At 43.3% G+C, this 57,671-nt stretch carries 49 protein-coding genes (1 of these 49 running past the window's edge); 46 read left to right on the plus strand and 3 right to left on the minus strand.

Features of this window, described 5'->3' with window-relative positions; translation table 11 throughout:
* The 30 genes from AC0YN6_RS18615 to AC0YN6_RS18760 all read left to right on the plus strand — a co-directional run.
* Positions 1 to 396: IS3 family transposase (locus tag AC0YN6_RS18615; RefSeq protein WP_475748632.1), on the plus strand; the 396-nt coding region annotated here is incomplete at its 5' end.
* A 475-nt stretch (positions 397 to 871) separates the two neighbouring features.
* Entirely contained in the window at positions 872 to 5,926 is a 5,055-nt protein-coding gene (locus tag AC0YN6_RS18620; protein WP_475748633.1) for an AAA family ATPase, read from the plus strand.
* Positions 5,927 to 5,949: 23 nt separating this feature from the next.
* Complete coding sequence (locus AC0YN6_RS18625) at positions 5,950 to 6,603, plus strand: response regulator (protein ID WP_475748634.1); 654 nt, start codon at positions 5,950 to 5,952, stop codon at positions 6,601 to 6,603.
* Positions 6,604 to 6,889: 286 nt separating this feature from the next.
* Positions 6,890 to 7,624, plus strand: a complete 735-nt coding sequence (locus AC0YN6_RS18630; RefSeq protein ID WP_475748636.1) for a LytR/AlgR family response regulator transcription factor — start codon at positions 6,890 to 6,892, stop codon at positions 7,622 to 7,624.
* Between the two features lie 12 nt (positions 7,625 to 7,636).
* Positions 7,637 to 8,953 carry a sensor histidine kinase gene (locus tag AC0YN6_RS18635; RefSeq protein WP_475748637.1) on the plus strand — a complete coding sequence of 439 codons (1,317 nt, stop codon included), beginning with the start codon at positions 7,637 to 7,639 and terminating at the stop codon, positions 8,951 to 8,953.
* Positions 8,954 to 9,319: 366 nt separating this feature from the next.
* Positions 9,320 to 10,192, plus strand: a complete 873-nt coding sequence (locus AC0YN6_RS18640) for an EAL domain-containing protein (RefSeq protein WP_475748638.1) — start codon at positions 9,320 to 9,322, stop codon at positions 10,190 to 10,192.
* Between the two features lie 47 nt (positions 10,193 to 10,239).
* On the plus strand, positions 10,240 to 10,884 hold the full coding sequence (locus AC0YN6_RS18645; RefSeq protein ID WP_475748639.1) for a WxL domain-containing protein: 645 nt from the start codon (positions 10,240 to 10,242) through the stop codon (positions 10,882 to 10,884).
* 22 nt (positions 10,885 to 10,906) lie between these two features.
* Positions 10,907 to 11,602: a WxL domain-containing protein gene (locus AC0YN6_RS18650; protein WP_475748640.1), complete on the plus strand. Its 696-nt coding sequence runs from the start codon at positions 10,907 to 10,909 to the stop codon at positions 11,600 to 11,602.
* A gap of 102 nt (positions 11,603 to 11,704) precedes the next feature.
* Positions 11,705 to 12,751 carry a WxLIP family cell surface protein gene (locus AC0YN6_RS18655; protein WP_475748642.1) on the plus strand — a complete coding sequence of 349 codons (1,047 nt, stop codon included), beginning with the start codon at positions 11,705 to 11,707 and terminating at the stop codon, positions 12,749 to 12,751.
* On the plus strand, positions 12,723 to 15,092 hold the full coding sequence (locus tag AC0YN6_RS18660; protein ID WP_475748643.1) for an L-type lectin-domain containing protein: 2,370 nt from the start codon (positions 12,723 to 12,725) through the stop codon (positions 15,090 to 15,092). Before AC0YN6_RS18655 ends, AC0YN6_RS18660 begins: the two co-directional genes overlap by 29 nt.
* Positions 15,093 to 15,233: 141 nt before the next feature.
* Positions 15,234 to 15,425, plus strand: coding sequence for an aspartyl-phosphate phosphatase Spo0E family protein (locus AC0YN6_RS18665; RefSeq protein ID WP_475748644.1), 192 nt, complete (start codon positions 15,234 to 15,236; stop codon positions 15,423 to 15,425).
* A gap of 207 nt (positions 15,426 to 15,632) precedes the next feature.
* Positions 15,633 to 17,177 carry a spore germination protein gene (locus AC0YN6_RS18670; protein ID WP_475748645.1) on the plus strand — a complete coding sequence of 515 codons (1,545 nt, stop codon included), beginning with the start codon at positions 15,633 to 15,635 and terminating at the stop codon, positions 17,175 to 17,177.
* Positions 17,174 to 18,274 (plus strand): GerAB/ArcD/ProY family transporter, encoded by a 1,101-nt coding sequence (locus AC0YN6_RS18675; protein WP_475748646.1) that lies wholly within the window; start codon positions 17,174 to 17,176, stop codon positions 18,272 to 18,274. The genes AC0YN6_RS18670 and AC0YN6_RS18675 overlap by 4 nt, the downstream gene beginning before the upstream one ends.
* A complete protein-coding gene (locus AC0YN6_RS18680) occupies positions 18,271 to 19,383 on the plus strand; it encodes a Ger(x)C family spore germination protein (protein WP_475748647.1) in 1,113 nt (370 codons plus the stop codon). Before AC0YN6_RS18675 ends, AC0YN6_RS18680 begins: the two co-directional genes overlap by 4 nt.
* A 162-nt stretch (positions 19,384 to 19,545) precedes the next feature.
* Positions 19,546 to 20,637 carry a LytTR family transcriptional regulator DNA-binding domain-containing protein gene (locus AC0YN6_RS18685; RefSeq protein ID WP_475748648.1) on the plus strand — a complete coding sequence of 364 codons (1,092 nt, stop codon included), beginning with the start codon at positions 19,546 to 19,548 and terminating at the stop codon, positions 20,635 to 20,637.
* A gap of 173 nt (positions 20,638 to 20,810) precedes the next feature.
* Positions 20,811 to 21,659, plus strand: a complete 849-nt coding sequence (locus tag AC0YN6_RS18690) for an ABC transporter ATP-binding protein (protein ID WP_475748649.1) — start codon at positions 20,811 to 20,813, stop codon at positions 21,657 to 21,659.
* Positions 21,656 to 22,366 (plus strand): ABC transporter permease, encoded by a 711-nt coding sequence (locus AC0YN6_RS18695; protein ID WP_475748650.1) that lies wholly within the window; start codon positions 21,656 to 21,658, stop codon positions 22,364 to 22,366. Before AC0YN6_RS18690 ends, AC0YN6_RS18695 begins: the two co-directional genes overlap by 4 nt.
* Before the next feature lie 321 nt (positions 22,367 to 22,687).
* Positions 22,688 to 24,418 carry a sensor histidine kinase gene (locus tag AC0YN6_RS18700; RefSeq protein ID WP_475748651.1) on the plus strand — a complete coding sequence of 577 codons (1,731 nt, stop codon included), beginning with the start codon at positions 22,688 to 22,690 and terminating at the stop codon, positions 24,416 to 24,418.
* Positions 24,411 to 25,856: a response regulator transcription factor gene (locus AC0YN6_RS18705; RefSeq protein WP_475748652.1), complete on the plus strand. Its 1,446-nt coding sequence runs from the start codon at positions 24,411 to 24,413 to the stop codon at positions 25,854 to 25,856. Before AC0YN6_RS18700 ends, AC0YN6_RS18705 begins: the two co-directional genes overlap by 8 nt.
* 147 nt (positions 25,857 to 26,003) lie before the next feature.
* A complete protein-coding gene (locus AC0YN6_RS18710; protein ID WP_475748654.1) occupies positions 26,004 to 27,629 on the plus strand; it encodes an extracellular solute-binding protein in 1,626 nt (541 codons plus the stop codon).
* 80 nt (positions 27,630 to 27,709) lie between these two features.
* Positions 27,710 to 28,600 carry an ABC transporter permease gene (locus AC0YN6_RS18715; RefSeq protein WP_475748655.1) on the plus strand — a complete coding sequence of 297 codons (891 nt, stop codon included), beginning with the start codon at positions 27,710 to 27,712 and terminating at the stop codon, positions 28,598 to 28,600.
* A gap of 19 nt (positions 28,601 to 28,619) precedes the next feature.
* A complete protein-coding gene (locus AC0YN6_RS18720; protein WP_475748657.1) occupies positions 28,620 to 29,507 on the plus strand; it encodes a carbohydrate ABC transporter permease in 888 nt (295 codons plus the stop codon).
* A 21-nt stretch (positions 29,508 to 29,528) separates the two neighbouring features.
* Entirely contained in the window at positions 29,529 to 30,362 is an 834-nt protein-coding gene (locus AC0YN6_RS18725; RefSeq protein WP_475748659.1) for a phytanoyl-CoA dioxygenase family protein, read from the plus strand.
* Positions 30,363 to 30,370: 8 nt separating this feature from the next.
* Positions 30,371 to 31,471 (plus strand): Gfo/Idh/MocA family protein, encoded by a 1,101-nt coding sequence (locus tag AC0YN6_RS18730; RefSeq protein ID WP_475748660.1) that lies wholly within the window; start codon positions 30,371 to 30,373, stop codon positions 31,469 to 31,471.
* Positions 31,472 to 31,504: 33 nt separating this feature from the next.
* A complete protein-coding gene (locus tag AC0YN6_RS18735) occupies positions 31,505 to 32,494 on the plus strand; it encodes an NAD-dependent epimerase/dehydratase family protein (RefSeq protein ID WP_475748662.1) in 990 nt (329 codons plus the stop codon).
* Between the two features lie 2 nt (positions 32,495 to 32,496).
* Positions 32,497 to 33,291, plus strand: coding sequence for a sugar phosphate isomerase/epimerase family protein (locus AC0YN6_RS18740; RefSeq protein ID WP_475748663.1), 795 nt, complete (start codon positions 32,497 to 32,499; stop codon positions 33,289 to 33,291).
* 70 nt (positions 33,292 to 33,361) lie between these two features.
* Positions 33,362 to 35,506, plus strand: a complete 2,145-nt coding sequence (gene bglX / locus AC0YN6_RS18745) for a beta-glucosidase BglX (protein WP_475748664.1) — start codon at positions 33,362 to 33,364, stop codon at positions 35,504 to 35,506.
* Between the two features lie 157 nt (positions 35,507 to 35,663).
* Positions 35,664 to 36,740 carry a copper resistance D family protein gene (locus AC0YN6_RS18750; RefSeq protein ID WP_475748665.1) on the plus strand — a complete coding sequence of 359 codons (1,077 nt, stop codon included), beginning with the start codon at positions 35,664 to 35,666 and terminating at the stop codon, positions 36,738 to 36,740.
* 104 nt (positions 36,741 to 36,844) lie between these two features.
* Positions 36,845 to 37,969, plus strand: a complete 1,125-nt coding sequence (locus tag AC0YN6_RS18755) for an MFS transporter (RefSeq protein WP_475748666.1) — start codon at positions 36,845 to 36,847, stop codon at positions 37,967 to 37,969.
* A 45-nt stretch (positions 37,970 to 38,014) separates the two neighbouring features.
* The gene (locus AC0YN6_RS18760) at positions 38,015 to 38,935 is read left to right on the plus strand and encodes an aldo/keto reductase (RefSeq protein WP_475748667.1); all 921 of its coding nucleotides are present in this window, start codon (positions 38,015 to 38,017) and stop codon (positions 38,933 to 38,935) included.
* 81 nt (positions 38,936 to 39,016) lie between these two features.
* On the opposite strand, the gene hflX is transcribed toward AC0YN6_RS18760, so the two are convergent.
* From hflX to AC0YN6_RS18775, 3 genes are all read right to left on the minus strand, one after another.
* On the minus strand, positions 39,017 to 40,291 hold the full coding sequence (hflX, locus tag AC0YN6_RS18765) for a GTPase HflX (RefSeq protein ID WP_475748668.1): 1,275 nt from the start codon (positions 40,289 to 40,291) through the stop codon (positions 39,017 to 39,019).
* 433 nt (positions 40,292 to 40,724) lie between these two features.
* Complete coding sequence (locus AC0YN6_RS18770) at positions 40,725 to 43,673, minus strand: DEAD/DEAH box helicase (RefSeq protein ID WP_475748669.1); 2,949 nt, start codon at positions 43,671 to 43,673, stop codon at positions 40,725 to 40,727.
* Positions 43,670 to 44,881 (minus strand): hypothetical protein, encoded by a 1,212-nt coding sequence (locus AC0YN6_RS18775; RefSeq protein WP_475748670.1) that lies wholly within the window; start codon positions 44,879 to 44,881, stop codon positions 43,670 to 43,672. The genes AC0YN6_RS18770 and AC0YN6_RS18775 overlap by 4 nt, the downstream gene beginning before the upstream one ends.
* Positions 44,882 to 45,026: 145 nt before the next feature.
* Between AC0YN6_RS18775 and AC0YN6_RS18780 the strand changes: the two genes are divergently transcribed.
* The 16 genes from AC0YN6_RS18780 to AC0YN6_RS18855 form a co-directional block, all read left to right on the plus strand.
* The gene (locus AC0YN6_RS18780) at positions 45,027 to 45,347 is read left to right on the plus strand and encodes a thioredoxin family protein (RefSeq protein WP_475748671.1); all 321 of its coding nucleotides are present in this window, start codon (positions 45,027 to 45,029) and stop codon (positions 45,345 to 45,347) included.
* A 101-nt stretch (positions 45,348 to 45,448) separates the two neighbouring features.
* Positions 45,449 to 45,679, plus strand: a complete 231-nt coding sequence (locus tag AC0YN6_RS18785; protein WP_475748672.1) for a DNA-binding protein — start codon at positions 45,449 to 45,451, stop codon at positions 45,677 to 45,679.
* A 139-nt stretch (positions 45,680 to 45,818) separates the two neighbouring features.
* A complete protein-coding gene (locus AC0YN6_RS18790; protein ID WP_475748673.1) occupies positions 45,819 to 46,097 on the plus strand; it encodes a hypothetical protein in 279 nt (92 codons plus the stop codon).
* Positions 46,087 to 47,193 carry a GerAB/ArcD/ProY family transporter gene (locus AC0YN6_RS18795; RefSeq protein ID WP_475748674.1) on the plus strand — a complete coding sequence of 369 codons (1,107 nt, stop codon included), beginning with the start codon at positions 46,087 to 46,089 and terminating at the stop codon, positions 47,191 to 47,193. Before AC0YN6_RS18790 ends, AC0YN6_RS18795 begins: the two co-directional genes overlap by 11 nt.
* The gene (locus AC0YN6_RS18800; protein ID WP_475748675.1) at positions 47,180 to 48,661 is read left to right on the plus strand and encodes a spore germination protein; all 1,482 of its coding nucleotides are present in this window, start codon (positions 47,180 to 47,182) and stop codon (positions 48,659 to 48,661) included. The genes AC0YN6_RS18795 and AC0YN6_RS18800 overlap by 14 nt, the downstream gene beginning before the upstream one ends.
* Positions 48,654 to 49,853, plus strand: coding sequence for a Ger(x)C family spore germination protein (locus AC0YN6_RS18805; protein WP_475748676.1), 1,200 nt, complete (start codon positions 48,654 to 48,656; stop codon positions 49,851 to 49,853). The genes AC0YN6_RS18800 and AC0YN6_RS18805 overlap by 8 nt, the downstream gene beginning before the upstream one ends.
* Before the next feature lie 212 nt (positions 49,854 to 50,065).
* Entirely contained in the window at positions 50,066 to 50,245 is a 180-nt protein-coding gene (locus AC0YN6_RS18810; protein ID WP_475748864.1) for a hypothetical protein, read from the plus strand.
* 142 nt (positions 50,246 to 50,387) lie between these two features.
* Positions 50,388 to 51,059: a polysaccharide deacetylase family protein gene (locus AC0YN6_RS18815; RefSeq protein ID WP_475748678.1), complete on the plus strand. Its 672-nt coding sequence runs from the start codon at positions 50,388 to 50,390 to the stop codon at positions 51,057 to 51,059.
* Positions 51,060 to 51,240: 181 nt separating this feature from the next.
* A complete protein-coding gene (locus AC0YN6_RS18820; protein ID WP_475748680.1) occupies positions 51,241 to 51,630 on the plus strand; it encodes a hypothetical protein in 390 nt (129 codons plus the stop codon).
* 31 nt (positions 51,631 to 51,661) lie between these two features.
* On the plus strand, positions 51,662 to 52,669 hold the full coding sequence (locus AC0YN6_RS18825) for a DUF1835 domain-containing protein (RefSeq protein ID WP_475748681.1): 1,008 nt from the start codon (positions 51,662 to 51,664) through the stop codon (positions 52,667 to 52,669).
* Positions 52,670 to 52,713: 44 nt separating this feature from the next.
* Positions 52,714 to 53,241, plus strand: a complete 528-nt coding sequence (locus AC0YN6_RS18830) for a nucleotidyltransferase family protein (protein ID WP_475748844.1) — start codon at positions 52,714 to 52,716, stop codon at positions 53,239 to 53,241.
* A gap of 156 nt (positions 53,242 to 53,397) precedes the next feature.
* Complete coding sequence (locus tag AC0YN6_RS18835; RefSeq protein ID WP_475748682.1) at positions 53,398 to 54,396, plus strand: cation diffusion facilitator family transporter; 999 nt, start codon at positions 53,398 to 53,400, stop codon at positions 54,394 to 54,396.
* A 156-nt stretch (positions 54,397 to 54,552) separates the two neighbouring features.
* On the plus strand, positions 54,553 to 55,368 hold the full coding sequence (locus tag AC0YN6_RS18840; protein ID WP_475748683.1) for a hypothetical protein: 816 nt from the start codon (positions 54,553 to 54,555) through the stop codon (positions 55,366 to 55,368).
* Positions 55,369 to 55,384: 16 nt separating this feature from the next.
* A complete protein-coding gene (locus AC0YN6_RS18845) occupies positions 55,385 to 55,933 on the plus strand; it encodes a nucleotidyltransferase domain-containing protein (protein WP_475748684.1) in 549 nt (182 codons plus the stop codon).
* A 271-nt stretch (positions 55,934 to 56,204) separates the two neighbouring features.
* Positions 56,205 to 56,630, plus strand: coding sequence for a MerR family transcriptional regulator (locus tag AC0YN6_RS18850; protein ID WP_475748685.1), 426 nt, complete (start codon positions 56,205 to 56,207; stop codon positions 56,628 to 56,630).
* Between the two features lie 4 nt (positions 56,631 to 56,634).
* Positions 56,635 to 57,671 carry the 5' portion of a DHA2 family efflux MFS transporter permease subunit gene (locus AC0YN6_RS18855; protein ID WP_475748687.1) on the plus strand. The gene runs 382 nt beyond the window's last position, so 1,037 of the gene's 1,419 nt are visible here — the first part of the coding sequence; its start codon is at positions 56,635 to 56,637; its stop codon lies beyond the right edge, outside the window.

The following is a 57,671-nucleotide window of genomic DNA, read 5'->3' on the forward strand; positions in this document are numbered from 1 at the left end:
ATCATTACCTATACGATCGGTTCAAGACCAGTCTATTCTCTTGTTTCCACAATGTTAGATCAAGCATTTCAACGATTAGCAGACAAAGATACGCTCCTGATTCATTCTGATAAAGGATGGCACTATCAGATGAAACCGTATCGTCATGCCCTTGAAAAGCGTGGTATCAAACAAGGTATGTCCCGCAAAGGCAACTGCTACGACAACGCCGTCATTGAGAGTTTCTTTGGCACAATGAAATCTGAATTTCTTTATTTAAACGAATTTAATAGTATTGAGCATTTTAAACAAGAGCTCTCAACATACATTGATTATTACAATCACAAGCGCATTAAGGCAAAACTAAAGGGAATGAGTCCGGAACAGTACCGAACTCATTCCCAAAAAGTCGCCTAATGAAATAACCTGTCTAACTTTATGGGGTCACTTCATAGCGGTTGTGGATTTTGTGTTTTATCGCATTTTTTCTATAGTTCGAATCCTGCATTATATGTATAATATTACTAATTGCTGTCATATGACAACAGTTATGACAGCAGTCACTATTTTACTTGGTTATTTTATATTATAATGTTAAAAGATGTTAGGTTCATGAAAGTGCTAGAAGTAACTAAAACATAGAGCAAATAGAATTAATACCCGAGGTGAGAATAGTGGCAGAGTATATCATGTTTAGAGAGATTTGGACGCCTTTACGTTTAATTGGCATTCGTTTCTTCAAGGATGAGCATACCGAATTGTGGTACAAAATCGGGAATAAACATAGAAAACGAATATTCAAGTAATTTAATAAATAGGCAGCAGACTATCCAATGGACGGTCTGTTTTTTTATATAATGGACACATTATGGTAACTGGGGAGTGTGGCTTCGTGATAGAGATACCAGGGTATCAAATGATAGAAATAATTAGTAGTAATAATGATATAAAGCTATATAGAATGCAGCGGCAAGAGGATAATATGCTTGTTATTGCCAAAACGACATGTGATTTATTTCCAGACTCAAATGTGGTTGCCTCTTTTCAATATGAGTATGACATGCTTATGAAACTTGATGGAAAAGGAACGCTGGAGGCGTACAGCTTAGAAATTGTCGCGGATAGGCCTTATTTAATCTTACAGGATATCGGGGGATATACCCTTGATCAAATATTGCAAACGCGCGTTAATCCATTCATGCATTCGGCACAACTAAGCATTGCTGTAGCTTTAGCCGATTGTCTTATGCAAATACACGGCGAGAAAATTACACTCAATGAAATAACCCCCTTTCATCTAATCGTCAATCCCGATACATGTGATGTGAAATTTGTCGATATCCGTATGTGCTCTACCGATTTGCAAAAAAGTCCTCTATCGCTTTCGACAAGTAGACCGGATTCTGTATTGTCGTATATCTCTCCGGAACAGACGGGCAGAACGGCGATGATACCGGATTATCGCTCGGACTTTTATTCGCTCGGTGTTACTTTATACGAGTGGTTATCGGGAAGTGTGCCTTTCGAGCTCCGGGATGTACCGGGTGTCATTTATCATCATCTTGCCAGCATACCCAAGCCGCTGCATAAGAAGTTGCCCTCTATACCTAAGATGGTCTCCGAGATTGTAGGTAAGTGCATGGAGAAAATGCCGGATGCGAGGTATAACAGCACATTCGGTATGAAGTCGGACCTAGAGAAATGTCTGATTCAATTTCAGCATTCGGGAGAAGTCAAACCCTTTGTACTGGCAACGAAAGATATTCCAGATCGTTGGATTATTTCTGAACATTATTACGGCAGGCACACCGAACAACAGATCTTACAAGAAGCGCTGCGGCGAACGTCTTTGAGCACAGCGGAGGTCATCTGGGTTAGTGGCAGCGGAGGAATTGGCAAAACGACCTTTGTAAAGGAAACCCTTCGGAAGTCGATGTCTTCCGATGGTTTTATAGTTACGGGTAAGTACAATCCGAAGCAAACCGCACTGCCTTACGACGTATGGATTCAAGCCATTGATGAATTGGTTAGTCAGCTTCTCATGGAGAGCAAGCTGCAGGTGGAGATTTGGAAGCTTCGTATTTTAAATGCGTTAGATGGTTATGGACAGCTGATTATTGATCTTGTTCCAAAGCTTAAATTGCTGGTTGGCGCGCAACCGCCTGTACAGTCGTTGCCGTCGGTGGAAGCACAACGGCGTTTTCATCTTGTTCTTAACCGATTTATTAAGTTATTTCTACAACCGGATTGCCCTTTGGTTTTGTTTTTTGATGATCTTCAATGGGCGGATGAAGCTTCTCTTCAATATCTTGCTTGTCTTCTAGTGGACAGGGAAACGAAACATCTGCTCGTCATTTTGGCCTATCGGGATGGGGAGATTACAGAGCAGCATCCGCTCACTCGTTTGGAGAAATCTCTTGAAGAGAACAACATGCTCCAGAGCCGCATTCATTTGAACGCGCTGGAAATTACTGATTTGAACCATCTTCTAAACGATACCATGGGTTACGAAGCAGACGGAATGATTGAGCTTGCTGCGGTATTGCTTCATAAGACAGAGGGAAATCCATTCTTTCTCAAGCAATTTCTACAGGACTTGGTCGATGATAAACACGTCCTATTTGATGAAACGAGCAGAAGTTGGAAATGGAATTTGCCGCGTATTGCCGAAAGGAATGTTCCTACCAATGCTGCTGATTATATATCAGAGAAAATGAAGCTCTTCTCTGATCGGACGGTTAATGTGCTGGGGCGGGCAGCATTTCTGGGTACAAGCTTTGATTTGGATACGCTCGTTTCTATTACGAATTTATCCCTGCAGGAGCTGACCGAAGTGCTTGGGGTTGCCGAGCGTGAACAACTATTACAGCCTGTTAACACAGGAAACGGTAATACGTATCAATTTCAGCATGACCGTATCCATCAGGCTGCCTATGCACTAGTCTCCGAAGATGAGCGTCCCGATCTGCACTGGAAAATCGGAATGCTGCTAGCGGATCGCATGAAATCCAGCGAGGAAACGAATATATTTGAAGCGGTTAATCATTTCAATCAGGCATGGGAACGGATTGAACGCCCAGAGCAGAAGCAGGAGCTCGCGGGACTGAACTTGCAGGCGGGATTAAAGGCCAAACAATCGACCGCATATGAGACATCTTTAGGTTATTTACGACATGCTACTGCGTTAATGAACGAAGAAGATTGGAAGGATAACTATACTCAAACCTTCCGAGCCTTCCGAGAACGTGCTGAGATTGAATATTTAACTGGTCATTTTGCAAAGGCGAATGATTTGTTTAATCTGTTAATTAGCAAAGCAGAGACGAACCTGGACAAGGCATTCGTGTGTACGGTGAAGATACAATTGGAGGCAGCGCATGAGAATTATGAACAGGTTATTTCCATAGGTCGTCAAACGATGGAACTATTGAACTTGCGTCATAATTTCGATCCAAGCATGTTCGGACTGACGGTGCAGTGGATAAGAATGAGCCGGAAAATACGGAAGCATCCGATTGAATCGATACATTTATTGCCGCCTATGACTGATGAGGTTCGCAGAATAGCAATGACCGCGATGTCTTATACGTCCAATGCTTCCTTTTTTGTAAACCAAAAGGGGTGGATTGCTACATCGTTCGCAATGGTCGAGATGACACTTGATTACGGCATGGCCCCGGAGTCTTCGATCGCTTTTATGGGATATACCCTATTTCTGAATTTTTATTCTCGGAATTATAAGGAAGCGTTCAAGTGGGGAATGCTCGGCTGTCATTTATCGAAGCCGTACCCGGCACTACATGTTAAGGCGCGTACTTCATTCGCATTGTGTTACGATAGCTGGCGGCAATATGAACCGTCGTTACTGGACGATTTTGCTGAGCACGCTGGAAAGATAGGATTGGAGCTTGGAGATGTTTGGCAAGGCAATCAAAGTGTAATCGTTATTTGTGGTATTTTAATGCATTTTGGACACCCGCTCGGCGATATTTATGAACGGTTAATTGCTCATGCGGGAGAGTTTTTACGGAATAACAAGGGCCTTCATTGGAAGCAGGTGACTGTGTTTGCGGTGCTTATCACTCGTTTGACGGGATATCGAGCACCAAACGACCCATTTGAGGAATCGGATATATATAGTGATGGCTTTGCCGAATCGGTTAATGGAGACCAGCCCGAAACGCTTCAAGAGCTCGTCTGCACTCTTCAGTATTTGCCTGGTTATATGTTCGGTCAATATCATACTGCACATGAGGCTTTGAAGAGATCGGCTGTGATCATTAGCAAGCGTAAAGAAAAATACGATAACCCCGTTCAATGTATGTACGAAGCTTTAGTATGGGCACAGTTGTACGAGGATGCATCGGATCAGGAACAAAGGGTATTTCGGGTAAACTTGCGAAAGAATCTGAAGAGCATGAAGGGGCATGCTGCACGATGCCCTCAAAATTATAAGCATAAATATCTACTCATCAAAGCAGAGATAATGCGGATTAACGGAAAGAACCGACAAGCCGAAGAGTTTTACGAGAAATCGATCGAGGCAGCACGCACGTACGGTTTTATTCACGATTTGGGCATGGCTGCGGAGTGCTTTGCCAAGTTCGCTCTTCGTCAAGGTAAACAGCAGCTCGCGAAAATCAACATGACGGAAGCCTATGAAGCGTTTACTCAATGGGGAGCGATGGCGAAAGTAGCTGATCTTGAACAAAAATACGGAAACCTTTTGCACATTAGGCGAGAATCGGGATTGGATAATGTGGATTATCTCTCTGCCGTCATGTCAGCGCAAGTGTTATCGGGCGAGATGGAGATGAATCGCTTGCTGGGCACGTTGATGCGCATCATGCTTCATAATGCGGGAGCGGAATACGGTGTGCTCATTTTTGGTCATGAGGATCAATGGGTTATCGAAGCATATGGGACTGCCGAGGAGCAATACATCGAAACCATTCCTCTAGAGGAAGAATCGGACAAAGTTCCAGCGGCGATCATTGGATATGCGGCAAGAACGAAAGAGGAAGTTGTGCTGCATGATGCTGCCAAAGAGGGGATGTTTACACGGAATCCGTATGTCATGAACAACAGATTGAAATCGGTTCTTTGCCTTCCTATTATGAACCAGAACAAGCTGATTTGTTTACTCTATATGGAAAACAAGCTTTCAACGAGCATATTTACGCCTCAGCGCCTGGATATGTTGAAGCTGCTTGGTTCCCAATGCGCCATTTCCATCCAAAATGCTAGACTTTACTCGGGGATTCAATATCTTAAAAATAATCTTGAAGATCAAGTAATAGAGAGAACTCGCAGTCTTGAGCGCTCGATGCGCGAGACGTCAGCCGCACTGGCTGAAGCTTCTGTTTATGAGGAACGAAATCGTATCGCTCATGAAATTCATGATATTGTCGGACATTCACTTACATCGACGATCCTTCAAATTGAGGCTGGAAAGCGCCTTCTGCATAAGGATATGGAGGGCGGCATTCAACGTCTGAAGGAAGCACAGGATCTTGTTCGGCACAGCCTGAATGAAATTCGAGGGTCTGTCCATTTGTTGAAGGAGGACAGGTTTGCCGATCTTGGACAAATGTTAAACAAGCTCATTCGAGATACGGAGCGCAATATGGAAGTTGTCATTGATGCAGCCATTCATGATTTGCCGAAACTGTCCGTAGCTCATAAGAAGACGATCTATCATGCGCTGCAGGAAGGCTTAACCAATGGTATTCGCCATGGCGGGAGTATAAAATTTCGCTTTAATCTGCAACCAGTCGGTGCATATTTACAGTTTAGACTTGAAGACAGCGGGATAGGCGGCAGTGTAATTACGATGGGTTTTGGATTAAAGGCAATGAAGGAGCGCGTTGAACAGTTGGGCGGCAGCCTTACGATTGAACGGTTGCCCAATCGAGGCTGTCTACTGAAGATAGATTTACCATATTAGATGCGATTGAATGGAGGTAGGGAATGAAAAAGATTACTATAGTTATTGCCGATGATCAGATGCTGACTCGGGAAGGACTGCGGACAATACTTGATCTGGAAGATGATTTTGAAGTAATCGGTGTAGCCAGGAATGGAAAAGAGGCATGCGAGCTGGCAGAGACATTGCGTCCGGATCTCATGCTGCTGGATATTCAAATGCCGGTTATGGATGGGCTTAGCGCTTTAAAGCAATTAAAACGGATTGATTCCAAAATATTTATTTTAATTCTAACGACTTTCATTGATGCAGACTATATTGTTGAAGGCATGGCGAATGGGGCGAGCGGCTATATGCTTAAGGATATGGATGTAGATAAAATGATCGCAGCCATTCGTGATACGATGTCCGGCCAGTTTATTCTTCCGGCATCCGTTGCCGCTAAATTGGCGGAGAGGATGAATAGGATCACAGATGACTATGAATACATTCAAAAATCCAATCCGGATGTCATTAAGCTGACAGAGCGTGAAGAAAAATTAGCACAGCTCATTATTCGCGGACTGAACAACCGTGAAATCGCTGATGAGCTTTACATAGCCGAGGGTACGGCCCGTAATTACATCAGCAACCTCTATGGGAAATTGGATGTCGTCGATCGAGCGCAGGCGATTGTTCGTCTGCAAGCTTTGATATAAACGAAACAAAAGGAAACAAATCTACTGCGTCACCCTATGTGGTGTATTTTAGTCCTATACGTCATATGGAACAAATTGACCTTAATCGAGATCAAAACTTACACAAAACAAGAAAAACATTGTATATGATAATTATGCTTAATTAGATGAATAGTTTTTAATTACCATTTTTTGAATAGGGAATATTTATCAAGTGACATATAACCTATTTTTTATTTGTGAGTGATATAATAGTTTTATTGATTTTACTATTCCAGATAACAATAACAGTTAAGGAAGATGGACAGTGGTACTAACAATTTTTCTCTGTGATGACAATCAACAAATGTTAGATGACTACCGACTTCTTATTTCCGAATTTGCACGCAAAAATCAAATATTAATTAATGTTCTCACTTTTCAAAATGGGGAATCTTTGGTGTTCCACATGCTTGATTCTCCTAATCAAGCGGATATTATTTACTTGGATATTATGATGGGGTCCATGAACGGTATTGAAACTGCCCAAAAACTGCGAACTCTTGGCTGCAAGTCAGAAATTATATTCCTTACATCTAGCGATGATTATGTGTTCGAAGCATTTGATATCTCTCCGGTTCAGTATCTGATTAAGCATGATACGACAACTGAAAGGTTTGAACAAATTCTTGCTAGGGCTATTGCACTAGCTGAGGTCAAAGAAGGGGGTATGTTTATATGTGAATCCGGCTACTCCCGCAACGTCATACCTATGAAGGATATTTCTTATTTTGAAATTAGAAAACGAGTCGTTACGGCCCACTATAAAGGAAATAAGAATGTTGAATTTTATGGAACAATGGATCAATTAATGGAGCAGCTTCACGGAAAGGGTTTTATCCGGGTTCACCGCTCTTATATGGTTAATTTACAATATATCGCAAAATTCCAGACTCAAGGTTTACAGTTAAAGACAGGTGAACATATTCCAATCGGTGTGACCTATATGAGATTAGTGAAACAGGAATTTTCAATCTATTTACGCCAATATATGCATAAATAGTAGGTGACGAATGTGCAATTTTTAGTTGTTATTTTATTGCTTGTTTATAATATCCGATTCCTCCTTTACTTTAGAGAAGTTTATCCGGCAAATCGAGGCCACTGGCTTAACTATGCTATTGTCGTTTCATCCAATGTTGCCTGTTATATTTTCATGGAATATGTGCAACTTCCGCAAACTGGGGTTTTGGCTAAGAGTATTTTATTTATGTTGGGACTTAAAATACTCTTTAAAGTTAAGCCCATACAAATGGTGTATGGCGGAATCGTTTATATTTTTATTCTTAACTCCTTTAAAGGAATTGTGGTCTCGGTATTTGCATTGATTTTGGGCGAGGATGTTAAATATGTTCTTCAAGGCGAGTATTTTTATACATCTATTATGATTGCAGTCACGGCTTCAATCATTTTTGTTTATATTATTAAAAAAACGATTGCTAATGAATTGTATGTGAGACAATTTCGTCGTAACGATGGCCAAATGAAATATATTGTCGCTGTTCTAACGGCATTACTTTTATACCTCATGTTGATCTTCGACGGGCGATTTGTTGAATCGACCTCAATATGGTTTACAATGTTATATTTAATATCATGTATTTGGAGTCTCGGTCTAATGCTGGTTATTTGGAACAAAACGATTCGGGTGGCATATCTTCAGGAATATAAGCGACAAACCAAGCAACTGCAAGAGCAACTCGAACGCCAACTGAGACATTACAAGTCGTATCAGAAATACACGGAAAGCTTCCGGAATTTTAAACATGATTATAACAATATAATGTCATTAGTTAAGACTTTACTTAAAAATAATGAGATTGATAGAGCATCAAAATTATTAGATGATATTCAGCATACAATGGACAATAGTGTTCTAGTTCATAAGAATTATTCCAACAATTTTATACTAGATGCAATCTTGCAGGATGCGGCAAACACATGTGACGAATATCATATTCGTTTTTCAGCACTTGTACACATCCCTCCTCAGATTGCACTATCTGAGATCGACATCATCCGCATTTTTTCAAATGTGCTAAGAAATGCCGTTGAAGCATGTTATAGGTTAGAGAATTACGCTAATCGGTTTATCGATGTTTCAAGTTGTACAAATGAAGGCTGGTCATGTATTCTGATCAAAAATTCATTTAACGGAGAAATAAAAATTGACGATGAAGGGCTAGTTACCGTTAAACAAGATAAAGACAATCATGGTATTGGCATAAAAATATTAAAGGAAATTATTGAGAATAGTGGTGGATTAGTTCTCATGGAAATAGATCCAATAGAAAAAATATTCATTACAAAACTTCATATCCCTATACAGTAGAATTATAATGTTTTATCGGCAAGAAAAGGATGACTTCTGAGTTGGAAGTCATCCTTTTTATATAAGATTAAAATTTATTTTACCCCCATACGACCACATTCTTATTTTCCCATTTCGATAAAAACTCCGCGGGTCCTCTCATTTGGAACAAAAGAACCATCATTTAATACGTATTTAGCAGAGAACTGGGTATTTTAGTTATAATTTCTTCATATAGGAATCACTTGAGCTTTTCATATAAACGACAGATATAGATTACTCGTGAAAGGCTTATTGAGGAGTTTATGTACAGGAAGGAGGTATTTTTAGCTCACTATGCTGAACCCCGAACGCTTAAAGAGAAAGTACAGGCATCGACGGCATACTTTGACATTCCAGCAGAAGCTAAAGGGAAATCAACATATCCAAATAGTGACACATAACAAACTTCAAAATTGCGATGATGCGCTTGGTTCGTTTTCTCGTAGTTTACTGGCTATAGAACTGGAGGCCGGATTTAAAAGCCAGAAAAAAACTATACATTTAGAATACCAGCCAAAAGTAAACAGTCGGAGTGAAGTAATCGGGGCAGAAGCTTTACTTCGCTGGAATCACCCAGTATATAGCGAAATATCACCAGCCATAATCGTAGCTATTTGTGAAGAAAAAGGTCTTACTAATCAATTGAATACATGGATTTTGAATCAGGCATTAAGTGATTTAAAGCAATGGCATTTACTGGGTCATAGCAACTTGGTACTCTCGATAAATGTGGATCCCCAACAGCTGTTAGAGGAGGATCAGCTTATTCAGACGATACAGGTATGCATGAATAAAGCTGTTATTGACCCTAAATATGTGGAACTAGAACTTACGGAACGAACCGCAATTTCTCAAAGTCACTCCATTCGTCGCAACTTTGAGAAGTTGAAAGCTATGGGGATAAATGTATCTATTGATGATTTTGGCATGGGACATAGCTCTTTGTCGTATCTATGTGATTATTATATAACCTGTGTAAAGCTCGATATTGCTTTGATCCGTACAATCGTAAGTTGTAAGAACCGACAACTCCTTGTCGAATCCATTATTTCTTTGTGTAAGAAATTGAATGTCATGGTTGTAGCAGAAGGTGTGGAAACAAAACAACAAATAGAGATATTGCGAAAGCTTGGTTGCTGCTATTATCAAGGTTTTTATTTTAGTAAGTCATTGACTTGTGAAGATTTCACTAAATATGTTACCCATAATACAGGCTAACGAGAGTTAGTTAACAAGAAACTATACCATTAGGAGTGAACTTACAAATGAAAGTAAAAAAAGCATTACTATTATCACAAGCTATACTATTATTCGCGTTCCCCGCAGCAGCAAGTGCGGCGAGTGTTTCAACAGCCAATTCTCAAGGCACTATTACGATAACTGAAGGAGCCGGTTCAACGACACCAATCATACCAAGCGTGCCGGGCGGAGGAACCGGAAATGTAGGTTCATTAACCATTGATAATGTCTCGCCGCTACTGTTCGATACGCATCAATTGGCTGGCGGAAAAGTAACCTATTCAACGACGACTACAAATCCAAACGTTCAAGTGACAGATACTCGCGGAACGGGAGCGGGGTGGGCATTGCAAGTGTCGGCTGCGCCATTCAAAGATCAAACCGATGATACGATAGTGTTGAAAGGTGCGGTTGTAACGCTTCCGGTTGGAACGTTAGAGACGACTCCCTTGAATGTTTCCGCAACGCCCGATGCAAGAGAAGTTCAATTAAGCACAGATTCGGATGTAACCGCACCGCAAAACCTGATGGTTGCAGCAGTTGATACAGGTTTGGGAACATGGGTAGATAAATTTACTGCAACCAGCGTGACTATTCAAGTCCCTGCCGGAAACTTGATTGGAGACTATGCTTCCACATTGTACTGGAGTCTGCTGGACGCACCGCAATAGTTCACAGTAGGAGGTAAGACGGATGAGGGCTATTAAGGTACTGGCATTAGGATTTATTCTTGCCGGCGCAGCCTATCCAAGCTATCCGGTCAAGGCAAATGGGGTGGATTCAACCGTTTCAAGCAACTCCATAAGCTTTATTGCTGATGAGGGGCCAACAAAACCGGTCGATCCTGAAGATCCGGATAAACCAGATCCGGCTGGACCGATTGATCCTGTAGATCCGGGAAATGGGGGCACAGGAAATAGTGGAAAGTTGACACTTGACTATGTCTCCAATATTCAATTCGGAACCAAAAAAATTGCTAGCGGAAACATAACATATTATGCCGTAAATAAAAATCCGTATGTACAAGTTACAGATAAACGCGGTACCGGAGAAGGATGGTCTTTGAAGGCACGGGCTTCCGAGTTCAAAAGCGAGGATGGGAAAGTGTTGGCAGGCGCCGTATTATTGTTTCGAAACGGACAAGTAAAATCACTGTCCGGCAATGTATCCGCTCCTCCTGCAGCGTATGACGTTGTTTTTGATAATACAGATGTAAAACGAGTGATGATTGCTGAAGAAGGCGCCGGCCGCGGAACCTGGGTCGATGTTTTCTCCGGAACGGAAGGCGATAATAGAAATGTTCAATTAAAGGTTTTGGAGGGGTCGGCAGATACGCTGATCAATTATACGGCCGTAATTACTTGGGAATTATCTAACGCACCCAATTAAATCGTTTCAAATGTCGAACTAGGCTTTCTTTATTGAAAGCCGGGTTCAACTTTGTTTTGTTGGCATGAACAGGGTTCCATTTGAACGAGGAAGGGATTTTGAATGAAAAAAGGTTTATTAATGCTTCTAGTTTCATTATGGATTGGGTGGGGGATGGTTGCAAACAATGAATCGGCTTATGCCGGATCAATGAATTACTCTGTCAAAGCCAATATTCCCGAAAATCAAATCAATAAAAAGCTTACCTATTTTGACTTGAAAATGAGTCCCGGTTCAAAACAAACGATAACGTTAACCGTGAAAAACGGATCGACCGAAGAAATAGAACTGATGATTGAACCCAACACAGCGATAACGAACCAAAACGGAGTCATTGATTACAGCAAACATGAACATGAAAAAGACAGCTCATTGAAGTATTCATTTTCTGAGATTATTACTCAAAGACAAAAAGTAACGTTAAAAAGCAATGAAAAGAAGGATGTGCCGTTTACGATACAAATGCCCGAGAAGTCATTTGATGGCATTATTTTAGGCGGATTCCACATTCACAAAATCAATCAAGCTGAAGAAACACAAGCCAAACAACGTGTTCTATTAAAAAATGAATTTTCCTATGTGATTGGCGTGAAATTATCCGAAACTGCAAAAATAGTACGGCCAAATCTAAAGTTGAATGAAGTTCAGGCAGGGTTAATGAACTATCGTCCGGTTGTTACCGCCAATTTGCAAAATACAGAAGCCGTAATTATAAATAATTTGAAAGTAGATGCCAGAGTCACTAAAGAAGGCCGCCAAGAGACGCTTCACGAAACGACAAAAAGTAAATTATCCATGGCACCGAATTCTAATTTTGATTTTCCGATAAGTTGGGATGCTAAACAGCTTGAACCCGGAAAATATCATTTGTATGTAACGGCGAGTGACGGCGACCAAACCTGGAAGTTTGATAAAATGTTTGAAATCAAAAGTAAAGAAGCGCAACAAATCAAGGAAAATGCTGTTGAAAGCATCGCCGAGAAAGATAATACATTACTTTATTGGATAATGGGATCGATCATTTTAGCATTAGTTTTCATTATTATTGTATTGCTGATAAAGAAAAAAAGAGGGAATCGAAATGAAGAACAAAATATTTCCTCATATTAAGGTTGTACTCCTATTAATTATTTGTATTCTGTTACCCATCGTTGTGCGGACGGTGCCAGATAGGGGCATAGTTTTGGCTTCTCCGGAACATAGTCGTTCCGTTGTTGATGTTACTTATGCTACCTATGGCGAGACACTATTTGAAAGTTTTGCAATTGCAAATCTACCTCCAGCCAAGATTAATCTGGATAATATATTTGCGCTACCAACGGGCTCGAACAGTTCCATTATTGACGGTTCAATCGTTGAAATCACTCCTCAGGCTACCGGGAAAAAAGGCGGAATTTGGTCAACCAGCAATAATCTAATGGATTTAACACAAGACTTTGTGGCTTCAATGTATATATATTTCGGAAATCAAGGAGATAATGCATCGGACGGTATTGTATTTGTTATGCATAATGATCCCGGGGGCACAAACGCATTGTCTCCTAACGGTGCCGGCGGTCTTGGGGTGTGGGCAGCAACTAACAATGGAGGTCCATTTAACGGAATTCAAAACAGTTTAGCGGTTGAGTTTGATACGTGGCACAACAATGACTCAGGTGGTGGCCGGTTTGATTATGATAATCAAAATAATGACCACATTGCTTGGAATTATCCTGGTAAATCAACCACTTATAAAGATTGGCGGCTTAGTCTATTTGAGTGGTCAAGAAAAATGTATCATAATAATCTCCAATACACTGGAACATTAGCAAATGATACATGGCGTAAATTCGAAGTGAAGTGGAATGCGGCGAGCAGCATGCTATCCTATCAACTAGCGGGTACTAATAAGGTCGATATCCCCATCAATATTCAAGACGTCTTCGGTGCGAACCAAGTCTATTGGGGATTTACGGGTGCAACCGGAGGTAATACTGCCTGGAATCTGGTTGCGTTTGAAAACGTGCCGGGATTGGTAAACAGTGAAGTGACAGAAACGATAACCAAAAGCGATGATTCGCACAATGTGAATGGAGCCACCGTCTTTATTGGTGATGAGTTAACCTATACCCTCACGGCGAAATATCTCTCGGGTAAACAAGACTGGAAAGATATTATCGCTCAAACAATGATTAATGCTCATGTTACGTATGTACCGAATTCATTAACATTAACAAATAGCAGCGGGACCATAGCGTTAGCTGATAATTTATGGACAGGGAAAACGCTAGCCGTTAATCTTCCAGACATGAATGCTGCTAATAGTGAACAGATTATTTCTTTTAAGGTCAAAGTAAATAACATATCACAAGCAGCTTCAGTTACGGAAAAGACGGATTTTATGGGAAGTAACCATATTATCCATACTTCACCGGTGAGTTATTTCATTTCAACAAACCAGGCACCCGATGTGACAATCGATCAAGCTGGTCCTATTTATATTACGGTTGGTGAAGCTTATGAAGCCACAGGAATCTGGAGAGATCTTGATAATTCCAAAAACACAGTATATTATGCTCTGAATGGAACCTTGCTGAATACTGAAGAGCTGGATAATGGCGGTTCCTATGATCCAGTACCATGGAGCTTTCTGATCACAAACGATCATTTGATATTAGGTGAAAATAAATTGGAAGTCGTAGTAAGAGACCCGTTAGGGGCCTATTCAACTGCTGTTTTAAAGATTATTGTTGTAAGTCCGCCGACCGTTACGTTAGTAGATGCGAATATGGAAATTCCTGTTGATTTCGGCACTGCCTATCCCATTATCGGAAGCTGGAGCGATCTTGATAGTGATACGGTGGATTTATATTATGCAATAGATTCGGATGCAGCAGTTAACTTCGCTCCCAGTGCAGCAAATTCGACTAATAAAGGCGAACAAGTTAACTATGAATACGCTATACCTGCAGAGCAATTATCCTTAGGCGTGCACCAAATTACAGTCTATGCTGTAGATGATGGGGGTCAGCAATCTAATGTTGAAACCTTAACTGTTAATGTTACCGGAAAACTAGTTTTTACAACTGTAGCTGATCAGGTTAGCTTTGAGAATACAATGATTTCAAGTCAATCGACTATTTCAGAACGAAATAATGATTGGGACATCAGTGTGAAAGATACGCGTGCAATAGGTAGCCCATGGCGTCTATCAGCGACCTTGACTGAAGAGTTTTCAGATATCGAAGGGCACTACTTGACGGATGCTTTAATATTTGTTGATGAGCATGGAAATGAAACAATGATGGAACCTGGAATACCAATGTATGTTTATGAGGGTATTACTGAAAATCAATTGGAGGTGAACATCCAATGGGCAACGAATCAAGGGATATTGTTGAAAATCAATCCCTTTGTCTATGCCGCACAATATAAAGGATTGATTCGTTGGGATTTAATTGATGCCCCTTAAACATAGGGGTTGATGAGTTGATGTTCTTAAGCAGATGGCTTCTGTACCCGCAGAGAGATAAGTGAAAGGCCAGTAGTGAGAGTTCTTTTAGACTCCGTTATTCTTCATGGCCAGAAGATCTGGAGTCAGAGGGGGTACACTGTGGGAAGGTTAGCTCAACTCAAACAGGTTATCGAACAAAAAAGAATTGAGATGAATCAAATCAGCGAAATGTATGGTGTATCCTCTGAATTGGTGCTAAAGATATCGATAGAGTTAGATGATCTGTTAAATGAATATCAACAGAATCAAAACCGGTTACTGAATAAAGTTTCAACTATAAATAGCATGTAAATTGTTGGGGAATATAGCAACGAGTAAAGTCGAATAGGAACGAAGCCCTGGTTCACGATCTACGTGAGAGTTAGGGCTTTTTTTATTGCAGTACAGATTTTGATGGTTTCCACTTTAACGAATCAAGAGTATCTTTTTGTCAGTTTATGTCGATCCTTGGAATGACTGATTCCAATCCACAGACTGTTCAAGATAGGATGATTCCTTGTGTTTTCGAATATGAAATTTTTTAGAGGAAACCGTAAATCGAAATTACGGATACCTGATGAGGCTGCCAGCTCCCTGCAAGAGGTCCCTCTGAGTAAAGAGATGTCCGCTAACATTGAATATCTGAAGCAATTATTTACGTTAACTCCCGATTTAACGATCAGACAGATTCAGACGAATCAGGATGGTATTTCAGCGACTCTTGTTTTTTTGGACGGATTAGTTAATAAGGAATTTATACACAACAATATTTTACATGCATTAATTAACGGTGATCCTGAGCAATATGATCGACTGCCCGAAGTCAGTGTGGGACAAATTCGTGTGGAAACAGAGTGGATTCATATTGAAAGTGCCATTCTGCAAGGGGACAGTGTGCTTTTTGTCGAAGGCCATGCGAGAGTTTACTTGTATGAGACGAAAGGTTGGCCGCAAAGAGCGGTTGATGACTCACGCATAGAAGCTTCCCTTCGAGGAGCACATCAGAGCTTCGTTGAAACAGGGAGCCAAAACATTGCATTGATTCGCAGATACATTCCCAACCGTGAATTGAAGATTAAGGAGCTAACTGTAGGCCAACGCGGAAAATTAAAGATCTCGATCTTATATTTGGCTGATGTGGCCAATCCGGAAGTTCTCGAGGAACTAGAAATAAGGATAAACCATATCGATATTGATGCGATTATGAACACAGGTGAATTAGCGGAGTTCGTTGAGGATAATCCCTATTCCCCTTTCCCACAGGTTATTTTGACAGAGAAGCCTGATACAACAGCATCACATATTCTTCAAGGAAGATACGCAGTGGTCGTAGACCGATCTCCCACCGTGATGATTGCTCCCGTAAACTTTATCGCTTATTTTCAAAGCGTTGATGATTATAACAGTCGCTGGTTGATATCTTCGTTTATTCGACTTTTGCGTTTCTTTGCTTTATTTATCGCCTTGTTTTTACCGTCTGCTTATATAGCGTTTATTTCGTTTAATTACGAGGTCATTCCGGTCCAATTTATTCTCTCAATTGCTGAAACAAGATCCAGGGTTCCTTTTCCACCAATTATAGAGGCGATTCTGATGGAAATTGTGCTGGAAATGATGAGAGAAGCAGGGATTCGTCTGCCCGCAATGATCGGTCAAACGATCGGTATTGTCGGGGGCATTATTATTGGTCAAGCGGCTGTTCAGGCCGGAATTGTAAGTAATATTATGGTTATTGTCGTTTCCTCTACCGCGATCGCTTCCTTTATCATTCCGAACTATGATATGGGTGCTTCCATACGGCTGATGAGGTTTCCGATCATGATTCTTGCTTCCATGTTTGGCATTGTGGGCATTGTTGTCGGTGCAACAGTATTAGTTGCTCATTTCGTTTCGATGGAATCACTCGGAGTGCCCTATGGAACCCCATTAGCGCCGTGGAGATTTTCTGAAATGAAGGATGTTTTTATTCGTTTGCCTGTATGGTCTATGCTCAAGCGCCCGAAAAGCACGATGTCAATGCAGACCATTAGGCAGAAAGATCATCGGGATGGTGATGATTCTTGAAACAATATCGACGCAGCCAAATTACATTTATGCAGTTTATTTTCATCATTCACGGGTGCCAAGTAGGAACCGGGGTGTTTTCTCTTCCTAGAACGCTCGCACTAAAAGCAGGGACTGATGGTTGGATATCCTTGATTATCGGATATTGCATGAATCTGATCGCCAGTATTGTTATTATAAAGACCTTCGAGAAGTACCCAGACGATACGATATTCGACTTGTTAATCCGTCTCTTTGGCAAATTTGTAGGGAAGGTCATGGCCATCCCTATTATTGCTTATTTTGCTTTTTGCGCATTGATCGTATTGACCTTGGCGATGTTATATATGAATCAATGGTTTTTGCAAATGACCCCGGATTATATTGTGATGTTTCTACTCGTTGTGCCAGGTTTTTTTATTGCAGGAAAAAGGCTGACTATTTTGGGCAGATACACTGAACTTGTTTTTTATTTGACAATTTGGATGTTTTTCCTCTTGTTAATCCCTATAAGAGACAGTCACTGGCTGCATCTGCTTCCGCTCATTAAAGAAGGGTGGATGCCTATATTTGAAAGTGTAGGATCAGCAGCGTTTTCATTTATCGGCTTTGAGATTGTTTTTGTGTTGTATCCTTTTCTGCAAAAAAAACATTTGGCTCTTCCTGGAATGGTTATAGCTAACTCCATTACCTTATTTGTTTACCTAGGAGTTACGTTGATTTGCTTCGCTTATTTTAGCCCTGACGGGATTATAACCTATAATGAGCCGGTATTTAATTTGTTGAAAATGATCGAGCTTAACTTTTTGGAACGTTTTGATATGATTTTTTTGGCTCTCTATTTGTTTGTTGTCTCTACCTCTTGGCTCCCATATACATACGGAGTAGTCTCAAGTACAAGCTTTCTATTAGGGACAAAGAACACAGCTCCAATCGCAAGTATTCTTTTATTATCAATTGTTGTACTGGTCCTTTGTGTTCATCCCTCATGGAATCAAACAGATAAGTGGGTCCAATACACTAGCATAACAGGGATATGGATAGCTTATGTGTTTCCAGTGTTCCTTTACCTCTACGTGATTATATACAAACGATTAAAACGGAGTGATAGCCTGTGAGAGCGGTTTTCTTTATTTGTCTACTGTTGTCGCTTTCGGTTCTATCGGGTTGTATTGATCGGATTAACATTGAGGATATATCACTGAGCTTAATGTTAGGAGTAGATCTGGATGAGGAGGGGCATCTTGTTGTTTCTTCCTCAAGTCCGGTCTTCTATAAGGAAGCGAAAGATAAGGAAGAGGATACGATTGTTAAATCCATTACGATTAGAAACTCCAGGGATCGATTTGATTCTACAATTACAGCTTTGACGAGAAGAGGTAAAATTCAAGTGTTTCTCATCGGCAAGCGTGTTCTTGAGCATAAAGATTGGTTTAATATTATGGACACTATGTTCAGAGATGGGAAAAATACAACGATAGCCCGAGTTGTGATGGTAGATGGGCCGGTTTCGGATATTGCGATGTTTACACCTAAAGATAAACCGCGTCTTCCTTTGTATTTATTGAAACTACTTGAAACGGCTAATAAACAAAATCTTACGGTGAAAACGACACTTCAAGAGTTTCATCGTCAGTATACGGAAAAAGGGATGACTCCTAGTGTGACAGAGATAAAAAAAACGAGTCAAGTTGAAATAAAAGGCACGGCTCTTCTGGATCATTCAGGTAAATATAAATTAAGCCTGAATACTGATGAATCCAAATTACTGAAAATTTTACAAGATGAAACGAGTGGAGTATTTTCATTTACGCTCAGCCTGCCTCAGCAGCCGAGCGAGGGTTTGGCCCAGGAGAATAAGATGAGTTTTTACCCTACGCTTATTCATGTGAAAACAAAGGTCGATTTCGCCGATGGTCGATTTAAATTTGATATTGGCGTTAAGATGGGCATTGTCATGACTGAACGACTTTTTCATTTTGATGTGGAGAAGAACGCACCGGAATTAGAGAAACAAATGGAAGAAGAGCTTCATAAACAAGCGGAACAGTTGTTAAAGAAAATACAAGGGGCGAAAATAGATCCCATTGGACTCGGTTTACATGCGAGAGCTTTTGAATACGCACACTGGAAGGAAGTTCAGGATAGCTGGGGGGAAGCTTTGTCTAAGGCGGAAGTAAACGTGAAATTTAAAATAAAAATTCAGGCAATGGGTTCGAACAGGTGAAGACGGGTGGGAATATAAACTGCTAAGCTTGCCTGTCTATTAAATCCACAACCGTATGCGGTTGTGGATTTTTTTGTATTCATCATCGTGTTTTGGTCATGTATAATAGATAAGTTGAATGAAGAAATTGACATTTAAACTATATATAATACAGGTGATCCTATGGCTATTCTGGAAATTAATGAGTTGGAGAGATATACGGAAAATGTGCTGGTGTTCCCGGCTTTTCATATCGAGGTAGCTCGTCATGATGTTGTTGCACTCTATTCGAGCATGAATGTACGAAATACGCTATTAGCTATGCTGTTAGGGAAATTACCGGTCGCAAGCGGAGAAATTCAAGTGAATAAAGAAGCTTTCGCGAGCAATCGAGGAGAGTATTTGTTGCAAATGGGGCTGTTGCGGTTAGATGAAGGGTTCTATGAGCGGCTTACGGTAAGAGAAAACTTTGCTTTTTTCAAAAAACTGTACGGGTCAGGCCTAGTAATCGATGAGGTGATCCGTATCGTAAAGCTCGACATGAAAGCAAATATACGTTTAGCGAAGCTCAGCTTATCAGAGAAACGACGGATACAGTATGCTCGTTTGCTATTTCAAGATCCTGCGCTGTTTGTATTTGAAGAGCCAGATCAGAATGTAGATAATGAGACGAAGCTTGTATTTCAAAGAATGGTTCGGGTACTTAGTGAAAACGGCAAAGGTATTCTGGTACTGACGGGGAATATGGAAACGGCACTTAGCGTGACGAGCCGAGTCTATCGTCTGGACGAGAAAGGATTAAAAGCATTCGAGGTTCATGATCCAGAGGATGATCAGCCAACGCTGCCTTCAGATCAAATAGATAACCAAGAGGCTTTATCGAACGAAGTGAGCGAAGAAGAGCCGGACGAGGAAGATCCGGTCGTTCAACTAGTCAGATTCGAGAAAATTCCAACACGGATGAACGATAAAATAATACTATTCAATCCACCGGAAATTGATTATATCGAAAGCAGCGAGGGACAAACCAATCTCTATATTAAGGGAGAGATGTATCCGACGACCTTCAAAATTAACGAGCTGGAGGAACGATTGCAGACATACGGTTTTTTCCGCTGCCATCGTTCATACATTGTTAATCTTCAGAAAGTAAGAGAAGTCGTAACCTTCACTCGCAATAGCTATAGCCTTGTGCTCGATGATCATTTGAAATCATCCGTTCCGTTGTCAAAGACAAAAATGGCGGAATTAAAAGAGATGATGGGGCTTAAATAAGCTCCATTCGCGGAATGAGATGCTCCAAACAGTGTGATTTATGCGCTATTCACCGCTAAATAAGCACCATTCACCCCTTTGTATGCTCCTTTCGATGGGATTATAATGCGCCGCTGCTCGGTCTGACCTAAGATTAAGGTAGATCGGATAACACAACGGAGGTTGAGAGCGGTATGGAAAACATTATTGAAGTGACTTCGCTAGAGAAATCATTTTCTAATACAAGGGCGTTAAAGGACGTTTCCTTTAATGTAAGAAAGGGCGAAATTTTCGGTTTCTTGGGACCAAGCGGATCGGGTAAAACGACTACTATAAAAATATTAACGGCTCAGTCAAAACCGACCTCGGGGAGCGCATATGTATTCGGAGTGCCTGCGATTAAATTACAGGAAGAAAAGTATCGTAAAAAAGTTGGCGTCATTACAGACAACACCGCGTTATATGGTCGCTTGTCCGTTCATGATAATTTGAAGCTTTATTGCAACTTATATGATGTGCCTCTCACTCGAATCGACGAGGTTTTACGAATGGTCAATTTGGAGAAAGAGAGCGCAAAGGTGGTCTCTAAGTTATCCAAAGGTATGACGCAGAGGGTGATCTTAGCCCGTGCCTTTCTGCATGAGCCAGAGCTGTTGTTTCTTGATGAACCAACATCGGCGCTGGACCCTGTCAACACGAGACATATTTATGAAGGCTTACTGAAATTGAAAGAGAAGGGCACGACGATTTTCTTGACGACGCATGATATGAATGAGGCTGAAACCCTATGCGATCGAGTGGCATTCTTAAACAATGGAACGATTCAATTGCTCGATTCACCGAAGAAGCTGCGTGAGCAGCATGGAGATGCAACGATTACGGTGGAGTTGACTGACGGCACTACGGTTGTTGTACCGAAGGGAACTGACGGAGCACAGCAGATGTTTGAATATATGAGCACGAATCAGGTTGCGTCGATTCAATCAAACTATCCAACATTAGGCGATATCTTTGTAGATGTAACAGGGAGGAAATTATCATGACATTTTCAATGAAACGGGTATTTGCAATTTTACACAAAGACTATAGAGACGTATCCAGAAATTTATATGTCTCGACGACGATATTTCTTCCGTTGATATTGGCTGCGTTTTACAGTCGTATCGGCACGGATAATTTAAATGTGCCCTATATGGCCATCAACTTGACGTTTATTCTCGTAGCTACGTACGTTCAATCCGCATTAATCGCAGAAGAGAAAGAAAAGAATACACTGCGCGGTCTGATGTTGTCGCCAGCTAGTATTGTTGAGATTTTTTGCGGAAAAAGCTTATTAAGCTTTATCACCACTACCGTTATTGTTATCCTTTCGGCCTTTTTGACCGATTATAATCCGAAAAATATGTTCGTTGTGGCGATTGCTCTAATATTATCTGCCGTTTTTTATCTAGGATTAGGAACATTCATCGGATTGCTGACTAAATCAGTTATGGAAGCATCGGTTGCGGTCATGCCGGCTATGGGAGTGTTTGGTTTTGGCTCTGCGATTACTCCGTTTATTGAAGATTATCCGTTTCTAGCCATTGCTGAGTATATGCCTAACCTACAGCTTATTGACTTAGCTGCTCAAGTGGAAGCAGGCGCCGGTTTAACCGATGTATGGTCAAATTTAGGGATCATTTGTTTGTGGATCATTGCTATGTACGCGTTGTGTTTATACGTGTACAAGAAACGTATGGTAGATGAGTAAGTTGGTGTTACTAAGTGTTGCTTAGTCACACAACGCTAGAAAGCTAATATATAATCTAATTCCTGCCATAAGAACCCGACCGCATGCGGTCGGGTATTTCCATGTATAGATAAATCAAATAACTGTAAGCGAGGAAGTTCACATGCATAATTCTCTTGTCGAGGAGAGGCTCTTTTTGTTGTCTGTAATAGGCTATGCTGAGCCATAAACAGACAGTATAGGATAAAATTATACATATTTCGATACAATATTGTTGGTGGAAAGGGTATTTAATACACGGAAAGTAGTTTATTATGTGTTTAAATGAGGAGAGGAGGGTTTATGTTGAACGTCCGGAAATTAGTGAAATTATCATTGAAAAAACGAATGCTTATCATTATTTTAACCAGTTCACTTATTCCATTGTCCTTAATCGGAACGCTGTCGTATTACAAAATGTACGCAATGCTGAACAATAAAATTGAGGCGAGTGTTCAGAATAATTTGCAGCAGGTGGCGCTTTCGCTCGAAAATACAATATCGAACTTAAATTATGTGACGCAGCAGATGGCCTTCGAGGGGAATGTAGGACGCGGCTTACGGGACTACTTAAATGAAGATAGCGTATACGAGAAATCGCAATTGGAGAAAGAGCTTATTACGCAGCTAAACATAATAAACTTTTCAAATCCTTCATTAGGATTAATGGCTTATTACTTAAAAAGCGACAAAAGTCTTTTGTTTCAAAATTTTCCGACAAAAGAAGAGTTTAATGTGGAAAATTTGCCGGTCTTACAGCAGTTTGATAAAATCACGTATTATGGTCCGCATAAATCAATGAACCGTTTCGATGACAGCAATGTCATTTCTGTTTTCCGGCAAGTCAATGTCCTTGACCAGGATGATGTTTACGTATACGTGGAGACGAGCTATAAATTTGCTCAGAAAATTTTAGAGAGTAACCAGAAGGGCATGAATGTTAAGCATCTCATCGTCAATGATAAGGGAGTTATCAGCCATAGCGAGAATACAGCTGATTTTCCCGTTGGTTCGCTATACCCTGGTAACGATCTATCAGGCAAACCGACACCTTACAATGAATATTATTTGTTTCAAAATGTGAGCAATCAGGGGTGGAGTGTAATATCGGTCATCCCTCAGCTGGAGTATAACAAAGAAATATCAGAATGGTTCAAACAATTTTTCGGATTTTCCATGCTATCCATTGCTGTCAGCCTGCTGCTCGGTTGGATTCTCTGGAAAATGGTTTACGTTCCGCTAACGAAGTTCAACAAAGAAATTATGCAGCTTACGAACCAAAACTTTCATTCAGAATTAAAAAAAACTCAAATACCTGAATTCGATCATTTACTGAATCAGTTTTGGAATATGCGCAGGCGTGTGTGGGAGCTCCTTGCTGAGGTGAAGCAAACGGAGAAGAAGAAGGCAGATTTAGAAGTTGAAAAGCTGATGTATCAGATTAATCCACATTTTCTCTATAACACGCTGGATACGGTTTGTTGGATTGCGCGCTTAAATGGTCAAGACGAGATCGATGGTCTTGCTACATCGCTCAATAAGCTTCTTCATTACAATTTAGACAAGCAAGGGCAAGATACGACAATTAAGCAAGAGATCGGAGCGTTAAAGGAATATTTGAATTTGCAGCAAATTCGGTATGATTTTCGTTTTGATGTGCAAATCGAAGCCGATGCTTCTATTGAGGATTTGGAAATACCAAGGTTTATTTTGCAGCCTATTGTAGAAAATGCGTTGTACCACGGACTGGGCGATGACGGGGTCATCCATGTCCAGGTTAGACTAGAGGGGGATTCGCATGTCGTTCTATCCGTAGCAGATAACGGAATCAGTCTATCTGAGGAAACCATTCATAAACTTCTTCATAATGAACGCGGCGAGAATAAAAAGGTTGGTTTTGGCATTGGTATGAATTACATTAAGCGGGTTCTGTTCTCTCGCTATGGATCGGAAGCTGAACTTCAGATAACGAATAATGATTCCGGTGGCACTACTGTTCTGATGAGAATTCCTTTGAAGAAAGACGGTGAATAAGTTGAATGTGCTGATTGTGGATGACGATAGATTGGTCCGAAAAGGGCTGATCGTTCTTATGCCTTGGGAGAAATTTGGCTTGAAGATTGTTGGAGAAGCGGCAAACGGTGAGGCTGCTCTTCAATTTTTGGAGAATAATGATGTTGATTTGGTTATCACTGATTTAGCCATGCCCGTAATGTCGGGCATTGAATTAATGCGTGCAGTCCGCATACATTATCCACATATTTGGCTAGTGGTTCTAACCTTTCATCAGGATTTCGAGTATATTCAAGAGGCGCTTCGGCTCGGTGCTATTGATTATATCGTCAAGGTGCAGCTCGAAAAGGAAAAGATGGATGACGTTCTGACACGAATTATGGGACGGATAACCGAAGAAACTGGGAAACGAAATGCATTGAATCGGTACATGCCAGAGAAGAATGAGCTAATTGCATCCCATGGCGGCAGCGGCATTGCTTTAGTATCTCTGAATCCTGTGCAGGATGATCAATGGACTGAAGCTTTGGCCATAAAGTCAGGAGACGATCTGACGGAAGTAGAGCAGGGCTTATGGCTATGGATTCGAGAAAGCGCGAATGATGACTGGCTGCTGGGAGATGATATGCATGAGCGATTGCAAGTAGAGTCGCATATTGTAATCGTCAGATTGTCAGATCTTGAGGGCGTCGACAAGACGATGGTCGTCAAATGGCTGAGGGAATATCGAAACCGAGCATTATTATATGAGTTGGAGAATGGTAAGCGTATTTATTCCGTATCTCTTGTTTCAGAGCAGCAAAACAGACCCATTGTATTTGATGATGATATTCTCGAAATGCATAGACGGTGGTCATCGCTTGTATGGGTAAACAACGACCCCATATTCGAGAGTCTCTTAACGGAGCTGAAGCAGATGATGCTGCCTAGGGAGAAGCTGGACAGTATTTTTTATTCTGCTCTGCGCGAATGGGAACGGACGTTGTCCACGGATCGCTTATCCTTCAATAACCGGATTGGCAGCTTAGTGTACTGGTACGAATGGGAACTATGGATTGGCGAAATAAGAAGGGGTATGATTGAATTAACGAATAAATCGATGTACTCCCAGCCAGTCGTGGATAGTATCTTGAAAGCGGCAGACTTAATTGCCCAAGATATTACACAGCAAATTGGTCTCGTTGAGATGGCGAGCTCGGTCAATATGAGCCGCAGTTACTTTAGCCAGTGCTTTAAAGATATTTTGGGAAAGCCGTTTAATGAGTACATCCGTGATCAGCGTATAGCTAAAGCGGAGGAATTGCTCGCACAAACGGGCATGCCGATCATCCGAATTGCCGAGAAGACAGGTTACCCCAATGAAAAGTACTTTAGTAGACTATTTCGTGAACAAACCGGTATGACGCCAAGTGAATACCGCCAGCAGCAGAAGAGAAGTATACAATTATCCAGTGAATAGAACAGAATCATCCATTATTATCGATAAATACGTGCATAATAGTACGATCTTATACGATTCTAAGGACGCTAGATACTCCCTCTGGGAGTTCTTTTTATTTTATAATGAAAGCGCAAACACATAATGATGTAGGAAAGGGTGGGGGAAATGAAGATTTCGAAATTACTTGCTTTAGTACTTGCTACCTCTATCATATTTACTGGATGCAGCAGCAATAAAAACCCGGATACAACGAAGCCTGAAGATCAGCCGGCAGCTGACAATACGCCGATCGATCCGTTTCGTCTACCGGAGCCAGTAGAAGTTAAAGTGATAAAGTCTGTTCTTCCAGACTTAAATATGGCTGCTGGTGAAACGATTGAGGACAATGCGTATACGAAATATGTATTCGAAAGAACGAACATTAAAACAAAGGTAATGTGGTACGCCTCGGCTACGGATTATGATCAAAAAATGCAGCTTGCGATTGCCAGCAATGATATTCCTGACATGATGGTTGTCAATGAGAATACGTTCAGAGCTATGGCAGCGTCGAATCAGCTTGAAGATTTGACAGAGGTGTACAACAAATATGTAACGCCGGAAATCAAAAAGTTTTATGAGGCAACTGGCAATAAGGTTATAGACTCCGCAACGTATGGCGGGAAATTGTTGGCATTGCCAAGTGTAGGCATTCAAGCTGATGCGCCTTCTATGCTTTGGGTTCGCCAGGATTGGCTGGACAAGCTAGGCCTGCAGCCTCCGAAAAACGTGGAGGATTTGAAAGGCATGCTGAAGGCATTTGTAGAGAAGGACCCTGATGGCAATGGCACGGACGACACGATCGGCTTAACCGGTAACAACGTCAGTCTCTCTGCTCAGGGCGGCGGCTTGCATGATTTTAAAGCCATTTTCAACGCATTCAAATCGTATCCATTAACATGGGTGAAAGATGAAGCAGGCAATACGGTGTACGGTTCTACGATGCCAGGAGTGAAACAGGCATTGGGCGTTATTCGGGATATGTACAAGGAAGGTCTTATTGATAAGGAGTTTGCTCTAAGGAAAAGTCCTGATGAGCTTGTAGCAAGCGGTAAAGCGGGTGCTTTCTTCGGACCTTGGTGGTCTCCATGGGCGTTGACAGGTGCTGTTAAGAACGATCCGAAAGCGGATTGGAGAGCTTATATGATTGGTGATGAGAATGGCGAATACAACATTGCTTCACTGCCAGCAGCCCAGTCATACCTCGTCGTAAAGAAAGGATTCAAGCATCCTGAAGCAGCGGTCGTTTATGCCAATATGTATGATCAAGTAGCACACACGCCTAGTGAAAAGGAAAAAGAACTAATAGTGGGTCATTCCTTGTGGCCATTGACGATAATTACGGATTATCCAAATGCGGCAACGATCAAGCATGAGCTTCTCGTGGATGCGCTCGCAGGCAAAGTCGATCCAAAAACATTAGACGGCGAAATGCAGCTAGTTTACGAGCAAGCGCTGAAGGATAAGGCAAACCCTAAATCGAACGCCGATGAATGGGCTGCGCCTCATGCGTACTTGGAGGGTGCTGGTGTTCTGAAATTGGAAATGAACGCGACCGATCCGGTATTCAACACTTCTACCAAAACGATGGAACGTAGATGGGCTAACCTGCAGAAGATGGAGAACGAAACGTTCTTCAAAATCGTACTTGGCAGCTTGGAGCTAGATGCATTCGACGAATTCGTCGAAAAGTGGAAAACCGAAGGCGGAACTACGATTATCAAAGAAATTGATGAAGAATTATTGAAATAGTCTACTAAAGTTAATAAGCGCTGTGGAAAGAAGCAGCGCTTGTTAACACAGGCTTTTTCTCTAGGGAATGAGGCGTAGAAATGAAACAATTCCTTGCACAGAAGCACTATCACTTTATGTTATTACCAGGAATGATCCTGCTCATCATTTTCAGTGTAATCCCGATGGTTGGTATTGTCCTTGCCTTTCAGGACTTTAAAATGGGCCTTGGCTTACTCGGATCACCATGGGTAGGTTTTGAGAATTTCACTTACTTGTTCGATATGGAAGATAGTAAAACGATTTTTTTCAATACGATAAATATCGCATTTTGGAAAATTATAGCCAACAGCGTAGTTCCGCTTGCTTTTGCCATTTTATTAAATGAAGTAAATAAACTCGCATTCAAACGCTGGGTGCAGACGATTGTTTATTTACCCCATTTCTTATCATGGGTTATTTTATCCGGCATCATTATCGACCTTCTCTCCCTTGATGGTGTGGTGAACAATGGCCTTCAAGCGTTAGGGATGGAGCCTATTATGTTTCTCGGGAACAATACATTGTTTCCATGGATCGTCATTACCAGTGACGTGTGGAAGGAATTCGGGTTTAACGCCATTATATTTTTGGCAGCATTAACCGGAATCAATCAAACGCTCTATGAAGCGGCTGAAATCGATGGTGCTACATGGCTTAAGAAGTTGAGACATGTTACATTGCCGGGCATCGCACCGACGATCGTGCTTCTCGGGACTTTAAGCATTGGAAACATATTAAATGCTGGTTTCGATCAGATTTTCAACCTATACAATCCTCTCGTATACGAGTCAGGAGATATTATTGATACGTATGTTTATCGTGTCGGTATTGTGCAAGCTCAGTTTGGTCTAGCAACAGCAGTAGGATTAATGAAATCGGTCATCGGTTTGATCTTGATCGTCATCTCGTATCGCTTAGCTGGAAGATTTGCTAATTATCGTATTTTTTAATAGAAGAGGGTGATTATTGGTGGTTCGGAACCAATCGTGGCAGACTCGTCTAGCTATAGGCAGTTTGTACACGCTCATGACAGTCATTGCATTTCTATCATTGGCTCCGATTTTATATACCGTTGCGGTTTCCTTCAGTGATAAAGCGGCGGCAGCGGCGGGAAAAGTCACCTTTTGGCCGATCGGCTTCAATACCTTTGCCTATGACACGATATTGAAGGATAAAAATTTTCTTGGTTCCTTTATTGTATCCGTAAAAAGGGTACTGTTAGGCGGCACCATTAACTTTCTGATATGCGTATCCATGGCATATCCGCTATCCCGTCAGGTAAAAGAGTTCCGATTCCGTGATACGTATATGTGGTTCATCGTTGTAACGATGTTGTTCAGTGGAGGAATCATTCCTCTATATATTTTGATGAAGTATTTGGGTTTGTTTGACACGATCTGGGCGTTGGTGCTTCCAACGGCAGTACCTGTATTTAACGTAATCCTGTTAATCAACTTTTTTCGAAGCATTCCTAAAGAGCTGTCTGAAGCGGGACATATTGATGGGGCGGGCCCTTGGTATATGTTGATGAAGATATTTATTCCTCTTTCCGCGCCAGCGCTGGCTACTATTACACTATTTAGCATCGTCAACCATTGGAATTCATTTTTTGACGGGCTGATTTTTATGCGAAGCATGGAAAATTATCCGCTGCAAACGTATATTCAGCAGTTTGTCGTTCAGACAAATATGCAAAACGTATCTTCAATAGAGAAGATCGAGCTCCTCAAGAAGCTTTCGAACCAAACATTGAATGCTGCAAAAATCGTAATCGGGATGCTGCCTATTCTTGTTATTTATCCGTTCTTGCAAAGATTTTTTATTCACGGCATTATGCTGGGCTCTGTTAAGGAGTAGTACTAAATGGAGGGATTCATAATGAAAATTCAATTGACAGAACAAGAACGGGCTACAAAACAATTGAGCCCAGAGACGTTGGAAATCGCGGTTGAACAAGTAAAAACAAACGGATACGTTTTGTTCGATAAAGTGCTCAGCGAAGAGAAAATTGCCCGAATCAAGCAATCCTTTGATCCTTTATTCGACGAGTTCATTGAACGCAAAGGATACAACACAGGGACTAACCGCGCACAAATGTTTCTTCCTTTCATGCAGCCTTACATCGATGAGGACGTCATCAGCAACTCGATTGCAACGGCTGTATTGGACAAAATTCTTGGTGAAGGCAGCCGCTGCACCTATTTGGCTTCGGATACTCCGATGCCGGGTTCTGACTATCAGAATGTACATTGCGACATTATGCCGCTGTTTCCGGATCTGTCCATTCCCCTTCCAATCTTCAGCTTGGTCGTAAATATTCCTTTGGTTGACGTAACGGAGGAGAATGGACCGCTTGAAGTATGGCCTGGCGGTACGCATCTAAATCCTGATCGGGCGAATCATGATACGCTTGACGGCAGTGTAAACCCGCACCTCAATATCGTAAGAGCAGCTGAATATATGCATTCTGAGAAGGTATTTATGTCAGCAGGCTCTATCGTTATTCGTGATATCAGAATGTGGCATCGCGGTACACCAAACCGTTCCAACGACCGCCGCACGAACCTTGCAATGATCTTTGGTAAGAGCTGGTACGGCGGAGGCTCTTATATTCAAATACCGCAAGAAACCTACGACGAGCTGCCTCCTAAAGCGAAGGAAGCATTCCGTATGGAAAAAATCGGCTTCCCAGCTAAGATGCCTTGGGAATAAGGGAGAATATGATGAGAATTTATATTATTGGTGCTGGCGTTATTGGCAGATTTCATGCGGAAGCGATTCGAAAGCTTTCCGCAGAGGAATCGATCTTGATGAAGGTTGCAGACCCGAACGCTCAAACTCTTGCTATTTTTACAGAAGCATTTCCTGAGGCAGAGGCCTATTCCGATACACAGCAGATGCTTGCAGAGCCTGCGAAAGAGGATGATATCGTTATTATCGGTACTCCTCCCGTTACACACTTCGCCTTGTCACAGATGGTATTGGAGTCCGGCCGTCATGTGCTTTGCGAGAAGCCGCTCGTTATGAATGCTGACGAGGCAGAAACGCTGTTAGCGCTGGCGAAGCGTCAAAACCGGATGCTCGGATGCTGCAGCGACCGTTTTCTTGGCCTCTCCAAGACAGAGGAAGTTAAAGAGCTGCTGCGTACGCAAACCTTGGGTGATCTGTATAAAGTGACTTTCGTTTATCGAAACCAACGTTCACGCGCTGGTGTCGAGTACCAGCCGGAAAGTAAATGGTTTCTTGATCGCGTGAAGAGCGGCGGCGGTATTCTAATGGATTGGGGTCCTTACGATCTTACGGTCTTGAATGATCTTCTAAATCCAGAGTCTATTGAAGTCGTTACCGCTTGGACAAGCCAGCCGATTACAGAAATTGATCCGACAGATACAACGTACGATGTTGAAGGGCATGTCGGTGCTACGCTGCAATACAGCTTGTCTGATGGCAAAAAAGTATTTGTACAGTATGAGCGGGCATCGTGTACCCATGGCGAGGCATACCATCATGTTGAGCTGGAAGGAACGATGGGTGCAGTTAAATGGTCGCCTTATTTTGAAACGGATGAGGTTGTTTACAAAAAGGATAAAGCAGGACAAATAGAATCAAAGGAGAGCCTCATTCCTCATGATGGCCCGTACTCCGTAATGGATCATCCACTTTATTACTTCTATTTGAAAGTTAAAGGGATTGAATCCCGTGCAACCATTAACGAGCAGGCTGTATTCAACCTGAAATGTTTGCAAGCGATCTATGAATGTGCGGAGACAGGGGTTTCTCAGAAGGTATCCATTTCGTCGCAACATGCGGTAAATGCGTAGAATAGCATGTGAATAAGGAAGTGTGATACAGACATGAAGGTATTGGTGCTAGGCGGTACTGGAAATATAAGTGAGAGCATTGTCGTCAGGTTGCTGGAGCTCGGGTATGAGGTGACATGCTTCAACCGAGGGAACAGAGGAAATGTTCCGGAAGGCGTCAAAGTCATTATTGGCGATCGACATGACAAAAGTGCTTTTATCGATAGAATGAAAAAAGAACAGTTCGATGCTGTCATCGATATGATCAGTTTTTCGGCAGATGACGCTTTAACCAGCATTGAAGCATTCCGTGGAGTCGGGCATTTCATTCAATGCTCAACCGTATGTACCTATGGCATTGAATACGATTCGTTCCCTGTGACCGAGGACCATCCGCTCAGGCCGATATCGGGTTATGGCAAAAACAAGGGGGATGCGGATCAAGTACTTCTCCAAGCTTATGCAGAGGAAGGTTTTCCAGTTACGATTGTGAAGCCCTCGACTACCTATGGGCCGAGGTCAGGCATGCTTCGCCAAGTGGCTTGGGACTTTTCTTGGATCGATCGGATTCGCAAGGGGAAGCCGATTCTGGTTTGCGGAGAAGGCAAGGCGCTGCATCAGTTTTTGCACGTATCCGACGCGGCTAGAGGATTTGCAAGTATTCTCGGGAAAACCCACTGTATCGGAGAGGTATACCATCTTGTTCGACCTGACTTTGTAAGCTGGGGAGACTATCACCGTACTGCAATGAAGATATTGAACCGCGAAGTGGAAATGGTCGGAGTAAGCTTGGATGAGCTGCTGGCAATCGATCCGAATCGATTTGACTTATGCCGCGAGATTTTCGCACATGATACGTATTATAGCGCGCAGAAGCTGTTGCGAGATGTGCCTGAATTTGTGCCTGCAATCTCCTTGGAAGCAGGAATGCAGCAAGTGCTCCATGCTATGGAGCGAGAAGGAAGAATTCCTGATTCCGATCTGGAAACTTGGGAGGACCCTATTATTGCTCGCTATCATTCGGAAAGAATAAGGAGATTCTAAACATGATCATCAAAGGATTTTCGATAGCAACCTATAGCTGGCAGGAAAGATATCATTACGACCAGCGAGAGTTCTCGTGGGAAGAGGTTTTTCGAGAGTGTGCCGAAGCGGGACTGAACGCGGTTGAATTTGACCCGGAACCGGAGTTGATTAGCCTAGCTCAGAAATATGGCATATCCGTATCCGGTGCCTATATGGGACTTAATTTACACGAGGAAGTCATTCCTCTTGAAGAGACAATGAAGCCCTTAGCTGAGCGTTTGGCAAAGGCCGGCGGCACCGATCTGGTTGTGAATGCTGATCCCAAAGGGGGATGGGGCGTTGCACTCCCGAAATCGGAGGACGAATTCAAACGTCAAGGGGAGCATTTGTCGCGTATCGCTTTAATTGGGGAAGAGTGGGGACTCAAAGTCAGTCTGCACAATCATGCGGATGAGAAGCATAACGCAGAAGGTGATCTGCGCAGTGTGATTGAATATGCTAGCCCAAATGTCGGCCTTTGTGTGGACACGGGATGGGCGCATGTAGCAGGGTATGATCCGGCGGACTGGATTCGGAAGTATCCAGATCGAATCGATGCGTTTCATTTAAGAAACCAGTTTGGACGCACTCCGAGTGAAGACCTCCTTGAAGGGGATATCAACATGCAGAAGCTGATGCAAGCACTAGCCGAAACCGAGTATAACGGCTGGCTGTCGTTTGAGCTGCTGCATAACGCGGAGAGTCAGCCGGTACGCACGATGAAAGAGGACATTAAGCGATCAGTGGACTATTTGAAGCTGCTTGCTTCTAAATAACGGAATGGAAGGACTTTTGCTTAAAACAGCAAAAGTCCTTCGTCATAAGTAAGCCAGGAGGAGGCAAGAAATGGACATCACCCTTAAAGATAATGCAGCGGGCAAACATCCAGAAACAGAACATAAAATAACATCGCTATTGGCTCGAATGACACTGACTGAGAAGGTTGGGCAAATGACTCAGATCGGAAGCTTCAAACAAGAAAGTGACTTAACGTTAATTAAGGAGGGCAAAGTCGGCTCTGTGCTTGGCGTTATAGGGGCAGAGAAAGTAAATGAATTGCAGCGTATCGCCGTAGAGCAATCCCGTCTTGGCATTCCTCTCCTTATTGCAGCTGACGTTATTCACGGTTACCGTTCTATATTTCCAATTCCGCTTGCAGAGGCAAGCAGCTGGAATATGGCATTAATTGAGGAAACAGCGGCAATCGCCGCTCGTGAAGCTTCGACGGAGGGTATTCAGTGGATTCTTGCTCCGATGGTGGATATTACACATGATCCAAGATGGGGAAGAATAGCGGAGGGGGCGGGTGAAGATCCTTTTTTGGGTTCGGATATTGCCTATGCGAGAGTAAAGGGTATTCAGCGCAATGATTGGAGTAATCGGCCGCATATGATGGCATGTCCTAAGCACTTTGCAGGATATGGGTTCGCTGAGGCTGGACGGGATTATAACACAGTCGATATGTCGATTAGGCGGTTAAGAGAGGTTTGCTTCCCGCCGTTTAAAGCGGCGCTCGCTGCAGGGGCAGGTTCGATAATGGTCGCTTTCAATGAGCTGAACGGGGTGCCATGCTCAAGCAATCGTTGGCTATTAAAAGAGGTTTTGCAGCAGGAATGGGGATTTGAGGGTGTTGTCGTAAGCGATTGGAATTCAATCGGTGAATTGGTGGAGCACGGAAATGCTGATTCTGAAGCAGCAGCGGCGCGTCTAGCTATCCAATCTGGCGTTCATATGGATATGGAATCTCAGGTTTACGGTAACCATCTGCTTGAATTGGTCAGACAGGGCACGATCTCGGAAGCACTTCTTGATGATGCGGTGTCCCGCATCTTGAGAATGAAATTTCAATTGGGATTATTTGATCAGCCATACACAGACCCTGCGCTGGAATCAACGATTCTGCTTGCCCCAAGTCACGTGCAAACCGCTCGTGAAATGGCATGCCAGTCCATTGTATTGTTGAAAAACGAGGGAAATGTGCTGCCGCTGAAGCCGGCAGTGCGTAAGTTAGCCGTAATTGGTCCGCTTGCTGATGACCGTGAAGCGCTTCTTGGATGCTGGCGCGGGCAAGGCAGGAACAGTGACGTTGTTACAGTTGTCGATGGGATTCGATCCTCGGCCACATCCGGTATGGAAATTAGGTACGCCAAGGGCTGCGATGTGACAGAGGGGACAGACAAAGAATTAATCGAGGCCGCAGCTGTTGCAAGCGAGTGTGAGGTTGCTATCGTCGTACTTGGAGAATCGGCAAACATGAGCGGAGAAAATAACAACCGTACGTCCCTAGAAATCCCGAACTGCCAGATGGCGCTGCTGAAAGCGATCCATGAGACTGGAACTCCAGTCGTTCTGGTGCTCGTAAATGGCAGGCCATTATCCGTCGAGTGGGCACAGCATCATGTTCCGGCTATTGTTGAAACGTGGCAGCTCGGTACTCAGGCTGGAATGGCAACGGCGGACGTTCTGTTTGGTCAATATAATCCAAGCGGGAAGCTTCCGGTTACATTTCCGAGAAATGCAGGGCAAATCCCAATCTATTACAATGCCAAAAAAACGGGCAGGCCTGAATTGAAGCGATATGTGGATGATCAAGTGGAGCCGTTGTATTCTTTCGGATACGGCTTGAGCTATACCATGTTTGAATACCGCGATCTGGTTATCAGCAAGCAGAGGATTACCGCTGAAGAGAGCATTAAGGTACGGGCGAGTATTCTCAATGCAGGTGACGTGGACGGCGAAGAAGTTGTGCAGCTCTATGTTTGCGACGAATTTGCTTCCGTTACTAGACCTGTGAAGGAACTGAAAGGCTATCAGAAAATCATGCTCAGAGCGGGAGAGATGCAGACCGTTGAGTTTGAACTCGCTGCAGAGCATTTGGGCTTTGAAAATAGCGAAGAACAGTTTGTTGTAGAGCCGGGCTCATTTCGTGTATGGGTGGGGCCGAGCAGCACGGACGGCTTGGAAGGCCAATTTGAAGTTGTTTCAATTTAAAATAATATACTCACAAGCATGAACACTCCTCGTCGCAGGAGTGTTTTTTATTATAAATTCATAATAAGAGAGAAATATCATATGAGCATGCATTCATTTGTTTTCTTTTATGATATGATGACTTTTGAATTTAAACTGGTAGGTGGAGTGGATCATATTGTATATTTACATCTTTGAAACGCTGCTGTATTTGTCCTTTGCTTTGACCGGAGGTTTTATTTTACTTCAATTTATACCAGAGAAGTCTAAGCCGCAATTGAGAAACACCTTTGATTTATTTCAATATGCGTTATTAGGTATTCCGCTATTTTCGTTTATGTCGATACTAAGGTCGGCACTTGTGCTGCGTGATTTTGCAGAGAACATGCCATTTATTCAGGTTTTACTTATCGTAGTGAAAGATTACTCGTATGGAAATGCATGGGTGTGGAACCTTGTCATCTGTACGCTGATGTACATGGTCTCGCAGTTAATGAGCATGCAGGCAAAAGTAACGAAATGGGCTTTAGCCTTACTATGGTGCTTGAGCATTCTAGCTCACGGCTGGGCGAGCCATCCAGCGGGCTTCTCTGCTACTTGGGGAGTTCTTTCTCAATCCGTTCATGTCGCAGCCGTATCGCTTTGGCTTGGCGTTCTTATCATTATTGCTTGGTTTACGAAAGGGGATTGGAACTGGAAAGCTTTTGTCCGCTGGTACACACCGATGGCGATATGCAGTATAATCCTTATCATCGTGGCTGGTCTTATTATGATGTCTCTTTTAGTAGATGGTTATATCAACTCATGGGGAATTAACTACGGCGAGGCTCTGCTGCTCAAGCATCTATTGTTTTTACCGCTTATTCTACTAGGCTTCATGAACGGATTTTTAACCAAAATTACGGATCAAGGCCAAAATAAGAGCAGATTGCGATGGTGGCTGCGAGCTGAGACGATTGTTGCACTTCTCATACTCATTACGACCGCTTATATGGGCGTACAGGAGCCGCCTCATGAGGGGGAGTTCGAAGACCCGTCTGCCTCTTCATTATTCACTTTTTTGCATGGGGATTTGCAAGATTTATCTCTACAGTGGAACTGGAACGTTCTTTATGTAAGCATGATTGTAGTAGGGGGCGCAGCTTTAATCTCACTATTTCCGAGTTATAAAAAAGAAAATCGCGGCCTATTTGTTGCCCTGGCTTGCATAGCCGTTATCCTTCCGTTTTTCGGCATCCTTTTGTCTGTTCAATGAGGGTTAGTTCTAGTATAACGATTAGTTCATAGGAAATAGAAAAAAACGTAAGGAAAGAGTTCGAAACAGTAGGATTGTATTAGATGAGGAGAGGAGAAGCATCAGTGAAGTTACTAGCAGGCTACTATTTTTTATGGTATTTGGCCATTTCGGTTATTATGCCATATACAAGTCTTTATTTCAGCGATCGAGGTTTTAGCCATACTACTGTAGGTCTTATCTTATCTTTATGGGCTTTGGTCAGTGTCGTTGCTCAGCCCGTTATGGGTATGATTAATGATCGGATCAATAATCCCCGAAAAATCATCATGATATGCGTGATTACAGCTCCAGTACTCGGTCTTGGATTTCAGTTTATGGATGGTCTTGCGGGTATTATAGTATTATCGATTTTCTTCGCCTGGTTTCAATCCTCTGGCGGACCGATTGGTGATGCGATGTCTGTGGAGATCGCCAGCAAAAAAGGTTTTTCATTTGGCAGCGTGAGATTGTGGGGAGCGTTAAGCTATGCAATCGGAACGTTCGTAACGGGTATTTTATACGAAAAAACCGGTTACGATGATATCTTTATTTATTACTTAGTCGTAAGTCTAACGGTCTGTTTGGCACTTATGATGCTTCCGAAAGCGCAGCTTACACGTAGAAAAGTGACATTATTCGGTCAAATGGGTGAGGTCGCTCGGAATAAGCCATTTATGATATTTGTAGCAACGAGCATGCTAATGATGATGTCCGCGTCCATTAATATGAACTTTTTACCGTTATACTTCAAAGAAATGGGCTTTGATAAGAGTTGGATCGGAAGCGCGTATGCGATTGCTGCCATTATTGAAGTGCCGATGTTCTGGGTAGCGACCAAGCTAAGCAAAAGAATAGGCAGATATCAGCTGCTAAGTTTAGCTGCTGTCATTTATAGCATTCAATTTTTTGCTATGTTCCTTTTCGCTGACATTACTTTAACGCTGGCGGTTCAACTGATGAATGGCATTGCGTTCGCCTTTGTTGCAGGCACAGCTGTAGAAATCGTACAGAGCTACTCTACCGATGGAACAAAAGCTACGCTGCAAACGGTGTATGCGGCTGTAACATTGGGACTTGGCGGCATTGTTGGCAATATGATGGGGGGACTTGTCGTCGATCACTTAGGGGCGCCTGTTCTATACTTGATTCTATTTAGCCTATGTATAATTGCTTCCCTGCTGTTTCTTATAGATGGACAAAAATGCTAAAATAAAAAGGACAGGAAATAGATCATTCGAAAAGGAGTGTTGATCTTGAAATATAGAAGACTCGGCAGTACAGATTTGAATGTATCGGTTATCGGAATTGGAACTTGGCAGTTTGGCGGCGAATGGGGACGGGAGTATTCGCAGAACGAAGTCGATGCGATTCTCGACAAAGGTCAGGAGCTTGGCATTAATTTGATCGATACCGCGGAATGCTACGGCGATCATCTCTCCGAGTCACTCATTGGAGATTATATCAGTCGCCGCAATCGCGAGGATTGGATCATCGCAACAAAGTTTGGACATCATTTTCACGAGCGCTTCACGCGTACCGATGTTTTTGATGCCGAAGGCGTGGTTGCGCAGCTTGATGCTTCACTGAAAGCATTGAAGACGGACTACATCGATCTTTATCAATTCCATTCGGGGCCAGACCAAGCTTTCGATAACGATATGCTGTGGACGACATTGGATAAGCAAATCGCAGCTGGGAAAATCCGGTTTCTTGGGACATCGATCGGCAGCAATGACAATCTTCATCAAACAGAAGCATCATCCAAAGTAAATGCCCGCGTCATTCAGGTCGTATATAATCGACTCGATCGTCTGCCCGAAGAGCGAGTGTTTCCGGCTTGTGAGCAGCAGGACCTTGGTGTGCTAGCACGTGTTCCACTGGCGAGCGGTTATTTGAGCGGTAAATATAAGCCGGGCGCTGTATTTGGCGATACCGATGTACGTCACAGGCACGATGCAGAGAATACGCGGGTTAAGCTGATAGAAGTAGAGAGAATTCAGCGTGAAGAAGTACCGCAGGGTGTTGATATGGCAAGTTGGGCACTTGCATGGTGCTTGAAGCATCCGGCAGTAACGGCTGTTATTCCCGGCTGCAAGGATGCAGCTCAGGTTGAAGCCAATGCGAAGGCAGCTGAGCTTGTACTGGAGTCTCACCCGCAAGATCGCAAGGAATAGCATTGTAAAATGGAGAAGAGGCTGCCCCATGGTTATAAACTAACCATGGGGCAGCCTCGATTTATGATGCGGCATCCTTGTTTATTTTGCTTGCAGCACAGTTACATCAGTGCGATACTTCTCGAAATCGGATACGCGGCATTCTAGCTTCATGCGTGTGCCTTCTGTTTCGTACTCCGTAGATTGTACATGCGCATGCTCGTTAAAGTAGGCGACCAAGCGGCCTTGGCTGAACGGAATCAACAGCTCGCATTCCATATAGTCGTCGTATATTTGGTCGCGAATGACCTGAATAAGCTCATCTAAACCAATATTCTTTTTGGCAGAGAGATAGACGTTGTTGTCGCGCACCTCTGGATAAGCATGCTCTGTCAAATCACATTTGTTGAAAGCATAGATCGTTGGAAGATCGTAAGCACCCAGCTCCTTCAACGTTTGGTTCGTGACCGCAACAAGCTGCTCATAATCTTCATGGGCGTAATCGACGACATGAACTAGTAAATCCGCTTCGGTCACTTCTTCCAAAGTGGAACGGAAAGCTTTGACAAGGTGATGGGGGAGCTGACTTACGAAACCGACCGTATCCGTGAGCAAAAATGATTTGTTGTCAGGCAGATCAATGCTTCGAACCGATGTTTCAAGCGTTGCAAACAACATATCCTGAGCAAATACCTGCTTGGTCGTCTCAGGATTATATTTCTCAAGCAAAGCATTCATCAAGCTTGATTTGCCCGTATTCGTATATCCCACGAGACAGACGACAGGAACTTCGTTCTTCTGCCGCTGCTTCCGCTGGATTTGACGGCGGGCGACAAGTTTCTCAAGTTCGACTTGTAGAGCGGTGATTCGCTCCTCGATCCGTCTCCGGTCCAGCTCAAGCTTCGTCTCGCCGGCACCTTTATTTTTGAGCCCGGCTCCGCCTCCTTGCCGTCCTAAAGATGCGCGAAGTCCGACGAGCCGCGGCAGCATGTATTGAAGCCGTGCGACTTCAACCTGCAGCTGGGCTTCTCTTGTTTTGGCGCGCTCTGCAAATATATCGAGAATAAGAATCGTCCGGTCAATGACCGTTCGCTCCAAAGCAGCTTCCAAATTACGAATTTGGGAATGAGAGAGCTCATCATTGAAAATAACGACATGCGCGTCATGCCCTTCCAATAGCGCTAGCAGCTCTTGAATTTTGCCGGTCCCAATGTAGTGAGTTGGATTGATGCGTGCTGCCTTCTGGCTTAGTTCGTCGACGACCTCGATATTATTGGCAGCAGCTAAGTTTCGAAGCTCCTCCATAGAGTAAGCAAAGTCAGTTTGATTTTGAAGCTGAACACCGACGATAATTGCCTTTTGTTTAGGTTGTTCCATTAGTCATCATCCTTTTACGATAATTTATAAAATAAAAAAACACAGGCAGCTCTGCCTGTGTTCACCGTATAGGTAGAAGGGAATCAGCAAAAAAATCCATAAGGAACCCAATATCCCTTATTGTTATGGATTGTTGGCCTTCCATAGGCGTAAAAAACAAATACACGTATGGAGTTTCCGCTCTAAAGGCGAATACGCGAGTCGGGATGCTCCCTATTCTCATCGACGTATTCTAGTTATATGGGTTACCTTCAAATGGACAGACCTATCCTGAGTCCTCTGCACACAGGCAGAGCTTTGGCGCTATTCAATTAGCAGCTGCGCAAAGACCTAACTCGGATATAGTCTATCACACGTAACCCTCCGTTCATTTAAATTAGCACCAGTGTAGCACACAGGTCGATTCGGAGCAAGTCAGAAAGTTTGCAGATTGTTATGAATCGCTCCAATCCTGCCGCAGAGTAAACAGCTCCTTCAGCTCATCCGTTGAAAGCTCGGTGATCCAGCCCTCTGAGCTTGCGATGACATTTTCGCTAAGCTGCTGCTTATTTTCCAGCATTTCATCGATGCGCTCCTCCAGCGTGCCAAGCGAGATGAATTTATGCACCTGAACGTCGCGAGTTTGTCCCATGCGATAAGCCCGATCGGTTGCTTGGTTCTCTACAGCCGGATTCCACCAGCGATCGAAATGGAATACATGGTTAGCGGCTGTCAGATTAAGCCCAACTCCGCCAGCCTTGATCGACAGAATGAACACATTAGGCTGCTCGGCTGGCGGCAATTCATTCGATTGGAATTTCTCGATCATGCGGTCACGCGCAAGCTTGGATGTGCTGCCATTCAAATACAGAATCGGCTCCTGAAGCTCTTGCTCCAGCACCTTCTGGAGCATCTCCCCCATGCCAAGATACTGCGTGAAGATGAGGCAGCGTTCTCCCTCGTCTCGCAGCTCTTTCACCATGGCGAGCAAGCGCTCTAGCTTAGCGGAACGGCTGATCAGCCTCTCTGTATCGATTTGCTCTCCATCTGGCGCAGAGCTATCGACGATAGGTTCCTTCGTGAGCAGCATAGGATGATCACATAATTGCTTCAGTTGCATAATGGATGATAGAATAGCGCCTTTTCGTTCAATGCCTTCAAGCTTCTGCATGCGGTCCATGAGCTGATTAACGGTTTGATTATAGAGCGCTCCCTGCTCGGCGGTGAGATGGATATACGTTTTCATCTCATTTTTATCCGGCAAATCAAGCTGGATGGCAGGGTCCTTCTTCTTGCGGCGAAGCATGAATGGCTTGACCAGCTTTTGCAAGTCTGCGGTGCGCTTTACATCACGCTCTTTCTCAATCGGATTGCTGAAACGGTGCTGAAAGCCGTGAGCGCTGCCCAGAAATCCTGGATTCATGAAATCGTAGATAGACCACAGCTCCGATAAGCGATTCTCGATAGGGGTTCCGGTAAGCGCAATACGGTGCTTGGCAGTAAAGCTGCGAACGGCTGCGGACTGCTTGGTTTGCGCGTTTTTAATATTTTGTGCTTCATCCAAACAAATCGTAGACCAGTTAATCTCATTAAGCAGCTCTTGATCAAGCGTAGCCGTTGCGAATGAGGTAAGTATGACATCCGCGTGCTGGATTTCCTCAAGGAAAGTTTCTCCTCCGTTTCGCCTGCTTCCATAATGCAGCATGACACGAAGAGAAGGAGCAAAGCGATTGATCTCCTTCTGCCAGTTGCCGAGTACCGAGGTAGGGCAAATAATAAGCGAAGGCGTTTGATGTGCGGATTGCTCCGCGCTCTCCTTGAGATTGAGCAAATAAGCGATGAGCTGAATCGTTTTGCCGAGACCCATGTCATCAGCTAAACAAGCACCAAGTCCGAATCGTCGTAAAAAGGATAACCAAGCGTAGCCTTCATGCTGATAAGCACGAAGCTCGGCACGCAGTCCGGAAGGCACAGCTAGTAGAGGCAGATCGCTTCGCTGGTTCAACTGGCTGACGAGCGTCATCAGATGCTCGTTCAGCTCGACTTCGAGTTGAATGCGGCTATCTTGCTCTACATCCTGTTCGGGCTGCTCGTCCCCTTCGTTATTACCGCTTCCCAGCAGATGCAGCTGAAGCACATCCTGAAAGGATAAGCCCTCGGCGCGGTCAATGCCGGACATCGCTTTGCGAATTTGTGCGAGCAAGGCGGGATCGAGTGAGATCCATTGTCCTCGGAAGCGCACAAGACGCTCATTACGGGCAACCAGCTCATTAAACTCAGATTCGGTGAGGTCCGTCTCGCCAATCGCAATTCGCCAATCGAAGTCAATCAATGTATCCAGTCCAAACAATGACTCGCCCTTACTTTCAGCACGAGTGATGACCTTTGCACGAAGCCGCGGCTTCTTGCGGCTTGCGGTTTCCCACCAAGCAGGAAGCAGAACCTGCCAGCCTGCGGTAAGGAGCCGAGGACTGTCTTTGGCTAGGAAGCGCCACGCGGCATCATTTTCGAGAGGCGCGTTCAAAATATCTTCATGGTTTCCAGCGAATCGATCATGCGGCAGACATGCGCGCAGTCGATCCAGCCAGCTGGCAGAACGCTCTCGTATGGGCACTGACCAAGATGCAGGCCATGAGCCGAAAGCTTCGCCTGTACCCGATAGCCTTACCTGCACAATAACCGCTTGATCCAGCTTGTCCTGCAAAATAAGCTTGAGCTGCCACGGCGTATCCATATCCGTCGGTTCCACCAGCTGAAGCATAGGGCGAAATGGCGCTTGATCGGCTTTCCAACCAATCGAGATCAACCATGCCTGTGCATCTAAACCAGCAGTTGAGGCACGCTCCTTGGCAAATAGCAGCGGGTATTCCCTTCGCAAATCAGCCGCATTCGTTTCCGATCCATAATAGACATCAAATACGGCAGCAGAGAAAGCTGCAAGCAAACCTTCAAGAAAGCTGTCATCTTCGTGTGCAGCCTTGACCGCCGATTGGATTTGCTGCTGCAACGCAGCGTGATCCCAGCTCCATTGCAGATTTCCTGATCGGAAGGCAGAGAAGCTGGGAATATAGCGTTTGCTATCGATTTCTGCAGCCAGCAAGGGCGCAAGCTTAACTAAAAGTCCCGCTTGCTCCTCCCATATCCATTCCACGTGCTCTAGCACCTTATTTTCTGCAAAAAAAGATATGACCTGCTCGGCAGGAAGCAGCACAAGCTCCAGTCCTTGAACCTGCTGCACCTCAAGCTCCGTCCCATAGAAGGAAGCCGTATGCCATGCGAATAGGTTTTGTTTCAGTGTGACGCCTGATAGGTAATCATCTGTACTGCTCACACCGTATAGTAGTGCATCGCCATGCGTCGTTAAGCTAACATGGACCTTGATCGTTTTTGTATACTTGCTCATGGTATTAGTTTTCCTTTCCGAAGCTCCTCCTGAAGCGCGCGCAGCCGGCTATGTCGTGAAGCGAATGCGGTAATAAACGACTCCCAGCGTTCTTCCTCTTTACGTTTTTTGTACAGCTTAGCGAGTCGTTTGAGCAGTTTCACAGCTGCTTTGTAGCCAGGTCGGTTTTTGAGCAGCACATATCTTTCCGCAGCCTGATGATAGAAGGGAAGCAGCAGCTCCGGCGAGTTTTTCTCAATGGGCGCCAAAACACTGACGCGATAGTCAAGCGGCTCGCTTCCCTTGCTAAGCTGATAATCGACCCACTGCTGCCATTTGGCATGATGGAGCAATTTTTCTTCATAAATAGAACCTGTATAAGGCAGCGACTGAATAAGCGGCTCCCACATTTGCGTCTCCGCGCCGGGAATATGTTCGATAACATGATCCCAGTAGCGATAAAAGATTTCTAAGCTGCTCGAGCGCTGTCGTTCTATATGAGGCGTGGTTTCGAGCAGCCAGCTTGCTAAACGCTCCCATTCTCTTCCTTCCGACATTGCGGATAAGAGGTGGAATAGGTCATTGGGACGAAGCTCAGACTTTCTAGTCATTTCAGTAAGATTGCTCCATGCTTCTTGATCACGTTGCAAATAAAAGTTCATCCAAAGCTCAGCTAGCAGCAAGGAGTAGCGAGGAACTGATGAGCCAAGCTTCTGAGCTGCCGCTTTCAACTGCTCCAGTTCTACTAGACATAAGCTCGTATCGGTCTGAGCGGGAATAGTCCAGTTTTGCCAAAGCACGAAATAAGGGTCGGAAAAATAAGATTTAGCACCAGTTTCCAGAAGCATAAGCTGCCGCAGGTAAGCAAGCGTCTCTATTACACGCTGCCAATCATCGAGAACATCGGTAGAATCTGGCTTCATCTGCATCAGATCATGAATAGCAAGCTGCACTTCGGAAATAGCACTATATGTATGAAAGCCGATAAAAGAGCTGGTTTGCCCCGTTTGATTCGGAATAAGGTTAAGCAGCAGCATAAGTACATGAAGATGAGCATGCAAATCAAACAAGCTGCTTTGGGCAGGTGATAGCTCTGGTTTTATTTGTTTAATCGCTGCCAAGGCATTGTGCACATAAGCGATATTACGGGTATGGTCGGACAGAGATTCCGTACGAGAATTGAAAAGGGTGTGCCACTCTGTAACATTTAATTGATCAATTAGTTTCATGACGAGATAGTCTCCCAAGCGAATTTATGTTCTTATTATATCATTTTTTTTGTTCATTACCCTGCTCATAAACGGCGTACATGCTACAATGAAAAATACGATATGCTTTTGAACGACCGTCTATTCGGGCAGAAAGGAAAGAAGAATGATGGCAATTCAAGAAATCCAAGAAGAAGACTGGCTAAAGCTGAAGCGGATAGGGAATGGAAAGGATGCGCTCCTGTTTTCATCACCATTTTGCGGAACATGCAAAGTGGCCGAGCGAATGCTTGAAATCGTGGACGCTGCCGAGGTCCCTGTCACTTTGTATAAAATAAATATTAATTATGCGCCTCAGCTGCGAAATGAATGGAAAATTACGAGTGTGCCGTGCTTAGTTTTATTGAAAGATGGAGAACCTATTCGTGTCGAGTATGCGATGCGATCAGTTGATTATTTGTATACTCTGATGAAAAGCATGGATTAAATCGAAAAATTTTATATGAGGCTAAGATTATAGGGCTGTTCGTGTTATAATTAAGAGGTGCAGTCAATAAAGACCATTGACTTGATAAAGGAGTCGGAAATATGCAGGTAGTATTTGAAGACTGGGATCAAAAGGTAAAAAAAACATTTAATGCGACTAGCAAGCAGGTTGTATTAACTGTTACTGAAGCTGGTGACCTATTGGGTCTGACAAAGGACCAGATGAAGGTATATGTGTTAAAGCATAACCTGACTAAGGTTGCGATTAATCGCAGCGTCCACAGATATCTATTACTGAAAAGCGAAATAGATGAGATCCTAAGCAAAAAATAATATTTGCGATTAACCACAACCTCTTAGAGGTTGTGGTTTTTTGTTTATGAGAAAGCGCAGCAATTTTATACATAATTACCATTACATTTGCCAAAAATAGAGAGGCTACATAAAAGTGTGAGGAATGGGGCTGTACCTGATGACGACAATAGGTGTATTAGCGGCTTCTATTTTAGCTTCTCTGCTCATTGCTGTATTAGATATGGGTGTGTATCATGAATCGTTTGGGTATGCGATCTATAAACAGTTACCAGTCTATAATAGCTGGCAAACTTATTTGCTCGTCATAGCTGCTTTTATCGTCGCACTATTGCTTGATTGGAGAAGCAATAAACGATTTCGAAGCAGGAAACCATCAAAGAACAGACAGCGATCGAGCGGCGAACTGTACAGGGATAGGTTAGCTGATGACGAATAAATTGACTACATTTCAAATCTACAGTCTTATGCTTGTTCTATTGTTAGGTACGTCAATCCTGTTTGGCACACCGAAGCTGGTAGAGGATGTATGGCTGGTTCAGATCACAACTATCGTTCCGGCGATATTGTTGTTCCTTTTCTACACCGTCTTTATTTCCTCGGAGTCTCCGAAAGGATTGTATGCCCTCTTGATTTCAGCTTGGGGCAGCGTAATCGGCAAAGCGTTCGTGCTCTGTTATACCGTATATTTTCTTTATATAGCGGCCCGAAATGTTCGGGATATGCTGGAACTTGTCATGACTACGCTGTTGCGTACAACTCCGCAGGAGATCGTTGTAGTGCTATTTGTACTACTTATTGCTTATGCAGCATATGGAGGTATGCTGACATTAGGACGGTTATCGGAGGTCGTAATTGTATTAATTATTATGTTCTTTGTAGCAATAGCCGCTCTGCTGCTCATGAGCGGGTCGCTCGAACTGCAAAGAATGTTTCCTTTCTTGTCTAAAGGCATCTCTCCGATCATCAAGACGAGCATGACAAACTCATTGTGGTTTCCCTACGGTGAGCTGGTTGTTTTTCTCGTGTTGTGTTCGAGGATGGGCGGGAAGAAATCATTTCGCAAAGCGGGAATGTGGGCAGTTATAAGTGCGGGTTTGATTTTGGCATTATCGGATTTGCTGCAAATTTGGTCGTTGGGGATGGAGTATAAGAAATTTTCAACATTTGCGCTGCTTGATGCTTCAAGGCTCATTAATATATTGGATTTTATTAATCGGATGGATGCTCTCGTGGCATTCATCACCATCTTTGGAGTGTTTTTAAAATGTGCTGTTTTTTTATACGCAGGCGCCAAAGGCGTTTCAGTCGTATTTCGCAGGGCAAGCCGGACATATATCTACCCGCTTGCTTTGTTAATTGGGGCAATGTCACTTATCGTCACGCAAAACTTCGCTGAGCATTCGGAAGAAGGGCTTCACTTTGTCATCTACTTCTTACATATTCCGCTTCAGCTTGTGCTTCCTCTTCTAACGGGAGCATTGATTTGGATTCGTTCTATTCGAAAGAGAGGCAATGCGAGTGAACCGATCTAACCAGCCTTCACAGGACGGGATGAATAGTCAGCTTATACAGTCAATCGATCAAGTTCGCACGTATTTAACGGATACCTTCGGAAGTACGGCTGATCTTGCTATCGTGCCGGTTCGTATCGGGGAAGTCTCAGGGCTGCTGTGCTATTTGGATACGATGACGAGTGCCGCTTTTATAATGGATCATATCGTAAAGCCGCTATCGCATGTGAATGAGCGTGAAGATGCTGGCAGCTCTATGGCCATGCTGGAAGTTCTAGGGGAGAAGTATTTTGGCGGGCTGTCCAGCGAGCTTATACATAATCTGAAAGAGTTCACGCATAAGATAGCTGCCGGATATGCAGGTTTGGTGATAGATGGAGCGTCTTCCATACTAGTGCTGGACGTGAAGAAGATGGACAACCGAACTGTCTCTGAGCCAACGTCACAAGCCGTAGTAAGAGGACCAAAGGATGGGTTTACGGAAGCAGCAGATACGAATATTAGCTTAATCCGCAGGCGACTGATTAATGAGAAGCTGCGATTTGAGAAATATACCGTTGGCGCTAAATCATGTACTTCGGTGTATTTAGCTTACATAGAAGGAGGGGTCGACCGCAAGGCACTCAGTCAGGTAAGGAATAGACTGAAAAAGAACCAAATGGAAAGCGTCATGGATTCCGGAAATTTGGAGGATCTTCTTAGGCCAAGAGGCTTTTCCTTGTTCCCAACAGTATATAGCAGTGAGCGTCCGGATGCGATTTGTACTTCTATTTTGGAGTCGAAGATCGCCATCATTGTGAATGGCAGTCCTTTCGTACTCGTTGTCCCGGCTATCATGAACGATTTTTTCAAATCGCCGGAGGATCATTATCAGTGGTTTGCTTTTGGTACTGTCACGAGGATATTGCGGTATTTAGCTTTCTTTTTCTCGCTTCTGGTTCCCGCTATCTACGTAGCGATAACGACCTTTCATGCTGAATTGATACCCACGGTGCTGCTGACAAGCATCGTTGCACAGCGAGAGGGCATACCCTTTCCTGCAGTTATCGAAATTTTATTAATGGAAATTACGTTTGAAATTTTGCGTGAGGCAGGAACGCGGATGCCAAGGGTCGTCGGTCAGACGATATCCATCGTTGGAGCATTAGTGCTTGGCGAGGCGGCAGTTCAAGCAGGTATCGTCTCCAGCATCAACGTCATTGTCGTATCATTAACCGCTATTTCCGGCTTTGCTGCGCCTGTTTACACCTTCGGAGCGAACATCCGCCTTTTGCGGTTTGTGTTTATTTTTCTAGCGGGGCTGCTTGGGCTCTATGGCGTTATATTGGGTACAGCATTCCTATTGATTCATATGGTCAGACTTCAATCCTTTGGGGTGGTCTATCTGTCTCCATTCATCCCATTTCGTACAAGCAATCAGAAGGATGCTGTCTTGGTTTCTCAGACTACCTTGCCAAATGAAGGGATAGGAGGAGAGAGCCGTGATTAAGGCAGCTAAACTTTTTCTTGTTCTATGTTTGGGAGTCTCATCTCTTTGTTTGACAGGTTGTTGGGATAGTTCAGAGCTGAATAAAACATCGCTTATTACAGGGATAGCCTTGGAGCCAGGAGAGGATGCTAAGCTGCGGCTGACTGTGGAGACGATGATGGCTAAACGGCCGGAGGAGAGCAAGGATACAACCCCTTCAATCGTGCAATCATTGGAAGGAGATTCGCTGACTGATCTTTTGGGGCGGTTCAACGAAAGCTTGGATCGCAGCCTGCTTATCTCCCATATAGGCGTTATTATTGTCGACGAACGATTGGCCAGGCGGGGGATTCAGCACATATTAGAACCTCTGCAGCGCACGAGATTTATTCGAGAGGATGTCTTAGTCGTCATCTCGCAAGGTGTTCATGCCTCTCAAATTTTCAAGGTTCTATATCCTAGGAACATACAAGCTTCCTCAAAAATCGTTTCCCAATTAAAAAGCTATCGGCACTCTATGGGGGGAATTCCCCAAAGTCGGTTGTACGATGTTTCGGTAGGTGTTCTAGCCGAGGGAAGAGAGCTGATACTGGGTGCAATTTCACTTAAGGGTTCCATTAAGGATGCTGACAATATGGAAAGCGTCAAGATGATCACGCCAAAGGCATCGATCGTCATTACCGGAGCGGGTATTTTCTCTGAGGACAAGCTAAAAGGCTTCATCTCCGTCGACGAAAGCAGAATGCTGATGCTGATCAACAATCAGGTGAAGGAAACGACAATTTCGATTCCATATAGTGAGCATGATACAGCCATCCGACTTCGGCATATTCATTCTGATTTCCAAGCTGTTATGGATAAGGGGAAAGTGAAAATTCAGGTGAACTTGAAAGCAGACGGGGTCGTTTCAAGCATTGATGAATCCATTGATATAACGAAGGTTTCGGGCTATGAGAAGCTAGAGAAGCTGGGTTCAGATTATTTGGAGCAGCAAATGACAGAAACGATACGAAGCATACAGAAGAAATTTGGTATGGATGTATTCGGTTTTGGTGAACAAATGTTTCGTATGCATTATTTACAATTCGCTCCGCTCGCCGAAAGATGGAACGAAGAATTTGCGAAAGCGCCAGTAACGGTTAACGTCAAGCTTCGCATCCTTCGCTCCGAATTGAAAACGAACAGTATTAGAAATGAGGGGATCGGATCGTAGCGCTGAAGCTTTCCCAGCCAGTTATGCAGCGAAAGGGAAGTTAAAAGGAGGATATGGCAGGATGTTTCCGTTTGGTAAGTATGGGTCTCCGCTCAGTCCGCCATAGTCAGAATTATTAGAAAGAATGCCTTCTGCTGCGGTTTTTCAATAGGTATAGCATTCGTTATACTTATATAGACCGATTGGAAAACATTAGCGGAGGGTGATTTTACTTGACTTACATGGAGATGTTAGGACGTCGGAGTATCATTTTGAAGCGGAATATCGGAAATTTAATTATTAAAGACAACAAGCAGGGACTCAGCACACAGGAAAGTCATTTTTACCAAAGCATGCTTAAGGAATGGCATCAGAATGCGAATGAATTGAATTTGGCTAGAAAACATTCCTAATGGATCATTTAATTAGCACAAACATGGAAAATTAAACTGAGTGTCATTCTGACACTCGGTTTGTTCTGTTTCATTTTCGGCTTATGGTATACTACATAGAAGATAAAGGTTGGCAGTAATAGATAAACGGGGGTTTCTTGCTATGTTGGCGGTTGAGAAAGCGGTGTACCTCACGATTGATGACGGTCCTGCCGGAGATTTTATGGACAAGGTAAATTATTTGAACTCAAAAGGAATTCGGGCGATTTGGTTTTGTCTTGGCGAATCGCTGGAAAGGTACTCAGAAGAAGCGATATATGCTATCAAGAGTGGACATATTCTCGGAAATCGAAGCTATGATCATGCTGATTTCTCGGCAATAGCCTTGCATGAAGTAAGAGGACAACTAGAGCGAACCGACCGTATAATAGATGAGCTTTATGCTCAAGCAGATATGCTTAGATCTTCTAAATTATTTCGTTTCCCCTATATGGAGCATACACCAGACGAGATGAATGACGATCATTTTGAAGGCATTCAACGGGCGCTGGAACAACTGGGCTACGGTCTGCACGCCTTCGAGAATAGTAATGATACCGATCAGGGCGAGAGCATTCTGAAAAGAGGTATTCATGTGGAATGTACGCTGGATACATTCGATTTGGTTGCGGCAGAAACGATGATTAAAGCTGATGCGTTACAAGTTTCTAACGGAAATGAAATTATAATGATTCATGACTGGATCTCATTATTATCTTTTAAAGCGTTGATGAATAAGTTAATTGCCCAAAATGTTGTTTTTCAGCTTCCGAAGGAAATGAGTGTATCTATCTAAATCGGGAGTAGGATCAACTAAATAGGAGTGCAGCTCGTCACCAGGGTTCATAGCGGCGTGCTGCGTTTTTTTTTTGTTGCTGCTGCATCTCATCTGGACTTTGGCGGATGAACGAAACAAAGTAAGCGCTTCATACGTTTAAATAAGCAACAATGTTCTTTTACGAGAGGAGTTATGATTGATGAGCTGGATTCCTGCTGACAGAAGCGGTCGGTGGTGGGTAATAGGCGGAGCATCCTCGCTGCTTATTAGCATACTGTTATGGATCATTCGTTTTCTTGTATTAGGTCAACCATTCACAGGCATGCATGCTTTCCGCTTTATGGTGCTTGCCGCCGTATTATCCTTTTTATTTAGTTTTATCGGTTGGCTTGGAGCGAGAAGGCTGTGGCTGTTCTCGAACCTTGGGATGATTATCGGTCTTCTATTAATGGCTGTGTATTCACGGGATTTGACGGGATGGGAAGACTTGATCAGCTTCCTCGTTTTCTTAGAAGCAATAGCGGGAGGGTTTTTAACTGGGTTAATTGTTGAAGGCATTTACCTTTTTAAAAGGATCATTAAGAAATAAGGTTGTTGATACGTATGAGGGAGGAAAAGCTATGCTGCATATTGTAAATGGAGATTCGGTGGCGGAGAAGCTGCGGCAAGGAATTGTGCAAGGAGATGTGTTAGTGTGGAGAGAAGTATACCCTCATGGCCCTATATTTCTAGATTCCGCTGCTGGGGATAATCGTTCTGCTCGAGCACAATATTTGGAACAGACGATGGGGGTTCCGCACAAAGAATATATGAAGAACAGTGAAATGCAAGAAAAGGCATTGGCTGATTTTAATAAATATGAGGAAATTATTTTATGGTTTGAACATGACTTATTCGATCAGACGATGCTCTGCTATTTGCTTCATTGGTTCTCGGAGCAGCCAATATTGAATACGAAGTTGAGCTTATTGTGCATCGGAGAGTATCCGGGAATTGAGTTGTTTCGAGGGTTAGGACAGCTCTCCCTGAAGCAAATGGAGACGTTGCCGGGAACCTGGAAAGCGATCGGAGCAGAAGAATTAGACTTAGGCAAAGCGTTCTGGCAAGCCTATGCCTCTTCTGATCCAGAGTTTCTGCAGCAACTGTTGAGTAATGATACGTTCGCACTGCCATTTGCACAGGATGCATTCCGAATGCATCTATCGCGGTTTCCTTCTACATACAATGGACTTGGAATCGTAGAACAAACAACGCTGGAGATGATCCAAGCAGGAGTAAGTTCTCCATTTGAACTGTTTGAACAAGTAGGAAATAAGCTTCACACTTTAGGCATGGGGGACTTGCAATACTGGTATATTTTAATGCGGATGTCACAAGACCCGTCTCCCTTGCTGAAGATCCACGGATCACAGCAATTTCCTGCATATAACGAATCATCGAAATCACTAGAAAACTGTGAAGTTATATTAACGCAGCTTGGAGAGAACGTATTGAATGGAACAGAGGACTGGATCGAGAAGAAAGGGATAGATGAGTGGTTTGGCGGGGTGCATTTGCAAGGCAGCTCTCCGCGATGGCGCTTTAATACTTCCCTGCAAATGATTATTGAGGAGGATGTAGGTTGCTAAACAATGAAGAGGATATTATTCGTCTAGTTTATAATGATGAATGGATGATGAACATCCTGCGGGAGGTTAAAAAACTGCAGCTTCCCGACTGGTGGGTATGTGCGGGCTTTGTGCGTACTAAGATTTGGGATACCCTTCACAGGTACACCGAACGAACACCACTAGCTGATGTGGACGTAATTTATTTTGATCCTTCAAATCTAGATGAGCAAATGGAAAAGCAATTAGAGATCAGACTGCATCAAATAAATGCTGACATCCCTTGGTCCGTTAAGAACCAAGCTAGAATGCATGTTATTAATTATAATCCTCCTTATTCTTCCTCCGTTGATGCAATGTCTAAGTTTCCAGAGACAGTCACCGCTTTAGGTCTGAAAATAGACCAGAATGATAAGCTCATATTGACTGCTCCTTGCGGAATAAATGATGTTTTAGACATGCACGTAAAACCAACTCCTTTCTTCGCAGAGTACAATGATCGAATGGCTGTTTATGAAAAAAGGCTCGAACAAAAAAGGTTCACGGAACGCTGGCCTAAGGTACAACAGCAATTAACTAATAGCCTGATGTAGTGAATGAATACTTGAACAATTTATTCTCGTTTATCCTATGGTATGGGTGAGTAATCATACAATAGGAGTGTCGCTCCATCTAAATGGGGATTAATTGGGATTGAAAGTGGACAATCGTGGAAAGGTAATGATAAATCAAATGTTACGGAGGACAGAATGGAGCCTAAAGCAGAACGTCAAGGTTTTTTAGAACTTATCAAGCGAGGGAATAAGTCGTCTGCTGTAGCGATGATCGGCAATGCGTTTATCGCGGCGATCAAAGGGGTTGCAGCCGCATTTACCGGAAGCGGGACGATGTTTGCTTCTGCTATGCATTCATTGGCAGATGCGATAAACCAAGGTTTTGTGTTTGCAGGAAGTATTCTTGCAGAGAAAAAACCGACACCGAGGTTTCCAACTGGTTTTGGCCGTGTTATCAATATTTTTTGTATGATTGCCGTTATCGTCGTTACCATTATGGCTTATGAAACGATACGTGAAGGCTGGCATCTCATTTTGCACCCTGTTGAAGCAGAAGGTTTTTGGATCAACATTGCGGTTCTGAGCGTTAACCTTCTCATCGATGGGCTTATTTTAATTAAAGCAATGAAGGAAATATTACACGAAACAGGGACAGGGACAGCGACAGAAGCGAAAGGGTTCGGTATTTTTTCAGCTGCTTTCAAAAATGTAGGACGTTCTGCGCCCGCTACACGTTTAGTATTCTATGAGGATCTTGTGGCCGTTTCAGGGGCTGCCTTAGCCATGATTGCGGTCATCGTTGCTTCGTTGACCTCATTTAAAACGGTCGATGGTATAGCAACCTTGTTGATTGGCTTGTTAATGTACGGTGTTGCTTATCGTGTCGGCTATGACAATATGATTGGACTTATTGGTGTCGCTGCCCCAAAAGAGGTAGAAGAGAAAGTATCCCAAATTATTTTTTCCGAACCGTTCGTTAAAGATATTAATCAAATGCGTATTCTTCAAGAAGGTCGCTATTACCACGTTGAGGCATACCTTGAGCTAACGGCGGGATTAACGCTTGCTGTTGCAGATGATATTAAGTTTCTCGTTCGCGCCAAGCTTCTTGAGGACAAAGACATTGCAGATGTGACATTGGGCATTCTTGAAGATGACGGCAAAAAAAGCTGGATTCCTAAAGAATCCAAATAGAAGGACGAAACCGCCAAGCTTGGCGGTTTTTTTATGCTTTAGCTGCAGCAGGCTGGCATGTCTTAGGGTTCTATGAAAGTTAGAACTGTTTTGAACGCGGAGGATTGGATACTATTGATATATAACATCGAATGATGAGAAGGAAGGAGGGCTAGCGTGCAGAACATGATGGCAAGTCTTACTTTGCGGAAAGCTATCGCTACCTATGTTGTAACTATAATCGCCTCCATTGTAATGGCTGCTCCCTATGTGCTCAAGTATAATCAAACGCAATTCCCTTATAACCTCGGTAATCAGTTTGTAGGCTGGTCTTTTGTTTATATGATGTATATAGGCGTCATTATTTCAATCTACGGAAATGTAGTATCGTTCGTAATCGAATGGGCACGAGAAAAATGGTTTGAGCGGCAAAGTTGGTTAGCTTTTTTAATGCACGGTGTATTTGGTATGGTGCTGGTGATTATATTCCCGCATTGGCTTGCTGCTTTGTACGGGATGATTATTGCGTTAGCCTACGGGGGATTAGATTGGTGGTTAAGAATAAAAGCTCCCAATTGGAAAGGGGTATTATGGATCGTTGTTACTCCTGTCCTGCTGCATCTGTTGTCTTGGGGAGTGCTGCAATATATCTCTCCGCCTATGCCGCCTTTTACGATGGCAGATGCTGTTGCTCAAGCTACGGATGGGAGAGGGACAGATATCGATAATTTCCCTAAAGAAGCCGGACGTTGGCAAGGAGTAATTGAGGGTTACCTTGTCGAAAGAGTCACAAGCACAGAAGAAATTGAAAAGGATAGATATATCGTCACCTTCACAGAGACTTGGACAAAAGGGCTGGAAACGAATTCTCGGTACTTTTCTTATCTCGTTATGCGCGGCTCCATGACAATGTACAAGAGTGAAGGGGAGACACCTCCCTATGAGAATTATTCGTTAAAAATAATAAAAACAGGAGCTGATTACGATTCATAAGGACTTAGATTTTATAATGGGTGAAATGAGAAATTTCAAAAAACCATGGTTCATATCAGGCGGTTGGGTAATTGATATCGCACTTGGGAAAGTTACAAGAGAGCATAAGGATATCGATATTTGTATTTTTCGTGAGGATATTGATGAAATGCTGGAATACTTTAAAGAATGGGACATCAACGTTGCAATTCCCGGTGAACAACGGCTTGTGAAATATGAATCAATGAACGATTTAATATTGCCCAGATATGGGCTGCATCTATTTAGAGGCCAAGCATTTATTGAGATCCTTCTTACAGAACGGACGGAAGATCAGGTTATTTTTCGCAAAAATCGAGCGATTACAATGCGTTTGGATGACTTTGGTCTTAACGATCATGAAGGAAGACCCTATGTTAATCCTGTATGGCAGCTTTTATTTAAAGGCTTGGGTCCAAGAGAAGAAGACATTCATGATTTTTATACATATTTGCCCGTAATGATGGACAGCGATAAAGAATGGCTTATCCAGGCATTAAGCACGATGAAACCAGATTCGGAGTGGCTGGAGAAACTTCAGTCGTAAGTGGTTCAACGCTATATTCAGCTCTGGAGTGCTTAGGATACTTTATTCGAACGGACACAGGGGCACTTATTTACTCAAAATCGTGCCCAAACGTATGAAATATGATGAAATAAGGGAAGCTGTGTCCGTAAGGATCGTGTAACAGAGAGTTATACAGCAAATAAGGTCTCTGGTGTCCACATGTGACCTATTATGCATCTCCCAAAGTTAACGTTGACGTTAACTGTCACTAGGAGTATGCTTATTGTAACAGATACGGAGGTGCTCGTCATTGGATTTGCTGAAAATTGAAGAAGTAGCGAAGCGTACCGGTTTAACGAAGCGTGCTATTCGGTATTATGAAGATTTTGGCTTAATTTCTGCGCCGGAGAGAACGCAAGGCGGTATTCGATTATATTCAGAGGAAAATATCGAGCAAATTAACAAAATACTGCTCGCGAAAGAGGTACTGGGCTTTTCACTTGCTGAGCTTCAGCAGTACATGGAGTTTCAATCGCTCATTGAGCAGCAGAAGAGCGAATATCGTACGAGTGAGGATCGTGAGGCGCGGAGATTGAAGCTTATCGACATTTCACAGGTGCTCGATAAGGAAAAAACGATGATAGACATGAAAATTAAGCGTATGGAGCAGTTTAAGGAAGAGTTAATGGAAACAGAGAAGCGCGTGTTAAACGCTATAGAACAATTAAAAGAATAGGAGCATGAAAGTGGTAACCTCAACCAAAGCAACGACGTCATTTTGGACCATTATGATTGCCGTTTTTTTCGGTAATTTCATGGCCTCATTGAGTACAACTACGATAAATGTGGCGTTACCTATATTTATGGAAGATTTCGGGGCAAGCTTAAACACGGTGCAATGGATGTTATCGGGTTTTATGATGGCAACGGGCATTATTGCTCCAATTATTGGTTTTATGGGCGACAAATGGAGCTACAAGAAGCTGTATGTTATCGCATTGGCGGGTTTTACGTTAACCTCCGCATTATGTACCTTCGCCTGGAGTATTGAATCGCTCATCGTATTCCGCATATTGCAAGGCTTATTCAGCGGGATTATTATGCCAACCACGATGACGATTATTTATCAAACGATCGAGAAGCCAAAACAGGCAATTGCCGTCAGCTTCTGGAGCGTGTCGGCCATGCTTGCTCCTGCACTTGGTCCAACGCTTGGCGGTTGGCTTGCCGAAATTTATGGATGGAAGTCTCTGTTCCTGATGAACATTCCGATCGGCATTATTGCTGTTCTTGCGGCTGCAAAGTATATTCCGAATTATCGTTTAAGCAGCAAGATTAAATTGGATTGGATAGGATTTGGCGCGGTTCTTGTCGGAACTAGCGCGTTATTGGTTGCATTTAGCGAAGCACATAGCTGGGGCTGGGCTGGATGGAAGACACTCGGACTAATCGCGGCAGGTATACTCGTACTCACGTTTTTCGTGCTTAGGACGCTGCGCGTCAGCAATCCTTTACTGAATTTGCGTGTACTAAAAATTCCGAGGTTTGCTTATGGTGTTATTCTGAACTGCTGTATCATGATTTCACTATATGCCGGCACGTTACTCGTTCCGATCTTTATGCAAAATATTAAAGGTGAATCAAGCTTCGCAACCGGGATGGTGATGCTGCCCGGCTCACTTGCGATGGTTTTGGTCTCACTCGCAGCCGGCAAGCTTTATAGCAAAATGGGTCCTTCGAAGTTGATCTTCATCGGTCTGCTTCTAATGGGAATATC

The organism is Paenibacillus sp. J22P15, from assembly GCF_056269345.1.

What these genes read in the sequence shown, in the direction of transcription:
- AC0YN6_RS18625 (WP_475748634.1), top strand. Translation starts at nt 5,950, where the DNA reads ATGAAAAAGATTACTATAGTTATTGCCGATGATCAGATGCTGACTCGG.
- AC0YN6_RS18645 (WP_475748639.1), top strand. Translation starts at nt 10,240, where the DNA reads ATGAAAGTAAAAAAAGCATTACTATTATCACAAGCTATACTATTATTC.
- AC0YN6_RS18650 (WP_475748640.1), top strand. Translation starts at nt 10,907, where the DNA reads ATGAGGGCTATTAAGGTACTGGCATTAGGATTTATTCTTGCCGGCGCA.
- AC0YN6_RS18655 (WP_475748642.1), top strand. Translation starts at nt 11,705, where the DNA reads ATGAAAAAAGGTTTATTAATGCTTCTAGTTTCATTATGGATTGGGTGG.
- AC0YN6_RS18660 (WP_475748643.1), top strand. Translation starts at nt 12,723, where the DNA reads ATGAAGAACAAAATATTTCCTCATATTAAGGTTGTACTCCTATTAATT.
- AC0YN6_RS18685 (WP_475748648.1), top strand. Translation starts at nt 19,546, where the DNA reads ATGGCTATTCTGGAAATTAATGAGTTGGAGAGATATACGGAAAATGTG.
- AC0YN6_RS18690 (WP_475748649.1), top strand. Translation starts at nt 20,811, where the DNA reads ATGGAAAACATTATTGAAGTGACTTCGCTAGAGAAATCATTTTCTAAT.
- AC0YN6_RS18695 (WP_475748650.1), top strand. Translation starts at nt 21,656, where the DNA reads ATGACATTTTCAATGAAACGGGTATTTGCAATTTTACACAAAGACTAT.
- AC0YN6_RS18700 (WP_475748651.1), top strand. Translation starts at nt 22,688, where the DNA reads ATGTTGAACGTCCGGAAATTAGTGAAATTATCATTGAAAAAACGAATG.
- AC0YN6_RS18710 (WP_475748654.1), top strand. Translation starts at nt 26,004, where the DNA reads ATGAAGATTTCGAAATTACTTGCTTTAGTACTTGCTACCTCTATCATA.
- AC0YN6_RS18715 (WP_475748655.1), top strand. Translation starts at nt 27,710, where the DNA reads ATGAAACAATTCCTTGCACAGAAGCACTATCACTTTATGTTATTACCA.
- AC0YN6_RS18725 (WP_475748659.1), top strand. Translation starts at nt 29,529, where the DNA reads ATGAAAATTCAATTGACAGAACAAGAACGGGCTACAAAACAATTGAGC.
- AC0YN6_RS18730 (WP_475748660.1), top strand. Translation starts at nt 30,371, where the DNA reads ATGATGAGAATTTATATTATTGGTGCTGGCGTTATTGGCAGATTTCAT.
- AC0YN6_RS18735 (WP_475748662.1), top strand. Translation starts at nt 31,505, where the DNA reads ATGAAGGTATTGGTGCTAGGCGGTACTGGAAATATAAGTGAGAGCATT.
- AC0YN6_RS18740 (WP_475748663.1), top strand. Translation starts at nt 32,497, where the DNA reads ATGATCATCAAAGGATTTTCGATAGCAACCTATAGCTGGCAGGAAAGA.
- bglX (WP_475748664.1), top strand. Translation starts at nt 33,362, where the DNA reads ATGGACATCACCCTTAAAGATAATGCAGCGGGCAAACATCCAGAAACA.
- hflX (WP_475748668.1), bottom strand. Translation starts at nt 40,291, where the DNA reads ATGGAACAACCTAAACAAAAGGCAATTATCGTCGGTGTTCAGCTTCAA.
- AC0YN6_RS18770 (WP_475748669.1), bottom strand. Translation starts at nt 43,673, where the DNA reads ATGAGCAAGTATACAAAAACGATCAAGGTCCATGTTAGCTTAACGACG.
- AC0YN6_RS18775 (WP_475748670.1), bottom strand. Translation starts at nt 44,881, where the DNA reads ATGAAACTAATTGATCAATTAAATGTTACAGAGTGGCACACCCTTTTC.
- AC0YN6_RS18780 (WP_475748671.1), top strand. Translation starts at nt 45,027, where the DNA reads ATGATGGCAATTCAAGAAATCCAAGAAGAAGACTGGCTAAAGCTGAAG.
- AC0YN6_RS18785 (WP_475748672.1), top strand. Translation starts at nt 45,449, where the DNA reads ATGCAGGTAGTATTTGAAGACTGGGATCAAAAGGTAAAAAAAACATTT.
- AC0YN6_RS18790 (WP_475748673.1), top strand. Translation starts at nt 45,819, where the DNA reads ATGACGACAATAGGTGTATTAGCGGCTTCTATTTTAGCTTCTCTGCTC.
- AC0YN6_RS18795 (WP_475748674.1), top strand. Translation starts at nt 46,087, where the DNA reads ATGACGAATAAATTGACTACATTTCAAATCTACAGTCTTATGCTTGTT.
- AC0YN6_RS18815 (WP_475748678.1), top strand. Translation starts at nt 50,388, where the DNA reads ATGTTGGCGGTTGAGAAAGCGGTGTACCTCACGATTGATGACGGTCCT.
- AC0YN6_RS18820 (WP_475748680.1), top strand. Translation starts at nt 51,241, where the DNA reads ATGAGCTGGATTCCTGCTGACAGAAGCGGTCGGTGGTGGGTAATAGGC.
- AC0YN6_RS18825 (WP_475748681.1), top strand. Translation starts at nt 51,662, where the DNA reads ATGCTGCATATTGTAAATGGAGATTCGGTGGCGGAGAAGCTGCGGCAA.
- AC0YN6_RS18830 (WP_475748844.1), top strand. Translation starts at nt 52,714, where the DNA reads ATGATGAACATCCTGCGGGAGGTTAAAAAACTGCAGCTTCCCGACTGG.
- AC0YN6_RS18835 (WP_475748682.1), top strand. Translation starts at nt 53,398, where the DNA reads ATGGAGCCTAAAGCAGAACGTCAAGGTTTTTTAGAACTTATCAAGCGA.
- AC0YN6_RS18845 (WP_475748684.1), top strand. Translation starts at nt 55,385, where the DNA reads ATGGGTGAAATGAGAAATTTCAAAAAACCATGGTTCATATCAGGCGGT.